Origin of the sequence: Aliiruegeria sabulilitoris (assembly GCF_001558155.1) — a bacterium.
Classification (GTDB): domain Bacteria; phylum Pseudomonadota; class Alphaproteobacteria; order Rhodobacterales; family Rhodobacteraceae; genus Tropicimonas; species Tropicimonas sabulilitoris.
The window spans coordinates 1-56505 of record NZ_LOAS01000021.1 but is presented as its reverse complement, the minus strand read 5'-3'; the positions used below and the strand labels follow the sequence as shown (position 1 = coordinate 56505).

The window sequence follows — 56505 nt, the reverse complement described above, 5'->3', positions numbered from 1 at the left end:
CCGTTTCCGGTGGTGATCAAGGGATCGAAGTACGGCATGAGGAAAGCGATCAGCAGGAGGTCGCAACACAAGGCGACGCGCTCGCGGAAACCGACATCTCGGTAGACAATGCTGTCGAGGGAGCCGTGACGATCACGGCAACGGACCATGTGAGTGGCGGCGGTGTAGGCATTTTAGCGCAGATTGCCGGCGGTTCCACAGATGTGGACATAACGGCATCCTCGGTCTCTGGCGGCAGTGTAGGTATCGAAGCTATGCATGGTGGTGAGGGTGATATCTCAATCGCGACCAGTGGTGCTATTGAAGGAGGTGCGGCCGGGATACTCGCTCTTGGCGGTCAATATACCGGCGATATGACAGTGACCACCGGCGATGTTACAGGGAGAGTATATGTCGGGATCCTGACATCGCATTCCGGCACCGGTGATCTGGCCGTTAGCGTGTCCGGGGCCGTCACCGGCGGAATCGCAGCAATCACCAACGGCTATGCCCAATATGATAACATTGGTTACAACGCCCAAGGCGGCAGCTTCACGGTCACCTCGACCGGCTCCCTGAACGGCCTCTACGCCTTTGTCGACCTCGCCGAGAACGAGCCGAATTCCGAGTTGAACGTTCTTGGCTCGGTTGACGGAAAGGTCGCGATGGGCTTCGGCTCCGATACATTGCGCATTACCGGCGACGGCGATGACGGCTCGACCGTCGCGGCGGGCACCGTTCTGGACGGGTACGGGCTGGAGAACTGGGAAGGTTTTTTACCCGAAGTGGTTGAAGGGGTTACCGAGGACGACAGCAGCCCCGAGATGGAGGAGACTACCGAGCCGACTTTTGACGAGAGCACGGCGTCGGATATGCTGGTTTTCGACGGCTGGACGGGGCAACTCGACGCCTCGATCCTGAATTTCGAGCAGATCAGCCTCGTCAATGGCACCAACATGGTCTTTGACCCGGCCACCTCCGACACGTTCACCACACCGGATGGCGTGGACGGGTTGCTTTTTGCCATCGAGACCGGCTCCACGGCGCAGTTCCTCGACAGCATGACCATCGAGGGAGATGTGCTCAACCAGGGCACGATCGACCTTTCGACGGCCAATGGCACGGTCGGTACGCGCCTCACCGTGAGCGGCGATTACGAGGCGGCTTCCGATCTGGTGATCGACGCCGATCTTTCCTCGGGCGGCGGCACCGATAACAGCCTTGAGGGCGACGCGGCCTATACCGACCAGATCGTGATTGCGGGCAACGCAAGTGGCACAACTGCGGTGACGGTCAACAATACCGGATCGGGCCTCGCATCCACGGATATCAACGCCAACGAGACGACCGAGAATAACGAGGGCCTGCTCTTTGCACAGGTGCAGGGTGGCACGGCGGCCAGCGACAGCTTCACTCTGGCGGGGGGGGCGGTCGTCGAGGGGCCGTTCCAGCTGGACGTGGTCGCCTTCGATCCGAGCAGTTCCTCGAGTGGCAATTGGGATTACGTGCTGGCCATCACCGGTTACAGCACCAGCGCGACCGCCTATGAATCCCTGCACGTCGCAGGTTTGACCCTTGCCGAACCGGGGACGCTCAGGGATCGCTATCACCGGCGTCAGTTCCTGCTTGGCGGAAATGATGTCCCGAGCCAGTCGACCAACCGTCCGTGGCAGTTCGGGGCCGATCCCGCCGACGGCAAGACTGGCGTCTGGATGCTGCTCGACGGAAGCTGGGAGGAGTTCCGCCCGGCCAACTCGTCGACCAACACGAAATACGATGTCGATAGCTGGAAGCTCCAGTTCGGTGTGGATACGCTCCTGGCCAGCCACGAGTCGGGCGACCTGTTTGGCGGCATCGCCCTGCACAAGGGTGGGGTCTCGCTGGACGCCAAGTCGGATGCGGGCTCGGCCTCGAACAACACGGATTCGTACGGGGTTTCGGTGATGCTGACATGGCTCGGCCTCAACGGGTTCTATGTCGATGGTCAAGCCATCCTGCACCGGTTCGAGAGCGACCTGTCGGCCGCGGGCTTCGGAACGGTTGCCTCGGGCGTGAAGGGCTCCGGCCACACCTTCTCCCTCGAATTCGGCAAGCGGTTCGAGGATGTGCGCGGCTGGGACCTGATCCCGCAGGTCCAGTTCTCGCATACCGATGTCGATTTCGAAAGCTTCGACGGACCATCCGGCGAGAAGGTGGATCCCGGGGACGCCAGCAGCTTCGCCACCCGCATCGGACTGGCGGCCGAGCGCGAATGGCAATTGTCGAATACGCGCGAGGCGTCCTTCTACGGACTGGCCAATGTCGTCCATGAATCCTTCACCGAGTCGGGCGTGGATGTCGACGGCTTCGACCTGCTGTCTGATGTGCCGGAATGGACGGGCGAGATCGGTCTTGGCGGTTCGCTGACCTGGGATGACGGCATGGGGACCGTCTTCGCCGAAGTCACGGCTACGGAAGCCTTGAGCGACGGGACCGCCTCCGGCCTCAGCGGCCAGGTCGGGTTCGCTTTCCGATTCTAGGCGCGAGAAGACTTGATCGCCGGGGCTGCTCTTCCAGGCAGCCCCTTGCCCCGTCTGTACCGAACGACTTTCCCGATGGCCGGGGTAGGCCAGCCATGGTGCGTACCGGAAAACAGAACACGGCCAATTCAAAGGCGCTTGTCAGACGAAGCGTTTTGGCCTGAGCAATGGCACTGCGCGCGCGCGGAGATCTCTTGGTGATTGTTGCGCAAAGTGAAAATGCCCGCCGGATCCGAAGGCAGTGAAAGCTCTCACGATTGTCGCTCTCAACGGTCGCAGGGTAATTCGGTGAGAAGGAGCGAGAGTAAAGCGAATGCCGTGAAGGTCCACAGTGCCGGCGTTCGAGGCGTTCGTGCCGGCCGCTGAGTTGGTCAATAAAGGCTCTTCGCAGCCGTTCGCCGCGGCTCCTTCGAGCGGCGGGATCGGAACTGTGGATTGCTCCCCCCTTCTACTCACTAAACAGCCCGCGCAGTCGCCGCTTCGCGCCTTGATGCACGGGCTGTTCGTTCGCCAGGGGACACCCTTGGACCCCGAGCGCCGCTTGCGCGCCGCGCGGGAGGCGTTCCATCCTCCCACACCCGCCAGGGGCCTTCAGCCGGACCAGAGAGCACGCCTCCCCTCTGGACTCCCCGGGCAAAGACCGCTCGCCGCCTGTCTCTGCACTCCTCGGGCCGCCTTCAGCGCGACCAGGGGGCAACTCTTCGCCAGGCTCGCCCCCTTGGAACCCCGTCCAGGCGTCTTCCGACGGACCCGGGAGCCGTTCTGCACATTCCCGGGACCCTTTGCGCCCGGAGACGGCGTTCCGCACCCTTCTCCGAGCCTCTTCCCGCTCGGCGAGCACCGGTAGCGCAGGGTTTCCTGAACCAACCAAGGCTTTCCCAGACCAAGAACGGATTTCCATGAACCCGAAAGGGAGCAGGCGGGAGGCCGACATCATCGTGCGCGCGCCTTGTGTCGCGCACGATGATGCGGTCCCCGCGGAGAGAGGCAGGGAGAGCCGGATCGGGAGGCGTGGCGATGTCTCAAGAGGAGCACACTATGCTCGATACAACTGCTTCACCCGAAACCGGAACGCTGAACTGGCAGGAACTGCTTGCTGTCGGTGATGTCGTTTCCTATCGCTTCCCGGTGTCCGAGGAAGACGGAACGGCAACGCCCAAGGTGCGCCCCTGCCTCGTCCTAGATGTCGAAACCATCGCCGGCACGACCTACGCGCTCCTGGCCTATGGCACGACATCGCCGACCCGCGCCAATGCCGGCTACGAGATCCGCGTCCGAGCGCCGAAAGCACTTCGGCCGGCGGGGCTGCACAGACCAACGCGGTTCGTCGGCGCACGCCGGCTGCTCGTCCCGTTGGATAGCGCGGGATTCGTTGCCGGCGGGCCGGCCGGGACACCCATGCTTGGTCACCTGGATGGAGCCGCGTTCGATCGGATGAACGAGGTCCGTGCGCGCATTCACGCCGAGCGCGACATGGCCGCCGATCGGCGCGCCTCTCGCAGAAACGGCCGGGGCCGTTCCCGTGCGCCGCGCCCCTTCGTCGTGGAACACCGGCACCCCCGCCGTATCACCCGCAACAAGGAGGCCTCGTGATGATGATGGATATGGAAAACAATCAACTCGTAGAGCGTGTTGAACACGCGCTTGCCTTGCGCCGCGCTGCCCGCAACATGCTGCCGGGGTCGACCCTGGTGCATCTCCAGCATTCTCAGCGGAGCATGGTGACCCACATCTGAAAGCGTCTCGGCTTCGGCCAGATTTTCGACGAGGACATGGTGCAGGAACTCGACACCCTAATCGCCTTACTGGAGCGCGAGGCCGAGAAAGGAACCGAACACGGCTGGCAACACGACGAGAATGACAACAACGGCGGCTACGAAACCGTCAGTCATGACGACCGTGCCAAGGTCTTGCTGAACAGCTCCGGCATTCTGCGGCAGTTGCACGACGCGATTGCGGTGGTGCTCGATGCCGTCGATGCAGTGCAGATCACGATGAACATGCTCGAAGACGCGTAGCGGTCTTGCGGCGGCGCCTTCGGGCGCCGTCTCCTTGAGGGGCAGAACGCCCCGCGTCGGGACTGGATCACCCGACGAAGGCGCGCCGGCGACCAAATCTCCGCGTTTGCTGCTCCGATGCCGGCGCGCCGCCATTCCTCAACTCCAGCTGTCGTCGAGATCAGGGGCAGACAGCAGCCCGTGCTCGAAAAAAACTTTGTGCAGCCCTGCAAGTCTATGAATTCAAACGAAACAAAATCTCACCGTTTCCAGAAGGTCGAACGCATCTCCTGACCTCCTGAAGAAGAGGTCCATGATGCCAGCCGCCCGCCCATCCCAAGCCGCCGTCTCGAATGTCCTGTCCGCCATGGCGGAACATGGCATCGTCGCGCAGTCGATCCAGATCGATGCCGATGGTGGATTCGTCGTTCAGATCTCCACGCCTGTGCTGACCGCGCCGGTGAGTGTCGCGGCCCAGACGGTCGTGGAAGAACAACCTCCCGCATACGAGTAATCCCATGGAACTGTCGAAGCCTTATCCCGGTCTGTGCAAGGAAGAAACGCCGACGGGTGCGACGCGATGGCGTGTGCGCGTGGAAGGCGAGAAGACCCGGCGGATCACGCTGGCCGTTACGCCGGACCATGCCGCGTTCGACGCCCATTACGATGCCGCCCGGGAAGGTCGGAAGCTGGAAGCCGCGCCCGAGAAGAGGGTCATCAAGGGGACCCTGGACGCGCTCCGCGACGATTACCTGGCCTGGATGGAGATCCAGGTGCAGGGCGGCAAGCTCTCGACCGGCACGCTCAGCAGCCGCAGGACGGGGCTGAACCAGGCTTGCGACTGCCTGACGCCGAAAGGCAAGCGCATGGGGTCCGTTACCGCGGACCTGCCCGAAGAAGCTTTCATCCGCATCGTCGACAGTTTCGAGACCCGCACCGCGGCGGCGCAGACCTGCCTGAAGGCCCTGCGCGCTGCCTACACATGGGGCGCCAAGCGCGGCTATCCGAAGAACAGCCCTGTCTTCGGGGTCTCTGCCAACCATGAAGAGGGCGGGGGAGCGGTTTCCTGGACACCGGCGGACATCGCGATGTTCCTGAAGCGGCATGGCCCCGGCACCATGGCGCGGCTCTGGTTCTGCCTCTCCCACGCCCTGGCCAACCGGATCGGCGACTCGCGTATCCTCGGGCCGGGCAACGAGCGGGTGATCAACGGCGTGCGGTTCCTGGAATGGCAGCCGCAGAAGAAGGGCTCGAAGTTCGTCTCAATCCCGATGCATGACATTCTGGCGAACGAACTCGCCTTTCACGAACCGGACGAAACCTACCTGCGGACAACGCATGGCGAACCCTTCGCTTCCACGGCTGCGCTCGGCAATCGGGTTCGCCAGTGGATCATCCAGGCCGGTCTCTGCATCGAGGCGGAGAACGCCGAGGGCGAGACCGTGAAGAAGGCGACCCGGTCGCAGCACGGCATCCGCAAGGGCGTCGCCGAGATGATGGCGGAAGCGGGTGCCTCGGTCTACGAAATTGGCGCGGTCCTGGCCCATGCCGAGACGAAAACCACTCAGCGCTACACGGAAAAAACCGACCGCCGTAAGCTCGCCGCCGAGGCCGCAAAGAAGCGCGCCAACACCGAAGGTGTCCCACGGGCCCAAAAGCGTGGGACACAATAGGGCGAAACCACCAATATTGTAAGGCTTTCAGGGAGAAAGTGGCAGTCCGTAGGGGAATCGAACCCCTCTTTCCAGGTTGAAAACCTGGCGTCCTAACCGATAGACGAACGGACCGTACCGGCGTGGCGGTCTTACTAGCCAAGGATTCGCGGCATTGCAACCCGGATTTGCACGTGATCGGCACAAGACAAGGCGAATGTTTTCAGAGGCCTTCCTCTGGCCCGGGCTGCCTTAGATTCCGGTGCGCTGCAGCCATGCTGTCAAGGCGGTTTCGGACCGCCTCGGCGGGCTCGCAGGCGCGGCGCGTCTGCAGGCTCACATGGATCAGCAATTGCTCGGCTGTGGCCATTTCTTCGCCGGCGGCGTTGAACATCCGGTGGAACAGGCGCAGCTTCTTGCCGGAGCCGTCGAGGATCTGGCTGCGGACGACGATACGCTCCCCGGCCTTTGCCTCATTGAGGAAACGAATGCGGATATCGACGGTGAAATAGCTCAACCCGGTGGCCACATAGGCGGCATCCGCCCCGATGGCCGTCATCATTGCATCGGCGGCATCCGAAAAGGCCTGTCCGAAGCGGCTCTCGTTCATGTGGCCATTATAGTCGGTCCAGTCGATAGGCACGATCCGGTCGACGGTGGTGAGCGGCCCGTCCGCCTGCGCGGGGGCGGGCAGGGTGGCCTCGTGCTCAGAGATCAGCGCGCCCGCTGCCGCGCCGCGGGCCTTGAGCGCGCGCATCATGGCGACCAGATTGTCGTCGCGCAGGCGTTCCAATTCGCGAATGGAGAGATGGCCGGATTGCGCGTCGGATTGCCCGGCGATCAGATCGACCAACTCGTCGGTGAATTCGGGCACATCCATGAGCTTGGTCCAGGGCCATTCCAGCGCCGGGCCGAACTGGGCCATGAAATGCTTCATCCCCGCCTCGCCGCCGGCAATGCGGTAGGTTTCGAACAGCCCCATCTGCGCCCAGCGGAGACCGAAGCCGTAGCGGATCGCGTTGTCGATCTCCTCGGTGGTGGCGATGCCGTCCTTGACCAGCCAGAGGCTCTCGCGCCAGACGGCTTCGAGCAGCCGGTCGGCGATATGGGCGTCGATCTCGGCGCGCACCGTCAGGGGATACATGCCGATGGCGCGCAGGATGTCGCTTGCCGCTTCCGGGGCGCCCACTAACTCGACCAGCGGCAGCAGGTAGACCGGGTTGAAGGGATGGGCGACGAAAATGCGCTCGGGATGCGCGCGGCCCTCTCGCAGCTCCGACGGCTTGAAGCCCGAGGTTGAAGACCCGATCAGCAGGTCCTCAGGCGCGGTGGCCTCGATCTCCTCCAGCACCATCTGCTTGAGAAAGAGCCGCTCCGGCACGCTCTCCTGCACCCAGTCGGCACCGTCGATGGCCTGGGTGATGGTGTCGACCTTCGTGAGTTGACCTTCGGGGGGCAGCGCGCGGTCATAGAGCATGGGCAGCGCGCGGCGGGCATTGGCCAGCACCGCGCCGATCTTGCGCTCCGATTGTGGGTCGGGATCGAAGAGCCTCACGTCCCAGCCGTTAAGCAGGAAACGTGCGGCCCAACCGCCGCCGATAACCCCGCCGCCAATGATCGCTGCCGTCTTTTTCATGGAAATCCTCAGTCGATACACATTTCGAATTCGCGGCCCTCATCATCGAGAAAGACGTGGCAGCCGAAGATCGGGCTGTGCGTGGAACATGTCCGCGAGTCGGCCATGCACATGCCGGTGCAATCCGTTTCCGCATTGCATACCTTGCCCGCGTCGGGGGTCGGCAGCGTGCAGATGGGGTTCGGATTGAACGCCCCTGCCACGCCCCAGTTGCCGCCTTGTGCGGCGCATTCCGCCGCCTCGGCATCGTCAATCTTCCGTTGTGCCTCGTCGCTCTGGCAGGAGGCGAGCGCGAAAAAGGCAAGGCCCACAAGGAAATAACGTGTCATGTCATGGCTCCCTTCGGGCGCGAGCCTAGGCGAGCGGGGCACGCTTTTCCAAGCCGAGCCGTTGCCGCACGGCCTCGGGGCCGACAACCTGTGCGCCCATCCCCTCGATGATCCCGCGGGCACGTTCCACGAGCTGGGCATTGGTCGCCAGAACACCCTTGCCAAGCCAGAGATTGTCCTCAAGCCCGACGCGAACGTTGCCGCCCGCCAGCACGGATGCGGCGACATACGGCATCTGGTGCCGGCCGAGCGAGAAGGCGGACCAGGTCCAGTCCTTTGGCACATTGTTGACCATGGCTAGGAAGGTGTTGAGGTCATCCGGTGCGCCCCAGGGCACGCCCATGCAGAGCTGCACGAGGGCAGGGGAGGCGAGCACGCCTTCCTGCACCAGCGCCTTGGCCAGCCACAGGTGACCGGTGTCGAACGCTTCGATCTCGGGCTTCACGCCCAGCTCGGTCATCATCGACCCCATCGCGCGCAGCATGCCGGGGGTGTTGGTCATCACGTAATCGGCTTCGGCGAAATTCATCGTGCCGCAATCGAGCGTGCAGATCTCGGGCCGGCATTCGGCGATATGTGCCACGCGTTCCTCCGCCGGGATCATGTCGGTGCCGGGCTGCAAGGGCAGGGGGGCGTCGGGACGGCCGAAGACGAGGTCGCCGCCCATGCCGGCGGTCAGGTTCAGAACCACGTCGACCTCCGAGTCACGAATCCGCTCCGTCACCTCGCGGTAGAACGCCTTGTCGCGTGCCGGGGCGCCGGTTTCGGGGTCGCGGACGTGGCAGTGGACAATCGCCGCGCCGGCCCTCGCGGCCGCGATGGCAGATTGGGCGATCTCTTCAGGCGAGCGCGGCACATGCGGGGAGCGATCCTGCGTTCCGCCCGATCCGGTCACGGCGCAGGTGATGAAAACCTCGCGGTTCATTTCGAGGGGCATGGGAGATCCTCCTGAGGGTTTCGGGAAAAGCTAGACGGATTGACCGGCGCGTTTGTGCCCGATTATCTGGAATCATGCCGGATTGGATCAAGCCCTCACAGAAAAGCTGGCAAGTCGGGGTGCTGCTCTTCGAGCGGTTCTCGATGCATTGCCTGTCCAACATGGTCGAACCGCTGCGCGCGGCCAACGAGCTTTTGGGGCGGCGGATTTATCGGTGGGACGTGCTGACGCTGGACGGGGCACCGGTCAGCTCCTCCTCGGGGTTCACCGTGACACCCGATTACGCGCTGTCGCGCGCGCCGGGCGGCGACATGTTGTTCCTGTTGCCGAGCTACGGCGCTCGGGCGCTGGCGACGCCCGCCTGCAACCGGGCGCTGCGCGGGGCGGCGCGACGGTTTTCTACTTTGGTCGGGCTGGACATGGGAAGCTGGCTTTTGGCGGAGGCGGGCCTGCTCGACGGCTACGAGGCGACGATCCATTTCGACGAGTTGGACGCCTTTTCCCGGCATTTCCCGGAGGTACACGCCCGCCGCCGCCGCTGGGTGAAAGATCGCAATCTCTGGTCGGCAGGGGGCGCGATGGCGGCTTACGAATTGATTGTGGATCATCTTGCCGAAACGCACGGGGCGGCGCTCTCGCTCGAACTTGCCTCGCTCTTCATGCATTCCGATGCCGAGGCGCCGCGTTTCGACATCCCCTCGCAGAGCGATCGTTATGTCGCCCGGGCGCTTGCGGAAATGGAGGCGCATATCGAGGAGCCCCTGCCGATCGCCGCGCTTGCCAGCGCGGCCGGTTGTCCGCAGCGGGAACTGGAGCAACGATTCTCGCGCCGGCTCGGGGCGACGCCGCGCAAGGTCTATGCCCGGTTGCGGCTGAACGTGGCGCGAAGGCTGCTGCAGGAGGGGCGCATGCGCACATCCGAAGTGGCGCTTCGGTGTGGATATACGGATTCCAGCGCCTTCTCACGCGCCTTCCGGCGGGAATTCAGGTGCTCCCCGAGGGACTTAAGGCCCTGACACGGTAAAGGGGCGTCAAAATGTACTGCCGGTTTCTTGGGCAGGGCGTTGACGGGCCATTGCATCCCAAGCGGTTTGGTAGTCAAATCCGCGCCACCTGCCTGCGATGCGGGCAATACCAACTTGGGAGAGTTTTCATGAACATTTCGCGGACCGTCACCGCGGCGCTTCTTGGCGCCACCGTGATCGCCGGCGCTGCCTCGGCAAAGACGCTCGTCTACTGCTCCGAGGGCTCGCCCGAAGGTTTTGATCCGGCGCTCTACACGTCCGGCACCACCTTCGATGCGTCTTCGCACCCGATCTACAACCGCCTCGTCGAGTTCGAAACCGGCACGACCAACGTGGTCCCGGGGCTGGCCGAGAGCTGGGAAGCCTCCGAGGATGGGCTGGAATACACCTTCAACCTGCGCAAGGGCGTGAAGTTCCACTCCAACGACGCCTTCACGCCGACGCGTGACTTCAACGCCGATGACGTGATCTTCTCGTTCGAGCGCCAGTGGAAAGCAGACAACCCCTACAATCAGGTCTCCGGCGGCACCTGGGAGTATTTCGGCGGCATGTCCATGCCCGATCTGCTCAAGGAGATCGTCAAGGTTGACGACTACACCGTGAAATTCGTTCTGAACCGTCCGGAAGCCCCGATGGTTGCGAACCTCGCGATGGATTTCGCCTCGATCCTGTCGGCCGAATATGGCGACGCGATGCTGGCGGCCGGCACCCCCGAGCAGCTCAACCAGGCGCCGATCGGCACCGGTCCGTTCACCTTCGTTGCCTACCAGAAGGATGCCGTGATCCGCTACGCGGCGAACGCGGACTACTGGAAAGAGGCCTCGCCGCTGGAAAACCTCGTCTTCGCCATCACGCCGGACGCCTCGGTGCGCTACCAGAAGATGAAGGCCGGTGAATGCCACGTGATGCCCTATCCGAACCCGGCCGACCTTGAGGCCATGGGCGCGGATGAAGACATCAACCTGCTCCAGCAGGAAGGCCTGAACGTGGGCTACCTCGCCTACAACGCGCAAGTGGCGCCCTTCGACAACCCGAAGGTCCGCAAGGCGCTGAACATGGCGATCGACAAGAACGCCATCATCGACGTGGTCTTCCAGGGCGCCGGTGTGGTCGCCAAGAACCCGATCCCGCCGACCATCTGGTCCTATAACGAGGCCATCGAAGACGATTCCTACGATCCGGAAGCTGCCAAGGCCGCTCTGGAAGCCGAAGGTGTAACCGATCTGTCGATGAAGATCTGGGCGATGCCGGTGCAACGTCCCTACAACCCGAACGCCCGCCGCATGGCCGAGCTGATGCAGGAGGATTTCTCCAAGATCGGCGTGGATGTCGAGGTGGTCTCCTACGAATGGGGCGAGTACCTGTCGCGTTCGAAGGAACTGGACCGCGATGGTGCCGTCCTGCTTGGCTGGACCGGCGACAATGGCGATCCGGACAACTTCCTGGCCGTTCTGCTTGGCTGTGACGGCGTCGGCAAATCGAACCGCGCCCAGTGGTGCAACGAAGAGTTCGACGCGCTGATCCAGAAGGCGAAGATCACTTCCGACATGGCTGAGCGTACCAAGCTCTACGAAGAAGCCCAGGTTGTGTTCAAGCGCGAAGCGCCGTGGGCCACCATTGCCCACTCGACCGTCTTCATGCCGGTGCGTCCGGAAGTCGAGGGTTACAAGGTGCACCCGCTGGGCGGGCACATCTTCTATGGCGTGGATCTCTCTGAGTAATCCACTCAACAGGACCGGGGCGGAAACGCCCCGGTTCTTTCTTTGCCCAACCGGGGCGACGGGATGGCCGATGTAGACGGGGGCGCCGCCCCTGGAGCTCTTCGAGCTCTTCCCCGGAGGCACGATGTTCTCCCGGAAGGTCTTTTTCGGCCCTCGGGAGCCGCAAATCGGACGCCTTTCCGCTTTTTGCTCACTATTCAACAAGGTTTGCCATAATGGACCGCTACTCCGCGCTTCGCCAAACGGCTCGGCAACTTGGTGTTGACGCCATCGCCCTGGTGCCAGGGCCGAATTTCGAACGGCTCTACAACAAGTCGTTTCACAGCCATGAACGGCCGCTGGTCATCGTCGTTCCCGTCGAGGGGGCGCCGGCCGCTGTCGTGCCCAATCTGGAACTGAAAAGCTTCGAGCCGCTCGGTTTTGAAGGCGTGGTCTTCGACTGGCGCGACCAGGTTGGCTATTCGGGGGCCTTCGAGGCGCTGGCCGGGCATTTGCCGCTGAGGCGGCTCGCCGTGGAAGGGCAGGTGATGCGCGTTTTCGTGCACCAGGCGCTGGCCTCTGCGAATCCGGGGCTTGAAATCGTCGATGCCGAACGCGAGATTTCCGGCTTGCGGCTGGTGAAGACGCCCGAGGAAATTTCGATCCTTGAAGAAGCAATCCGGATTTCCGAGACCGCGCTGTCCGAGACGGTGGCACAGGTCCGCGCCGGCCAGACCGAGCGCCAGGTTGAAAACCTGTTGACCATGGCGCTGTTTCGCAATGGCGCCGAGGAACATGCATTCGGCCCGATCGTGGCGGCGGGCGACAATTCGGCCAAGCCGCACGCCCATTCGCGCGCCGATTACGCCATCCAGCCCGGCGATGCGCTTCTGTTTGATTTTGGAGCGAAATTCGGCGGTTTGAACGCGGACATCACCCGCACTTTCTTTGTCGGACACGCGCCGGAAGAGGCGGCCGAGCTTTACCAGACGGTGCTGGCGGCCAATCTCAGAGGGCACGAGGTTACCCGCGCCGGCGTTACGGCCCATGAGGTGGATGACGCCTGCACCACGGTACTGGAAAACTCCAAATTCGCGGATCTGATCCGCCACAAGACCGGCCACGGACTCGGCCGTGCGGTGCATGAAGCGCCGCAAGTCATGCGTGGAAATCCCGAAAAACTCGACTCCGGTATGGTGTTTACCATCGAACCGGGGCTATACCGCGCCGGGTCTATCGGGGTGCGTATCGAGGACGACGTGCTTGTCACCGACACCGGGTGCCGCTCTCTCACCACCTATCCCAAGAACCTTACGGTAATAGGATAATGCTGAATTTCCTTCTGTCCCGCCTGTTGACGTTCATCCCGACTTTCATCGGCGTGACTCTCATCTCCTTCTCCTTCATCCGCGTGCTGCCGGGCGATCCGATCATCGTCATGGCCGGCGAGCGCGGCATGAGCGAGGAACGCTATGCCGAGTTGCGCGCGCAGTTCGGCTTCGACCAGCCGATCTTCTCGCAATACTGGGATTACATGACCGGCGTGCTGCAGGGCGATCTCGGCACCAGCTTCGTCACCAAGAAGCCCGTGTTCGACGAGTTCTTCGCCCTCTTCCCGGCAACGCTGGAGCTGTCGCTCTGCGCCATCACGCTGGCGATCCTGCTTGGTATCCCGGCGGGCATCATCGCGGCGATCAACCGGGGCAAGTTCTTTGACCGGGCGCTGATGTCCTCGGCTCTGGTTGGCTACTCGATGCCGATCTTCTGGTGGGCGCTGCTGATGATCATCGTCTTCTCAGGCTGGCTCGGCTGGACGCCGGTCTCGGGACGGATCTCGCTGATGTTCTTCTTTGACGACGTGACCGGTTTCATGCTGATCGACAGCTTGCTCTCGGGACAGGCCGGTGCTTTCAAATCCGCCGCCAGCCACCTGATCCTGCCGACGATCGTGTTGGCCACAATCCCGCTGGCCGTTATCGCGCGACAGACCCGCTCTGCCATGCTCGAGGTGTTGGGCGAGGATTACATCCGTACCGCCCGCGCCAAGGGCCTGCCGCCGTCGCGGATCACCTATGTCCACGCATTGCGCAACGCGCTGATCCCGGTCATCACCGTGATCGGCCTGTTGGTTGGCACGCTGCTGGCCGGCGCGATCCTGACCGAGACGATCTTCTCCTGGCCGGGCATCGGCAAGTGGATGGTCGATTCGATCTATCGCCGCGACTACCCCGTCGTACAGGGCGGCCTGATGCTCATCGCCGTCATGGTGATGGTCGTGAACCTTACCGTTGATGTGCTCTACGGCCTCATCAACCCGAAGATCCGGAAATCCTGACATGGTCGAGACAACCCAATCCATCGAACGTCCCGGCCGCCTTAAGGAATTCTGGTACTATTTCCGGGAAAACCGGGGGGCCGTCATCGGGCTCTACGTCTTCCTCGGCGTCTTCTTCGTCGCGGTCTTCGCGCCGTGGCTTGCGCCCTATGACCCCACCGAGCAATTCCGCGAGCATTTCCTTCAACCGCCGGCCTGGCAGGAAGGCGGCAGTTGGGATTTCGTGCTCGGAACCGACGCGCTCGGACGTGACCTCGCCTCGCGCCTGATCCACGGTGCGCGCTTCTCCTTCTTCGTGGGCGTTGTCGTCGTCGTCATCTCCACGACGGGCGGCATTTCCATTGGCCTTCTGGCCGGTTTCGCCCCGAAATGGCTCGACACGATCATCATGCGCCTCATGGACGTGATCTTGGCCTTCCCCTCGCTGCTGTTGGCCCTCGTGCTGGTTGCCGTGCTGGGCCCGTCGCTGATGAATGCCGTCATCGCCATCGCCATCGTGCTTCAGCCGCATTACGTGCGCCTGACGCGGGCCGCCGTGATCTCGGAACGCCACAAGGATTACGTGACCTCGGCCAAGGTGGCCGGTGCGGGCCGCTTCCGGATGATGTTCATCACCGTGCTGCCCAACTGCCTCGCGCCGATCATCGTGCAGGCGGCGTTGAGCTTCTCCAACGCCATTCTCGACGTGGCCGCCCTTGGCTTCCTCGGCATGGGTGCGCAGCCGCCCACACCGGAATGGGGCACCATGCTCGCCGAGGCGCGGGAGTTCATCCTGCGTGCCTGGTGGGTCGTTACCTTCCCCGGTCTTGCCATCCTGATCACGGTGCTCGCCATCAACTTGATGGGCGACGGTCTGCGCGATGCGCTCGATCCCAAGCTGAAGAGGAGCTGACGACATGTCCCTGCTTGAAGTCCGCAACCTCTCCGTCGAGTTTGAAACCACCTCGGGCCGCTTCCGCGCCGTGGATGGGTTCGACCTGACGCTCAACCCCGGCGACATCACCGCAATCGTGGGGGAATCCGGCTCCGGCAAGTCCGTGGCCTTCCTCGCCATGATGGGGCTGCTGCCCTGGACGGCGACCATCACATCGGACGTGATGAAATTCGACGGAAACGACCTGAACCAGATCACGCCGAAGCAGCGGCGCAAGATCGTCGGCAAGGACATGTCGATGATCTTCCAGGAGCCGATGACCTCGCTCAACCCGTGCTACACGGTTGGCTTCCAGATCAAGGAAGCGCTGCGCATCCATCTCGGCATGGACCGAAAGGCGCGCCATGCCCGCGCCATCGAGCTGTTTGAACAGGTCGGTATCCCGGCGCCGGAAACGCGTCTCGGCAGCTTCCCGCACCAGATGTCGGGCGGCATGAACCAGCGGGTGATGATCGCCATGGCGATTGCCTGCAAGCCCAAGATGCTGATCGCCGACGAGCCGACCACCGCGCTCGATGTGACCATCCAGGCGCAGATCCTCGAATTGCTGACGAGCCTGCAGGAAGAGACCGGCATGGCGCTCGTGCTCATCACCCATGACATGGGCGTGGTCGCCGAAACGGCGCAGCAGGTCTCGGTGCAATATGCCGGACAGAAATGCGAACAACAGGAGGTGACGGCGCTCTTTACACGCCCGCATCACCCCTACACTGCGGCGTTGCTGGCCGCGCTCCCCGAGCGCGCGACAACCAAGCACCTGCCGACCATTCCCGGCGTCGTACCGGGGCAGTTCGACCGGCCAAATGGCTGCATGTTCTCGCCCCGTTGCTCGATGGCGACGGATCTCTGCCACTCGACGCCGCCACCCGTTGGCGGGCCCGAGATCGGTTTTGCCCGCTGCCACACGCCCATCAATCTCAATGCGGAGGAAGAGGCATGAGCGAACCCGTCCTCGTCGCCGAGAACCTGACGCAGGAATACGTCCTCAAGGGCGGCATGTTCGGCAAGGACCGCATCGTGCGCGCCCTGACCGGCGCCTCCTTCAGCCTTGAACCGGGCAAGACACTGGCCGTGGTGGGGGAATCCGGCTGCGGCAAGTCCACGCTCGCACGCTGCATCACCATGATCGAGGAACCGGCTGCCGGTTCTTTCGTTCTTGATGGCAAAAAGGCGACCGCCGCGAACCATGACGAACTGCGCACAACCGTTCAGATCGTTTTCCAGGACCCCTATGGATCGCTCAACCCGCGCCAACGCTGTGGCCAGATCCTCGAAGAGCCGCTGATCATCAACCACCCCGAGATGCCGTCTGCCGAACGTACGCGCCGGGCGCGGGAGATGCTGGAACTGGTGGGTCTGCGCCCCGAGCATTACGACCGGTACCCGCACATGTTCTCCGGCGGCCAGCGCCAGCGTATCGCGGTCGGCCGCGCTTTGATGCTGGAACCCAAGGTGCTGGTGCTCGACGAGCCGGTCTCCGCGCTGGACCTCTCGATCCAGTCCCAGATCCTCAACCTGCTGGTGGACCTGCAGGAACGCCTTGGGCTGGCCTATCTCTTCATCAGCCACGACCTGTCTGTCGTGAAGCATATCGCCGACGACGTGATCGTGATGTATCTCGGCCGCCCGGTGGAAGTCGCCACCAAGGAGGCGCTCTTCGAACATCAGCGCCACCCCTATACCAAGGCGCTGCTCTCCGCGACGCCAATGGCCGACCCGACCCTACGCAAGCAACGGATCAAGCTTACGGGCGAGTTGCCCTCGCCGGTCAACATCCCCCCCGGCTGCCCCTTCAGCCCCCGCTGCTGGAAGGCAACGGACAAATGTCGCACGGAACGGCCCGAACTGGATCAGGGCCCCCATCGCGCCGCTTGCCATTTCCCGGAGTAGGCCGCGCCGTCGGTCTATTCCTTTTTCCGGGAATATCCCGGGGGCAGCGCTTGAAAAGTGCGCGGAGGGCAGAGTCCTCCGTTCGCCACTTCCAACGACATCTGCTCTCTTGTGACGGCCCCCGCAAAGGGCTCATCTGGTAGGCGCGGCCTTCCTGCGTGGCGAAATCCGCTCGGCATCGAGTGAAATGGTTGCTCGGGGGCGCGGGCCTGCCTAAAACTGGTTGGGTAGCGCAAACAGGGTCATACCGATCATTGCGGGAAATTTGGGGAGAACTCGGTGAATTCCAATCCACCGGGACAAATGCAACCTGAGCTTGCCGAGACGGCGGCCTTCTCCCAAGCCTTCGAAGCCTGGGAGGGTGCTGCTTGTGCCGCGGATTTCCCCTATGCGCCCGTGCTTGCGCTGTATCAAAGGCTCGGCAAGCATTTCGTGCCGGAGCCGGTGACCGACAGCCTGAATCGGGTACGCAAGGACCATGGGCCGGTTGCCCGCGCGCCGCGCCTGCGCGCTTTTCTCGACTGCGCATTGGACAAGCGTGATGGCCGCTACGACTACGCCAGCTATTGCGCGCTCGAACTTCTGGAGTTTCCCGGCCACCAGTCCGTCGCCCTGAGCCCGGACGAGGTCGCGCGGCAACGCGATTTGGCCCTGCTGGCCCTGCTGGGGGACCTTGTCGCGTTTGAATGGCACGCATTGCAAGGGCAGGAGACCCGGCTGCCGCAGATGCGACCCGATGCGGCGCTTGCCTGGAAGCGGGTTCAGCGCGTGCTGGCGGCGATGCGCCCCTCGCTCGTGCGCCTGCGCTGGCAGAACGACGCCTTGCCCGGCAAGATCGACCCTCAAGAGTATCTCGATTGGCGGCAGGCGATGTTGTCCGATGAGGACCGGACGAGAATGGCGCTGAGCATCCTGCCGGTTCACGTAGTTCATGACGAGTACATGTTCCTGCGCACCCTTCAGGCTTTCGAGGCGAATTTCGCCTGGATCGCGGTGCTTCTGCATGGTGCGATTCAGGCTCTGGATGCCGATGATGGAAGGGCGCTGCAAAAGCTGGAACAGGCCAACACCTACCTGCGTGAGACGGCGCGACTCTTTCCTCTGCTCGGTACGATGCAGGTGGCTGCATTCCACGATTTCCGCCGCTTCACCGAGGGCGCCAGCGCGATTCAGTCGGCGGGCTACAAGAAGGTCGAGGCGCTCTGCCGGCGGCCGGATGCAGAGCGGTTGAATTCGATTGCCTATGCCGCCGTGCCGGCGGTGCGTGCCTCCGTGCAGAACGGCCAGCATACGCTGGAAGATGCCTTTGCGCAGGCAAAGGAACGCTGCTGCCTTTCCGCTCCCATTCTGGATGGTATCGAAGCGGAAATGGGCCATTTCGCCGGTCAGTTGCTGCGCTGGCGGCAGGCACATCTGCAATTGGCGCGGCGGTTCCTCGGCGAAAAGGGCGGCACCGGGTATACCGAGGGCGTACCATATCTCGCTTCGGTAAAGGATATTCCGGTGTTTCAGACGGTCGTTGCCCGGTCCTGAACGGCAGGTTCCCGATCGCTAGATCACCTTGTCCACTTTTCCGACCGCCCCGGCGATGCGATGGGCATTTGCGAGGTCGTTCCCGCGCGCACGGGCTTCGGCCTCCTCCGGGGTGTGGTCATGATTGATCCAACGGCGCACGAGGCGCTCCAGCAGGATCGTCTCGGGTATGTCGAGATAGCAGGAAAGATCCCACAGCCCGGCGAGCCGATCCCATGGCGCTTCGGAGAAGCAGAGATAATTCCCCTCGACCACCGCGATGCGGTCCTGCGGGCCGATGGCGATGGCACCGGCAACCGAGAGGTCCCTGTCGCGATCGAAGGTCGGCAGGATGACCTCCTCTTCCGTCTTCAGGCGCTCCATTGCGTGGATGAAACCCAAGGCGTCGAATGTTTCCGGTGCGCCCTTGCGGGCAAGGAGCCCGCGCGTTTCAAGCAGGACATTGTCGAGATGGAACCCGTCCATGGGCACGATCACGGCGCCGGCACCGCGGCTGTTCAATTCATCGACAAGATCCCGGGCGAGGTGGGACTTGCCCGAAGCCGGCGCGCCGGCAATCGCGATCAGGCTCCGCCGTCCGGACGGCTGAACCCCGATAATCTGGTCGGCAAGCTCAAGCAGACGCTTTCGGTTCATGTCCTTCCTCTCCTTTGCAGACCGTAGCCGCGGCCGGGCGATAGCGGCAAGGGCCGGTCGCGATCCATCTGTCCATTCGGTGGGCGTTATGCATTTACCGGAGATCCCGCTGTGGGGACATGAGGCATGATGCGCGCCAGTGGCGTCTTGAATGGCCCGGCTCGCGGCCAGGGAAATTCATTCCATGTTGACAGCCTAGATGCGTCTTTTCATTGTTCCCTTCTGGATCAGGGGGTGCACCGTGACGACATGCGAAGGGGACAGCAGACCCAACAGGGAAGCCGCCGCTTCCGTGCGCGGGTCAAACCAGAGCGGTTTGCGTGCGCATAACGAGCGTCTCATCCTGGCGCTTCTACGGAACACGGGGCCGATGCCGAAGGCAGAGATCGCTCGGGTGACCGGGCTGTCCGCCCAGAGCGTTTCCGTCATCATGCGCGGGCTGGAGCAAGAGGGGCTGCTGGAACGGGGCGAGGCCATTCGTGGCAAGGTTGGCCAGCCGTCGGTGCCGATGCGCCTCGCGCCTGATGGTGCGTATTTCTTCGGGCTGAAGGTTGGTCGGCGCTCGGTCGACCTGTTGCTTGTCAATTTCGTTGGTGAGATTCTCGGGCGGACCCATATGGCCCACGCCTATCCGACTCCGGAGGAAGTGATAGGTTTCGCCCGGTCTTCCGTGGAGGAATTGCGAGGAAAACTGTCGCCCAAACAGGCTGCTCGCATTGCAGGACTTGGTGTCGCGATTCCGTTTCGCCTGTGGGACTGGGCGGCGTCCATCGGGGCTCCGGCCGAGGAAATCCGCGAGTGGCAGAATCGGGACATCCGGAAGGAGTTGTCCGAGATGTTCGATTTTCCCGTCTATCTTCAGAATGACGCAACCGCAGCTTGCGGTGCCGAACTGGTGTTTGGATCCGGGCCCAAGCCGCAGAGCTTCCTGCATTTCTTTTTCGGCTATTTCGTCGGAGGAGGCCTGGTGTTGAACGGGCAGCTTTTCGTCGGTCGCACCGGCAACGCCGCGGCCCTCGGTTCCCTGCCGATCCCCGCGCTTGGGGGCGCGCATCTGCAACTCGTCGACGTCGCCTCGCTCTCGGTTCTGGAGGGAATGCTGTCCGATCAGGGCGCGGCGAGCGCTGCGCTCTGGGGCAACCCGCGGGAATGGAACTTAAACAAGGAAGTGGTCGATCAATGGATTCGCGATGCCAGCGCCGGTCTGGCCTATGCGATCGCCGCCTCGGTCTGCGTGGTCGATTGCGACACGGTCTTGATCGATGGCTGGATCCCGGAGGATACACGCGCGCGTCTGGTTTCGCGGACCAATGCCGCGCTGCGCGATCTGGACTTCAACGGCATCGAGTTGCCGCAGGTCCGCCCGGGAACCGTTGGCCCGGATGGTCGCGCACTGGGCGCTGCCGGCCAGCCGCTTTCGGACCGCTATCTTGTCGATCTCAACGCGATGCTCAACACCGGGTAGCGTGGAGCGTTGATCCAGTGGCCCGGCGCCGGTAGGCAGGACGGAATCCGCCGCGAAACAGGATGCTGGAAATGGCCGACAAATCAGACTTTTCCTATGGAAGTCACCTGCAACTGGACAAGCTGCTGTCGGCACAGGCCCCGGTTTCGGACCGGCATGACGAATTGCTGTTCATCATCCAGCACCAGACGAGCGAATTGTGGTTCCGCCTCGTTCTGGCCGAAACCGATGCGGCCCGCAGCCGCCTGAAGGCAGGCAACCTGCGCGGCGCGCTCAAGTCGCTGAAACGGGTGGCGGTGGTTCTCGAGCACCTTGTTCAGAGCTGGGAGGTGCTGCGGCAGTTGGATCCGGTCGATTTCCTGTCCTTTCGCGGAGATCTGGGAGAGGCGTCCGGGTTCCAGTCGTGGCAGTACCGGCTGCTGGAATTCGCCCTTGGCAATCGGGACCGCGACATGCTCGGTGCCCATCGCGACTGGCCGGAAGCTGTTGCGCAACTGGAGGCAGAGCTTTCCCGCCCATCTCTCTACCAGGAGTGCCTGATCGTGCTGAATGCGCGGATCGGGACGGAAATCCCCCTCGAGGTGCTGATGCCGGGCGGCGCCCATCAGCGGCAACAGGCGGTGCTCGATGCATGGGCAGTGGTCTATCGCGACCGTGAGGGCCAGGCGGAGCTCTATGATCTCGCCGAGCAATTGATCGAAATCGAGGATCGTTTCCGTTGCTGGCGGTTCAACCATGTCACCACGGTCGAACGCGTGATCGGTGCCAAGGAGGGCACAGGGGGCACGAGCGGCGTGCACTATCTCAGACGCATGCTCGAGGTCGTGCTGTTCCCGGAGCTCTGGGAGGTCCGCACGGTGCTGTGAGCCCGCCCGAGCTTTACGCTTGCGCGCGGCAGTTGCACCTGCAAGGCATGGAAAAGGAAATTTTGGAGGGTGCTGAATATGAATCTGAAAGTGGGATTGATCGCCTGTTCGCTGCTGCTTGCTGCGGGATGTGATACATTTACCGGCAACACGAGCTTTGCCGAGCGCAGCGAGACCGTCAGCCTGACCGGGACGGTCGAGGCGATTTTCCCGGAAGATCGCCTGTTCAAGGTTCGCGATGGCGGCACCGCCGTGGTGTTCCGCGCAGGACCGCAGGTCAAGAATTTCGGTGAACTCGAAGTCGGTGACACGGTGACGATGGACTATTACGAGTCCGTTGCCGTGGGCATGGCTGACCCGGCCGATCCGGGCACCGCGATCGGTGAAGTCATGGTCGGAACGGCCGCGGAAGGTGACAAGCCGGGCGCTGCGATGATCGGCTCCGGATCGACCGTGGTCGAGTTCCTGTCCTATGACGAGCTGACTCAAAGCGCGGTGATCAAGCTGGCGGATGGAACGGTAGAGCGTGTCGGCGTTGCGCCGGAAATGCGCGCCTTTGCCGCCGCGAGAACCGCAGGCGACCGGATTGCCGTTGCCGTGGATCGGGCGCTTGCCGTGGCTGTCGTGCCGAGCGAGTGACGCTGGCTACCTTAACCGAAAACGGCCAGCCGTCAGGGCTGGCCGTTCTTGTTTGAGAGCCGTACGGCCCTTTATTTCTTGTCGTCTGTCTTGCTCTGGACGTATTTCTTGAGCAGGAACATCGGCAAAACCATGATGGCGATCATCGTGGCGACCCAGACGATCAGGGTGCCCAGCAGCCAGGTGCTCAGACCGGTGATCTGCATCCCCCCAACCAGAATCGTGGTGATCCACAATCCGACAAAGGTGGTGACGAGCGCGACGCCGCCCTTGAGCGCGGGCAGGCTCTTTTCGGACATGTTCTCGATGACCGGCCCGGCAATAGCGACGGCCACGGAGAGCAGCAACGTCGCGACGATGAATCCCTGCGCCGTAAAGCTGAACGACTCACCAAGCACCACGCTGGCGACGAAAAGCCCAATCGCGTTCGCCAGAACATGCGTGGCTATATTAATCAGCATCCGAACCATCTGGTCCTCCTGTTGGCCTTTTGTCGCCGATAGTAACCTCCAAATGCCTTAATCCAAGGAATAATTCGGTGGAATCGTTGTGTTGAAAAAGCCTTCGGCTTTATCGTTTCGTCAGGCGGCCGTCATATCCGCCCAAAAGCCTCTGTAGAGAGGCTCGCCATTCTGGCGGTACAACAGGAGAGAATAATGCCCATCCTTCATATTTTCTGGTCGATCTTTCTGATCTTCCTTCTTGTAGCCTGGTTCTGGACGCTGATTGCCGTGGTCAGCGATATATTCTCCAGCGACGACCTCGACGGTATGGGCAAAGGGCTCTGGATGCTCGGAGTGATCATCGTGCCCTGGCTCGGTGTGTTGCTTTACCTGATCATTCGCGGTGACGCGATGCAGGAGCGCTCCCGCGCGGCGGCGGAAAAGCTTCAGGAAGCCCAGAAAGCCTATATCCGCGATGCGGCCGGCGCGGTTTCGACAGCAGACGAGTTGGACAAACTGGCCAAGCTGAAGAACGACGGCGTGATTACCGAGGAGGAATTCGCCGCCCAGAAAGCCAAGCTTCTCGGCTGACGCTTCTTCTGCGGCCATTGCGCATCGCTGGCTGCAGTCTGTTCGCGAGATACCGGGGCGGCGGCGTGATTCGTTTTGCCGCCCCGTTACCACGGTTCTGGTCACGGACGGTTCTGTTCCGAACCGTGACAGGCGGTTGTGAAGGCGTGGGCGGGCACGCCGTTTCTATCCCTATCGGCGGGTTTTAACCGGCCTGAGCGGTCGCTTCGGACCGGTACGATATGCGATGCGTGAAGTTCCGAAGGGCATCGCCAAACCGCTGATCTGTAAGGAAATCGGTTTCGGAAATCCGTTGGTTTCCCCGTATTCTGCAGGTGCAAAATCATGATTTGAAACGAGAAAACGCCCCGCATCGGAAAATATCTTCCGCCCGATATAAGTTTTTTGTTGCCGAAACCGGTTTCGGAGCGTCTCGTAAAGGGCAGGGAGCGAGACATGATTGATTTGGCACAGCGCAGGGTGAAAGTTCCGGGACGACGTCAGCGCGTCACCATTACCGACCTCGCCGAGTCACTCGGCCTGGCCAAGGGGACCGTGTCGCGGGCGCTCAACGGGTATCCCGACATTTCCGAGAGCACCCGGCTTCGGGTGAAGCATGCGGCCGAGGCCATGGGCTACAGCCCGCTGAGCCATGCGCAGGCAATCCGGACCGGTGTCGTGCGCTCCGTGGGGCTTGTCCTGCAGACGACCGAGCACGATGGGCACCGGCCCTTCCTTGCGAGTTTCCTGGCCGGCATCAGCGAGGCGGCCTCCGAGGCGGATTGGTCGCTGACCCTGGCGACGGCGTCCTCCAACGAGGACACTGAACGGGTTCTGGGCCGGCTCGTCGGCGCGCACAAGGCCGATGGGTTCATCCTGCCACGCACCTACATGGACGACCCGCGTATCGATTTCCTGAAAAAGAACCACGTCCCCTTCGTCCTATTCGGCCGGACTCGGAATCCGGAGGGCTGCGCCTGGTACGATATCGAGAGCGAAGTGGCGATCGAGGAGGCCGTGTGCATCCTCTACGGTCTCGGGCACCGTCGGATCGGCTTCGTTCCGGGACGGGACGGCTACACGTTTTCCGAGTTGCGTCTGGGGGGGTATCGCTCCGGGCTCGCCATGTGCGGCTTGCCGGACGCGCCGGAACTGATCGGGCAGGGGGCGCTCAACCCGGAGGCCGGCGAGGCCGCCGCCAGGGAATTGCTGACACTGGAAAACCCGCCGACCGCACTTGTCTTTTCCGCCGACCGGGCCGCTTTCGGCGGTTACACCGCCGCCGAATCCCTCGGGCTCAAGGTTGGCAGCGACGTTTCGGTCGTTTCCTACGATGGCCTGCTCGAAGGTGGGATGTTGTCGCCAGCGCTCTCGACCTTTTCGGTCGATATGCGCCAGGCGGGGGTTCGGCTGACCGAACTGCTCATTCGCAGGATCCGGGGAGAGGCCCCGGAGGAACTGCGTGAACTGGCACAAGCCAGGTTTGTCGCCCGTGGCTCTCACGGGCAACCAAGCATGTCCCCGGCGGAACTCGCCCGCCGGGTGCGTAAAAATCTCAAATCCCAAGGGAGGAATTGATGTCGATAAATAGCAAACTGCTGACCGGAACGGCGCTTGCGCTGCTACTGTCCGGCCTCGCGGCCAACGCGGATACCATCCGCTTCTGGACCACCGAGGAGCAGCCCGAGCGCCTGGCCAAGCAGGAAGAGATGGCCGCGGCCTTTACCGCCGAATCCGGTACGGAGGTCGAGGTGATCCCGGTCACCGAGAAAGATCTGGCAACCCGCGCCACCGCCGCCTTCGCCGCCGGCGACCTGCCCGACGTGATCTACACGCCGCTGGTCAACGTGCTGCCCTGGGCCGAAGCCGGTATCCTCGACGGCGAGGCCGCCAATGAGGTCATGGAGGGGCTTGGCAACGACACCTTTGCCCCCGGCGGTCTGGAGATGGTCGCCTATGAGGGCGGTGTGGCCGCCGTTCCGGTCGATGGCTGGACGCAGATGATCGTCTACCGCAAGGACAAGTTCGAAGAGGCCGGGCTGGAGCCGCCCACCACCTACGCCGCCGTTGTCGCCGCGCTTGGCAAACTGCACAACCCGCCCGAGATGTATGGCTTCGTCGCCCCGACCAAGGTCGATGAGAGCTTCATGAGCCAGGTGCTCGAGCATGTCTTCCTCGCCAACGGTGTCTCGCCGGTGGGTGATGGCGGCTTTGCCGAGCTGGACGAGGCCAAGACCACCGAAGTGCTGGATTTCTACAAGGCGCTCGTGGAGGCGTCGCCCAAGGGTGAGCTGTTCTGGAAACAGTCCCGCGAGATGTATTTCGCCGGTCAGGCCGCGATGATCATCTGGTCGCCTTTCATCCTCGACGAGTTGGCCGGCCTGCGCGACAGCGCCCCGCCGACCATCAATGACGACCCGACCTCGCCGGAGCTGGCCTCGCTCACCGGTATCGTCACCACCTTTGCCGGTCCGTCCAACCCCGATGGCGCCGCCTGGGGCGACACCCGGTATTTCGGCATCACCAATGACGCCGATACCGAGGCTGCGATCGACTTCGTGAAGTACTCGATGGACCAAGGCTACACCCAAACGCTCTCCATCGCGCCGGAAGGGAAGTTCCCGATCCGCAAGGGCACGGCCGAAGATCCCGAGAAGTTCACCATGGCATGGTCGAAGCTGGACGTGGGTGTGGACCGTAAGGCGCCGCTTTCCGAGCTCTACGCGCCGGAAATGATCAGCGAGATCGTGGGCGGTCTGGACGTGGCCCAGCGTTGGGGCGTCAAGGAAGGGCAGCTGGCGCTGGCTTCCAAGATGATCAACTCCCAGGTCTTCAACCGGCTGGTGCGTGAATATGTCGATGGCGAGCGTGATGCCGCCGCGACAGTTGCAACGCTCAACGAAGAACTGGCCAAGATCCAGTAAGCGGAAAACGGCCCCGGGGATGCGCTCCGGGGCCACCCCCTCCATCACAGGTTCGCCCATTTCCCCGCCGGCGACCAGCGGAGACCCAAATGACAACCGCAGTACCTCCAAAAGGTACAGGCCCGCTCGCAAAGCGCGAGGCGCGTCTGGCCTGGGGACTCCTGTTCCCGACGATATTCAGCGTGGCGATGGTCATCATCCTGCCTTTGCTGTCGATTTTCTGGATTTCCTTCAAGCCGGTTCAGCTTGCCGACCTGCGTCCGCCTGTCCCGGTCGTGCGCGAATCCGTCAAGGGAAAACCTGCCGCCGCGGGCGATACCGCGACGATCGAATACCGCCTGTCCAACCGGAGCCAGGACGCGGTCATCGAAGGCGTCACGCTCAAGGATGAATGGCCCGTTGGTGTCACGATCACCGGTGAAATCCCAGAAGCCTGTGAGCAGACCGGAACGACCTTCTACTGTGACTTCGGTACCATCGACCCGAAATTTAACGAGCGTTTCCAGATCGATGTGGAAGTCGGGCAGGAGTATTTCGACTGGGGTGGCGATCCGAAGGACAGCGAACCGGTCGTGACCGGCAAGGCCGATTTCATACTGACCAATGCCCAGTTCACGCTCGACAACTTCAAGCGCGTCTTTGACGGCTCTGAGTTCTGGAGCGTCTTCGGGGTAACGCTGGCCTACACGGTTTTCGGCACGATTGGGGCCATCGTGGTCGGCCTGTTTGCGGCGCTTCTGCTGAACCACGAGTTCCGTGGTCAGGGCATTCTGCGCGGCCTCTACCTTTTTCCCTATGTCGCCCCTGTCATCGCCGTGGCCTTCACCTGGGTGACGCTGTTCGACCCGACCTCGGGCTCGGCCAACGAATTGCTGATCCGGATGGGCGTGACCGAGGAAGGCATCAACTTTTTCGGCCAGAAGCCGCTGGCGTTGATCATGGTGATCGTCTTCGAGATCTGGCGCTACTTCCCGCTCAGCTTCCTGTTCATCCTGGCGCGTCTGCAGGCCATCGACACCGACATGTACGAGGCCGCTGATATGGATGGCGCCTCGCCGTTCCAGAAATTCTGGTACCTGTCGATGCCCATGCTGCTCGGCATCCTCTCGGTCGTCTTCCTGTTGCGCTTCATCTGGACCTTCAACAAGTTCGACGACATCTTCCTGCTCACGGGCGGTAACGCGGGCACGCGGACGCTCACCGTGAATGTCTACGAACAGGCCTTCGCCGTCTCGAATATCGGGGCAGGGGCAGCGGTCGCGGTGATCGTGTTCGGCTGCCTGCTCGTGTTCTCGATCTTCTTCTTCAAGTTCATCAGCCGTGAGGAGGGTCTCTGAGATGAAAGCTCTTCGTCAAGGAAAGCTCGTGGGGCCGGTCATCGGTTTCCTCTGGCTCTTCGTCATCGTCACCACCGTCGCCGTCATGATGTCCTTCATCACCGGCGCCGCCTTCCGCCCCGGCCTGATCGGAACGCTGATCGTCGGCGTGGGGCTCGGCCTGGCCGCGTTCAGGGTGACCAACAAATGGGCATTGATCGGCGGTGGCGCGCTCGCCACCTTCGCGCTGATGCTGGTCGGTCTCGGCCCGGTGCTGACCGGCGAGGGTGTGACCTTCATTCACAAGGTTCTGACCGCACTCTTCGTCGGTTTCGGCGCCGGCTGGCCGCTCAGTGCCATGCTCGGCGGACATCCGATGGGGGAAATGAACCGGCACGAATTCGAGGGGGTCGTGATCTCCTTCCTCACCGGCTTCGGCTATGTCTTCTTCACCGCCATCGTCATCATCCCCTTCTACGTGATGGTGATGACCTCGTTCAAATCCCAGCAGGCGCTCCTGCAGAACCCGCTCGACTTCACGCTCGACCTCTCCAAGGGCTGGGGCCTGTTTCGATCCTACCAGGAGCTTTTCACCGATTTCGGCTTCGGCTCCTATCTGTGGACGTCCTTCTTCATCTCCGTGGTCACCGTCTTCGTGACGCTGCTCTTCTCGGTGCCGGGCGCCTACGCGGTGGCGCGGTTGCGCTTCAAGGGCGCGGCGGCCTTCTCCCGCTCCATCCTGCTGATCTACATGGTGCCGATGATCGTCGTCGCCCTGCCCATCTATATCGTCTTCTCGATGACGGGGCTGCGCAACTCGCTCTTCGGCCTTATCCTGATCTACCCGGTCACCACGATCCCGGTCTCGCTCTACATGTTGCAGGGCTATTTCCGAGGGTTGCCGGCCGAGGTGGAAGAAGCCGGCCTGATGGACGGTCTCTCCCGGCTCGCCGTGATCTGGAAGATCACACTGCCGCTTTCGCTGCCCGCGCTGGCCTCGGTCTCGCTCTATGTCTTCATGATCGCCTGGAACGAGTTCCTGCTGGCCTTCATGCTGCTGGACGACCCGTCCAAGTTCACGCTGACACGCGGGGTGGCCTCGCTCAACTCCTCCGAGGTGCCACGACAACACCTGATGGCCGGTGCGGTGATCGCCACCCTTCCCATCATGGTGCTCTTCCTCGGGCTCGAAAAATTCATGACCAAGGGCCTCACGGCCGGATCGGTCAAGGGATAACGGTAAATGACCTACGAACATCTAGACGAAGAGGCCCGGCAGATCCTGCGGGACAACGACCGTGGCAGCTATACCGTGCCCACCTCGGGCCTCTACCCCTACCAGTGGAACTGGGACAGCGCCTTCGCGGCCTGGGGGTTCTCTACCTTCGACAACAATCGGGCCTGGGTCGAGCTTGAAACGCTCTTTGCCTCGCAATGGGAGGATGGGATGGTGCCCCATATCATCTTCCACCGCCAGGTGCCGGAATACTTCCCCGGCCCGGATGTCTGGGGCGTCGAGCACACGCCGCCGACCTCCGGCATCTCCCAGCCGCCGATTGCCGCGACCATGGCGCGCGCCGTCTACGAGAGCGACAAGGCGGCGGGCCGCGCCCGGCTGGAAGGTCTCTACGAAGGGCTTCTGAACTGGCACCGCTGGTTCATGCGGGCACGGGTCACCGACGGTCTGTGCTGTGTCACCCACCCGTGGGAATCCGGGCGGGACAATGCGCCCGACTGGGACAGCTCCATGGCCAATGTCGATACGTCCATGGTCGGCGAATACACGCGGCGAGACACCAGCCATGTCAATAACGACATGCGGCCGACCAAGCAGCAATATGACCAGTATCTCGCGCTGCTCTATTTCTCGCGCGATTGTGGCTGGGACATTGACACGATCAACGAGAAATCCCCCCTTCGCGTGGCCGATCCCGGGATGCATTTCATGCTCCTGCGCGCGCACAGGGATCTTCTTTGGATCGCGCAAGAGTTCGGCAAGCCGGACGGCGCGGAGATTCAAGGCTGGATCGACTCGATGGTCGAAAGCGCCGAGAAGTTCTGGAACGCGGATGGGGGCTACTACGACAGCATCAACATGCGCGCGGGCGAATTCACCAACACGCTCTCCTGTGCCTCCTTCTATTGCTGGTATGCCGGCATGGACGACACGCGGATGATCCCGCATCTCGAACGGATACTGGCTGCGGTGAAATACCCGGTGCCCTCGATTGATCCCGAAGCGCCCGGTTTCGACCATATCCGTTATTGGCGCGGCCCCCTCTGGTGCATGGCCAACAGCCAGATTGGCGCCGGGCTGGCCGAGATGGGCCATACCGAGCTTGCCGAGAAGGTGCGCCTGGGAACCCGCGCCGTGATCGCCGATCACGGATTTGCAGAATATCACAGCCCCGTCGACGGCACCCCCGCCGGCGGCCAACATTTCACCTGGACCGCGGCCGTCTGGCTTACCTTTGCCAGCCCGCAAGCCAAGGGAGGTTTCTGACATGGGGTCGATCACGCTCAAGGCCGTCGAAAAGTGGTACGGCGAGGTTCAGGTCATCAAGGGTGTTGACCTGGAAATCCATGATGGCGAGTTCGTCATCTTCGTTGGCCCCTCGGGATGCGGAAAATCCACGCTGCTCAGGATGATCGGCGGGCTAGAAGAGATCTCGCGGGGCAGCCTCGAAATCGATGGCAAGGACGTCACCGATCATCCGCCCGCCAAGCGCGGCCTGTCCATGGTGTTCCAATCCTACGCGCTCTACCCGCATATGTCGGTGGCCGAGAACATGGGGTTCTCCCTCAAGACCGCTGGCGCGCCGAAATCCGAAGTCGACGCCAAGGTGGCCGAGGCCGCCCGCATCCTGAAGCTGGAGAGCTACCTTGAGCGCCGGCCCAAGGACCTCTCGGGCGGTCAACGCCAGCGGGTGGCCATCGGCCGCTCCATCGTGCGCGACCCGACGGCGTTCCTGTTCGACGAGCCGCTCTCCAATCTCGACGCGGCGTTGCGGGTCGAGATGCGCTACGAGATCGCCAAGCTGAGCCAGAACCTCAACACCACGATGATCTACGTCACCCATGACCAGATCGAGGCCATGACACTGGCCGACCGGATCGTGGTGCTGGAATTCGGCAAGATCGCTCAGATCGGCACGCCGAAAGAACTCTACGAGCACCCCGCGAACCTCTTCGTGGCGCAGTTCATCGGCTCGCCCAAGATGAACATCCTGCCCTGCACGACCAGCGATGGCCGGTTCCACCTTGAAGGCGGTCGTGGCGGCGCGTATGGCTTCGGCGGCAAAGCCGTGAGCGTCGGAGCACGGCCCGAACACATCACGCTCGGCGAACCAGGCGAGGGCGCCTGCGACGGTGTCGTCGACCTGGTCGAGTATCTCGGTGCGGATACCTATGTCATCATCGATGGCGGGCCGCTCGGGCAGATCACGGTTCGGGGGTCTTCCGAAGATCCGCACAAGCCGGGCGACAAGGTGGGCATCATCTTCGATGACAGATGGCAGCTCTTCTTCGATGCGGACGGATTTGCCGTAACGGCCTAAAAATCGAGAGACCAGCCCCATGCCAATACAGGACCCCGACAGCTTCCTCCGCCGCCTCTTCGATATTGCCGTCGAAGTGGCCGACCCCATGGCTGTCATCCCGCGCGTGCTTCCCGAAAAGCCCGACGGGCGGGTCGTGGTCATAGGCGCCGGCAAGGCGTCGGCGCGCATGGCAGAGGCCGTGGAAAGCGTCTGGGGACCTTGCGAGGGGCTGGTCATCACCCGCTACGGCTACGGACGCCCCTGCGAGGGGATCGAGATCGTCGAGGCGGCCCATCCCGTCCCCGACGAAGCCGGGCTGGTTGCGACCTCACGCATGCTGCATCGTCTGCAGGGGTTGGGCGAGGGCGATTTCGTGCTGTCGCTGATCTCCGGCGGTGCCTCGGCGCTTCTGGTGCAGCCAGCGGGCGATATCACGCTGGCGGAAAAGCAGGCAGTCAATGCCGCGCTGCTCGCCTCCGGCGCACCCATCGACAAGATGAACATTCTTCGCAAGCATCTCTCCCGCGTCAAGGGCGGGCAGCTCGCCGCGGCGGCCTATCCGGCCAAAATGCTCTCGCTGATGATCTCCGACGTGCCGGGCGATGACATGGCCTTTATCGGCTCCGGTCCCACGGTTGGCGACGCGACCACCGCGGCCGATGCACGTGGCATCATCGAGAAATGGAAGATCGAGATCCCGGCTTCGGTTGACGCCGTGCTTTCGGGGGAAACCGGCGTTGTGGCTCCGGGCGACGAAAGGCTGTCCAGGGCCGATAACCGGGTGATCGCCGCGCCGTCCCAATCGCTTGCGGCCGCGGTCAAGGAAGCGGTCGCAGCCGGCTGCCAGGTGCATCTGCTGGGGGACGACATCGAGGGCGAGGCACGCGACGTGGCGGCAGAGCACGCGAAGGCGGCGCTGTCGGCGCGCGGCGCCAAGCCGGTGCTGCTGCTCTCGGGCGGCGAGTTGACGGTGACGCGGCGTGGCGATGGCGTGGGCGGGCCGAACGCGGAATACGCGCTGGCGCTGGCCAAGGCTTTGGACGGTGCCGAGGGGATCTATGCGATTGCCTGCGATACCGATGGCGTTGATGGCGCGGCAGAGGTGGCTGGCGCCGTCGTCACGCCGCGAACTCTGGCGCGGGCATTGGAACTGGGGGGCGATCCGGCCGAAGCACTGGCCCGGAACGACGCCCATAGTTTCTTTGCGCGGCTGGAAGATCAAGTGGTGCCCGGTCCGACGCTTACAAATGTGAACGACTTTCGGGCGATACTGGTGCTTCCGTCCGCCTGAACGCCGTTGCCGCGCCGCGAGCAAGCGCAGGGGGCAAGCTGGCAACAGGGGGCAGGGATATCGCCTCACGCCTTGTTCCAGGCTGGTTCGCGCCCTACATGGGAGCGCATGAAGCGTTTCGTGCCCTTTCTCAAGAAGCCCCCGGTGGTCTCGGTCATTCGTCTCAATGGCATGATCGCTTCCGGCCCGCGTGGCCTGAACGATGCGGGGACCGCCGAGATGATCGAGCGAGCCTTTCGCAAGGGCAAACCCGTGGCTGTCGCGCTCGCGATCAATTCGCCCGGCGGCTCGCCCGCGCAATCTTCGCTGATCGCGGCGCGCATTCGCCGACTCGCGGAGGAAAAAAACCTTCCCGTTACGGCATTTGTCGAGGACGCGGCCGCATCTGGAGGCTATTGGCTGGCCTGCGCGGCCGATGACATCATTGTCGATGCCAATTCCATCGTCGGCTCCATCGGCGTGATTTCGGCGTCTTTCGGGTTGCACGAGGCGATTTCACGGATAGGCGTGGAGCGGCGCGTGTATACAGCTGGCCAGTCCAAGAGCTTCCTCGATCCGTTCCGCCCGGAAAAGGAAGAGGATGTGACACGCCTGCGCGTGTTGCAGGACGAGATCCACCGCAACTTCATTGCGCATGTCCAGGCCCGTCGCGGGGACCGGCTGACGAAGGAGTTGGACCTTTTCACCGGAGACGTGTGGATCGGGCAGCGTTCCGTCGAGATGGGGCTGTCCGATGGTGTCGGCCATCTTGCCGCCACGATGAAAGAGCGCTACGGTGATTTGGTAAAATTTGTAAACCACGGGCCGCGCCGCAGCTTGTTGCGGCGATTTGGGCTGTCGATGGCAAGCTCGGTTGCCGCCGAAGTGGAAGAACGCGCCCTTTGGGCGAGATATGGTCTCTGAGTGCTGGTCAAGATCGTCACATTTTTCCTGATTGGTATCGCGGTTCTCGCGATGTTCGGTCGACTTCGCTGGCCGGGTGGCGCGCGCCGCATCGACAAGAAAAGCCAAAAGAAGAGCGAAAACCCCGGCAAGCCGCGCCGCTGCAAGGCCTGTGGGAACTACATCATCGGCAAGGGGCCGTGCCCCTGCGGAAAGGGCTAGCTGAATGCTGACCGACATTGCGCTGCTGGTCCTTGGACTCAGCATCCTGCTTCTTGCGGGCGATGCCCTGGTCAAAGGTGCGGTGAACCTGGCGCTGCGGGCCGGGGTGCCCGCGCTGCTGGTCTCGCTGACGATCGTCGCCTTCGGGACCTCTGCGCCGGAACTGCTTGTGTCGGTCAAGGCGATCCTGAACGACGCGGCGGGTATTGCGCTGGGCAACGTGGTCGGATCGAACATCGCGAACGTCCTCTTGGTGCTGGGCATACCGGCGCTGTTGACGGGGCTGCATACTTCGGGCTGTGACACCCGAAAAACCTACCTGATGATGCTGTTTGCAACATTCGTCTTCATCGGGCTTGCCTATACCAATCTCTTTAACTGGATCGATGGCTCGGTCCTGCTCTTCGGACTGGCGCTCATGCTGGGCGACGCACTGCGCACCGCGCGCATTCACCGACGCGAGCGCAAGACAGCGTTCGCGGCAGCCGAAATGGCGGGGACCTGTTCGGCTATTGCGGGCGAGGAGGAGGAGATCGAAGGCGCGGATGACTCCGTTCCGACCTGGAAGATCTGGGTCTATCTCGGGCTGGGCCTGATAGGGTTGCCACTGGGCGCGGATCTGCTGGTCGATGCTGCGGTCAATATCGCCAATGATCTCGACGTGCCGGAGACGGTCATCGGCTTGACGCTGGTTGCGCTCGGAACCTCGCTTCCCGAGCTCGCCACGACGGTGATGGCGGCAATCCGCGGCCAGACCGAGGTCGCCATCGGCAACGTGATCGGCTCCAACCTGTTCAACATGCTCGCGATCATCGGTATCGCCAGCTTTGTCGGCGACATTCCGGTCGATCCGCAGACATTGCGGTTCGACATCTGGGTCATGTTCCTCTCCTCCGCGATCCTGATCCCGTTTGTCTTCTTCAAATGGGATATGAAGCGACCTGTCGGCTTTGTCTTGACCGCGGCTTACATAGCCTATGTTCTGCATGTGATTGCCTGAGCAGGAGGGTCCGTTCATGACCGAAAAACGTGCATTGGTAACGGGCGCGGCACGGCGCCTGGGGCGTTTCATGGCGCTCTACCTGGCCGAGCGCGGCCATGATGTGGCGATCCACTATCATGGATCTGCCGATGATGCCGAGGACCTTGTCGCCGAAATCGAGCGTATGGGGCGCAAGGCGGTGGCGCTTCGGGCCGACCTGACGCGCGAGGCGGAGATGCAGGCGCTTCTGCCCGCTGCCTCCGAGGCGCTCGGCGGGGCGTTCAACCTGCTGGTCAACAACGCCTCGATCTTCGAGGAGGATTCGCTGGAGACCGCCACGCGCGAGAGCTGGGACCGGCATATCGAGTCCAACTTGCGCGCACCGGTCGTTCTGACCCAGGCGTTTGCCGCCCAGGCGCCGCGCGCTTTCCGCGACCACCATCACGAAGCGCTCTCGCAGTCGCTTGTGGTCAATATCCTCGACCAGCGCGTTCGCAAGCTGACGCCGCTCTTCATGAGCTACACAATCGCCAAGATGGGCCTGTGGGCCTTCACTCAGACGGCCGCGCGCGATCTGGCGCCGCATATCCGGGTTAATGCCATCGGCCCTGGTCCGACCTTGCCGGCCGAACGGCAGAGTGAGGAGAACTTCCGAATGCAGCGGGCAAACTGCCTACTCGAACGTGGTTCCAACCCCGAAGATATCTGCGCCACGCTCGGATATTTCATCGATGCGCCCTCGGTCAGCGGTCAGTTGCTCTGCGTGGATGGTGGTCAGCATCTCGCGTGGAAGACGGCGGATGTTGTAATTCCAGAATAATTCTTGATCGCAGGTCACGTCACTTATGCACCTGCTGCAACGCCATCACAAAACTGTCAGAAATCTTTTAAGATTTTCAAGTATTTGCCAAGTGGTCGAAAAAATACCGTTCAATAACAAGGGTGTAATTTGCTGCACAAAATTTAGGCACGGTAACGATTTGCCTAGAAAAACAGGGGTATCGATACCTCGCGCAGGGGTTATCCAGAAGGTTATCCACAGAAATAGTGGACATGTTTGCTGTTGCCCCAGTCCCCGCTAAGTTGCAGCGATCCGGAGAATCGATGACGAGGTTTCATGGCAAAGGGTGACGCTCTCCAAGGCGGACAATCCGAGGCGGAGCAGGGCGACGGGCCGACCGGGCATGACTGCATTCAGGGCTACCTGAAAATGCTCGACGGCTCGCCCGGTGTCTACCGTATGCTCGATAGCCAGGCTCGGGTGCTCTATGTTGGCAAGGCGCGCAACCTCAAGGCGCGGGTGTCGAGCTATGGCCGGCCCACGGGCCACTCGGCGCGCATCGCCCGGATGATCCGCGAGACCGCCTCGATGATGTTCCTGACCACGCGGACCGAGGCCGAGGCGCTGCTGCTGGAGCAGAACCTGATCAAGCAGCTCAAGCCGCGCTACAACGTGCTGCTCAGGGACGACAAGAGCTTTCCGAATATCCTCGTCTCCAAGGCCCATGACTTCCCGCAGATCAAGAAGCACCGGGGCGCCAAGAAGGAGAAGGGCTCCTATTACGGCCCCTTTGCCAGCGCGGGTGCGGTGAACCGGACGCTGAACCAACTCCAGAAAGTCTTCCTGCTGCGCAACTGTTCGGATTCGACCTTCGAGAGCCGCAGTCGGCCCTGCCTGCTCTACCAGATCAAGCGCTGCAGCGCGCCTTGCGTGGGCTACATTTCCGAGGCGGACTATGGCGCGCTCGTGGGCGATGCCGAGCGCTTCCTGCAAGGCAAGTCGACCAATGTGCAGGAGGAGTTGGCTGCCGAGATGATGGTAGCCTCCGAGCAGCATGAGTTCGAGCGCGCCGCCGCGCTGCGCGACCGCATCCGCGCGTTGACGCAGGTGCAATCGGCGCAGGGCATCAACCCGCGCGGCGTGGCCGAGGCGGATATCGTCGGGCTGCATATGGAGGGTGGGCAGGCCTGCGTGCAGGTCTTCTTCATCCGGGCGAACCAGAACTGGGGCAATCACGACTACTACCCGCGTACGGGCGGCACAGAGTCGCCGGCCGAGATCCTGCGTTCCTTCCTTGCGCAGTTCTATGACGGCAAGCCGCCGCCGCGGCAGGTGATCCTGAGCCACGACATCGACGATCGCGAACTGATGCAGGAGATCCTCAGCCAGAAGCTGGAGCGCAAGGTGGAGATCCTGGTGCCGCAGCGCGGCGAGAAGGCCGAACTGGTGGCGGGTGCCGTGCGCAACGCCCGCGAAGCCTTGGCGCGCAAGATGTCCGAGAGCGCGACGCAGGCGCGGTTGCTCTCCGGGCTGGCCGAAGCCTTCGGCCTGCAAGCGCCGCCTGTGCGGATCGAGGTCTATGACAACTCGCACATCCAGGGCACCAATGCCGTTGGAGCGATGATCGTCGCTGGTGCGGAGGGCTTCCTCAAGAGCCAGTACCGCAAGTTCAACATCAAGGGCGAGGAGCTGACCCCCGGCGACGATTTCGGCATGATGAAGGAGGTGCTCACCCGCCGCTTCAAGCGCCTGCTGAAGGAAGACCCGGACCGCGAGAGCGAAGCCTGGCCGGACCTGCTGTTGATCGACGGCGGTGCGGGACAGGTGGGTGCGGTGGCCGAGATCATGGCGGAGCTTGGGGTCGAGGACGTCCCCTTCATTGGCGTGGCCAAGGGCGTGGACCGCGATGCGGGCAAGGAGGAATTCCACCGCCCCGGCGAGAACGCCTTCGCGCTGCGTCACAACGACCCTGTGCTCTATTTCGTCCAACGCCTGCGCGACGAGGCGCACCGTTTCGCCATCGGCGCCCATCGCCAGAAACGCGCCAAGGCCATCGGCGCCACGCCGCTCGACGACATCCCCGGTGTGGGTGCAACGCGCAAACGGGCGCTTTTGGCGCATTTCGGCTCTGCCAAGGCAGTGAGCCGAGCCAATCTCGCCGATCTGAAGGCGGTGGACGGCATCTCGGCCGGGCTGGCCGAGAAGATATATGATTTCTTCAACGAGCGCGGCTGACGCTTTCGCCCGCCGGAAATCCGCGATAGGTAGTGGCCATGCGCTGGACCGTTCCGAATATCCTGACGATCATCCGTCTTATTTCCGCTCCGGCGGTGCTTTTGGTCTTTCTCGTCCTTCCCCGTCCTTTCGCGGATTGGATCGCGCTTGTCCTGTTTGTCGGGGCCTCCGTGACCGATTGGTTCGACGGCTACTTGGCGCGCAAATGGGGACAGCAGACAAAGCTTGGCGCCATGCTGGATCCGATCGCGGACAAGGCCATGGTGATCATCGCGCTGGCTGCGCTCGTCGGTCTGATGGGATTGAATCCGTGGATCCTTTTACCGGCGGCAGTGATCCTGTTCCGGGAGACATTCGTTTCCGGTCTGCGGGAGTTTCTCGGCGATACGGCGGGCACACTCAAGGTCACGAAACTCGCCAAGTGGAAGACAATGGTGCAGATGGTGGCGATCTCCGTGCTCTTCATCAGCGGCATCTTCGAACATCACGCGGGCGCGCTGAGCTTCGGCATGGATGCCTCGACGTTTCAGGGCGTGATGGATGGCAGCCTGGCGGACGAGATCGGCTTGCGTGCCAGCATGTATGCGATGGACTTCACCGGGATGCTGGGCGTGCTGCTGCTCTGGGTGGCCGCGGCGCTGACCTTCGTTACCGGGCTCGACTACTTCAACAAGGCACGGCCCTATCTCAAGGACTGAGCGATGATCGAAATCCTCTATTTCGCATGGGTACGGGAGCGCATCGGACTCCCTCGGGAGAAGGTCGAAACCTCCGCCGGAACCGTTTCTGAACTTGTCGCGGAACTGTCGGCCCGCGAGGAGCGCTACGCGCTGGCCTTCTCCGATCTAACCGCCCTCCGCGTCGCGGTCGATCAGGAACTAACCGATTTTGATGCACCTCTGGAAGGCGTGCGCGAGATCGCTTTCTTCCCGCCAATGACAGGCGGTTGAATGGAGGTCCGGGTACAGGAAGCGCCCTTTGCGGCCGGTGCGGAGCTTGACCGGTTCACGGCGCGCGCCGAAGGCGCAGGGGCCGTGGTGAGTTTCTCCGGTATCGTGCGGGACGATAGCGGACAGTTGACCGAGATGCGTATCGAGCACTACCCGGGCATGACCGAGAAAGCGCTGGAGAGCATTGCCGGGCAGGCCGTGGAGCGTTGGGCGCTCGCGGATGCGTTGGTCATTCACCGCTTTGGAACGATGAAGCCGGGCGAGCAGATCATGATGGTCGCTACCGCGGCGCGCCACCGCAAACATGCCTTCGAGGCCGCCGAGTTTCTGATGGACTACCTCAAGTCGCGCGCACCCTTCTGGAAACAGGAACGCGGGCCGGACGGCACGGAATGGGTGGCGGCAAAGCAGGATGACGAGGACGCGCTCACCCGCTGGTGAAGCGTTGCCCTTGCCCGCCGCAAAGGGGCAGGGGCCTCAGGCTTCTGCCTGCGTCTTTTCGATATAGTTGCGCAGCTCTTCGGTCTCTTCGCGGGCATCGCGCAGACCGTCCATGGCGGCCTGCAACTCGGCCTCGGTCTGGGTGAGCTGGTTGGTCAGCTCCGCCTCGCGCTGCTGAAGATAAGTGATCGCCTGGTCGCGCGTCTCCTCGGCCTCGTGCAGCGACTGGGCCATCTTGTCCAGCTCGCCCATCTCGGACTGCGTAACCCGCGTCACACGATGGATGATCCAGGACGCGAACCATCCGAGCAGAAAGGCCACGAACAGGACCGCAGCGGTCGCGATGATGAATTCGGAACGGTTCACTGGTTGTCCTCCGTGCCGGTCTCGGCAGTCTCTGAATCGTTTTCAGGCGCATCGGCGGCGCCAGTGGTTGCGTCCAACGCCACGCCGTCTGAAGCGGCGCTGTCGGTGGTCTCTTCGGTGGTCGCCTCGTCCTCCGTGCCGTCAGTCGGCCCGGTCTCGGCCCCCGTGTCAGGCGCGTCGGTCTCTTCGGCGGCGTTCTCGTCCCCGGCTTCGTCCAGTCCCGCATCGCTCAGCAACAGGAACTCGATCCGGCGGTTGGCCTCGCGGCCGTCTTCGGTGTCGTTATCCGCAATCGGCAGGCTCTCGCCATAGCCCTTCGCCTCGATCCCCGAAGTGAGGACCCGGCGGGCGACCAGCGCATCGAGCACCGACTGCGCGCGCCCTTGCGACAATTCCAGGTTCATTTCCTCGCGCCCCTGGCTGTCGGTATGGCCGGCGATCTCGATCTCCATCTCCACATCGCGGCATTCCTTGAGGATGTCGGCGATGTCGTTGATCACGCCCACGGCGCTGCCCGAGATATCGGCCGATCCCGGCTCGAAGGTAATCTTGGTGTTCGCCAGCAGGTCGTTGACATTGGCAACGCATTCTTCTGGTGTCGGCATGGCCGCGATTGGGTCGAGCGCTTCCTCGTAGAGAACGTCGATCTTGTATCGCTGGTTGTTCCCCAGCTTCTCGCCGAGAATGCGGGCGATCTCGGAGCGCGCCGCCTTGTTCCCGGTCTTGCCGCGCAGGGAAATGACATCCTCCTGGATCAGCGCCGAGCCGCTGTCCAGCTCCGAAAGCGCCTGAAGTCCCGCCAAAACCCGTACCGGCCATTGGTCCGGCAACTCCTCGTCGATTCGGGCGGCGGTATAGACCTTGTTCACCCCGAACCGCGCCTTGGCAAAGCTCTCGACTGTGGTGCGGACCATGTCATTGTTAAGCCGGCCGCGCAGTTGGACATACCCTTCGGGGCTACGGGTGGCGACGAATTCGGGCGGGCCGGCTTCTTCCCCCGCGCCATCGACCTCGGCGGGTTCGGGCAGCACGGAGTGGAGCGAGAAGACGTCCGGCAGATTGGATTCGAGCTCGCCCACGACGCGGTCGAACTGGGGTTGGGGTGTGGTTTCCAGTGCCACCAGCGTCACGTCGGCATCAGCGAAGGTCACGGAACCGCCTTTGAGTTCGGCCACGGCCCGGATGCCCTGGATCACGGCGTCGGCCCAATCCGTGGACGGAACGCCCAGCCCGAGCGTGCAATCGGCCTCGCCTTCAACGCCGGCCTCGATGGCGGCGGCGAGGATCCGTTCGCGGGTATGGGTCGTATCGGCCGAGCAGGCATCGAAATGGGGGCCGTTCTCGTCGATCAGGAAACGCAGGGTGAAGGGCGTGATCACAGGGCGCGGCGCGGAAATCCGGTAGTCGACCTCCAGCCCGAGGTTGCTGCGCCGACGCAGCGCCTCGTCGATTGCTTCCTCCATTTCGAACTTCTGTTCTTCGGAATCGGCGATGGCCGTGATCTCGATACGTCCGGCCGAGATCGAGATCTTGGAGCGCGGCAGCCGGGCGAGCACGTTCAGCCCGTGATGGACGGCCGTTTCCCAGCCGGCGGGCGCGGGGTAATGCGCTTCCTGCAGCAGGTCGGTCACTTCCGCCCCCTGCGCCAGGGCCCTGATCTCGTTCTTCATGGCGACACGGTCCTGCGTGTCTGGGATCAGCCCGATGAGGGTCACGCCCTCGTCATTTCGCAGGATCTCCATGGAGTAGCGGGGCGGGGCCAGCGGCGCGGATGGCTGGACCGTCGTGCCGTCGACAATCCGGGTCGCGTCCACCATCGTGCCGGCCACGTGGAGCGCATTGAAACGCTTGGCCTCGCTCGGCGCGATACCGCCGATATGGACCTGCAATCCGTCCGTGTAGACATCCGCCCAGTCATGACCCTGTTCGATCAGGGCGATGGAGACCGCCTTTCCGGAGCGTTCCTGGATGATGTCGGCCGCCATGACGGCGGCCAGCCAGCAAAACAAGGCGGCAAGGATGACGGCTGCCGCGGAAATGATCTTTGGTCCTAGGCGCATCTGCGTATTCTTCTTGTTCCCGGTAGCGCTGTCTTAGAGGGGCAGGGCGGCGGGATCAATCTCCCGCCGACCGCAGGGCGAAACGGTTTCGCCTAGAGCACCAGCAAGGCGAGCACGAGACCGGCCACCAGGATCATGCCGGTTTGCGTTAGCGCCCGGAAGCTGGACAGGCAGGAGTGCGGGTCTTCCAGCTCGACCGTGGCGGCGAGCCAGGCCATGTGCAGCCCCATGCCCCATGCCCCGAACAGGCCGAAGGCGAGCGCCAGCGGGCTGCCGATCGGCCCGAGGGCGAGAATGACGCCGACGGTCATCATCAGCACGGTGACCATCACGAAGAGACGCAGCCAGGCCTGCGTCTGGTCGCCAAAGAGCCGCGCGGTCGATTTCACGCCGATCAGCGTGTCGTCCTCGATATCCTGGTGGGCATAGATCGTGTCGTAGAAGATCGTCCAGGCGATGCCACCGAAATAGAGAAAGATCGGCGCGAGCGAGAGATCGCCCGTATGCGCGGCCCAAGCCAGCAGCGCGCCCCAGTTGAGATTCAGCCCGAGGATGAATTGCGGCCACCAGGTGAAACGCTTGCCGAATGGGTAGAGCGCGACGAGGAAGATCGACAGCACGCCCAGAACAATGGCCGAGGAGTTGAAGGTCAGCAGGATCAGGAAGGCGAGCAGAACCTGCACCCCCATCCAGATCATGGCCTGTTTCGTCGTGACCTGCCCCGAGGGCAGCGGGCGCGACTTGGTCCGCTCCACAAGCGCGTCGATCTCGCGGTCGGTGATGTCGTTCCAGGTGCAGCCGGCACCGCGCATCAGGAAGGAGCCAAGGATCACGGCGATCATGATCCAGATGTCGAACGCGCGCCAGCCGGTCGCGGCGGCGGCGGCGAAAAGGCCCCAGAAGGAGGGGATGATCAATGTCCAGAATCCGACGGGACGGTCTGCCCGCGACAGGCGCAGATAGGGGCGCATCGCGGCGGGCGAGAAGCGGTCCACCCAGTTTCCATCCACGGCATCGGCCACGGCGCCGGGGACGGCAGCCCCGTATTTGGTTGCGTTGGTGTCTGGAGTCTGTAGGTCGTCGGTCATAAGGTCCGCCCGGAACGTGGGAATGAGGTCAATGGCAAAGGTCCGCCTGTATCTAGAACAAAGCCTCCATGAGGGGCAAAGCGTTTCGCTGACGCGGGAGCAGGCACATTACCTTTTCGGCGTAATGCGGCTCACCGCGGGCGAAGATATCCTTGTTTTCGACGGAAAAAACGGCGAATTCCGGGCCGAAATCGTGGAAACGGGCAAGCGGGGCGGGGTTCTGGCCTGCGTCGAGCAGACGCGGCCCCTGCAGATGCCGCCCGATCTGTGGCTGTTTTTCGCACCTATCAAGAAGGCGCGAACCGATTTCATCGTCGAAAAGGCGGCTGAAATGGGGGCTGCGCGAATCTGCCCGGTGCAGACAGAGTTCACCAATGCCGAGCGCATTCGGCGCGACAGGCTTCAGGCGCATGCGGTGGAGGCGGCCGAGCAATGCGGCGGCACCTTCGTGCCGGAAGTGGCCGAGCTGGCGCGGCTGGACCGGGTACTGGCCGACTGGCCGGCCGAGCGGCGGCTGATGTTCTGCGACGAGGCTCTGGTGGGCGCGCGCGAGGCGCTGGCCGGTCAGCCCGGCCCCTGGGCAATCCTGATCGGCCCCGAGGGGGGATTTTCCGATACCGAACGCCGCCGCTTGCATGATATGGAACAGGCGGTGGCCGTGAGCCTTGGCCCGCGCATCCTGCGGGCCGATACTGCGGCCGTTGCCGCTCTGACCCTCTGGCAGAGCAGTTTGGGGGATTGGTAATGGATTTCCGTGCGGCCCTGGCGGCCGATGCCGACGCGATCGAGGCGTTTCTTGTCGTGCATTCCGACACGTCGATGTTCCTGCGCGCCAACCTGGCCGCGCACGGGCCCTGCGGCGGCGAGGAGCGCAACGCCACGTCCATGTGGATCCGCGAGAAGGCAGGCGCGGTGACCGGCGTCTTCGGTATCACCACCGCCGGGTTCGTGCTGGTCCAGATCCCGGAGGACATGCCCGAGGCGCAGCTTTCGGAGACCCTCAAGCCGTATGAGATCAACGGCGTCTTCGGCGCCACCGATCAGGTGCGACAGGTGCAGGCCGCGCTCGGCCTGTCCGAGGCGAAGGCGCAGCTCGACGACGACGAACCGCTCTATTCGCTGGACCTGACCAGGCTGGTTCTGCCGCACACTCATGTCGCGCTGCGCGAGGCGACGGAGGCGGACAAGCCTCTTCTGGCCCATTGGCGCGCCTCCTATCTGGTCGAGATCTTCCATTTCAAGCCGGAAGAAGCGCAGGAAATGGCCGGCGACGACGTGGATGCGATGCTGTCGAAGCACTCGCTGATGCTGCTGGAATCGGAGGAGGGGCAGCCGCTGGCCATGACCTCCTTCAATGCGATCCTCCCCGACACCGTTCAGATCGGCAATGTCTACACGCCCGACGAGGTGCGCGGGCAGGGGCACGCGCGGCGCGCCGTCGCCCTGCATCTCGACCGCGCCCGGCGGGACGGGGTCAAGCGGGCGATCCTCTTTGCCTCCGGGCCGGCCGCCAGCCGCGCCTACGAGGCGATCGGCTTCGAGCAGATCGGGCATTTCACCCTGCTGTTCTTCGCCGACACGCAGGCCGTGAAGGCGGCCGCCTGAGACGGTTTGCCGGAAGATGAGTATCGTTCGCCCCGAAGTTGCCCGCCACCTGTCGCGTTGGAGCGAGGTTCTCGCCGCCTTTGCCGTGGCGCTGTTCGGCCTTTGGCTGGCGGGGCTGGGCGGGCTGGTGATGCTGACGCTCGGCGGCATCGTCATTGCCGTTTCGCTGCTGATGGCGGTTTTTGCCTGGCGCCGGATGCGGTTTCGCCTCGAAATCGAAGCGCCGGGCGTGGTGTCCATCGACGAGGGGCGCATCGCGTATCTCGGCCCGATCATGGGAGGGACGGTTGATCTGTCCGAACTGGTCGAGGTCGAGGTGATCGACGTGGCCGGCTCCCGCCGCTGCTGGCGCCTGCGGCAGGCGGATGGGCAGGCGCTGCTCGTGCCGCTGGCCTCGGCCGGTGCGGATGCGCTTTACGACCATCTCGCGGCGCTTCCGGGGATGGAAATGCGCAGCCTGATGTCGGCGCTCGAAGGAGAGGCCGTCACCGCCCGGCGGATCTGGCACCGCGACCTGCCGCCCGAAATCCTCCTCCCGCGATAGTGTCCAGCCTGTGCGCCTGCGCACGCGCGGCCCCCTTGACTTGTGCAACCGCACGGCGCACCTAACCCGGATCAAGCGGCCAACCCGGAGAGTCTTTACAATGTCCATTCCTCAGTCCGGCGGTGGGCCGATCGAGCGTTACGAACAACTGGTCGAGTACCTTGAAAGCGGCTGCAAGCCGAAGGAAGACTGGCGCATTGGCACCGAGCACGAGAAGTTCGGGTATTGCCGCGACACGCTGAAGCCGCTGCCCTATGACGGGCCGCGCTCGATCAAGGCGATGCTCGAAGGGCTGCGCGACCGCTACGGCTGGTCGCCGATCTATGAACAGGACAATATCATCGGGCTGGAGCTGAACGGCGCCAATATCAGCCTGGAGCCGGGCGGGCAGCTGGAGCTGTCCGGTGCGCCGCTGACCTGCATCCACCAGACCTGCGACGAGGTGAACGAACACCTGCGCGAGGTGAAGACCGTGGCCGACGAGATCGGTGCCGGTTTCATCGGGCTCGGCACGGCGCCGACATGGACCCATGAAGAGATGCCGCAGATGCCCAAGGGGCGCTATCGGCTGATGACCGACTACATGGACAGCGTCGGCGATCTGGGCAAGCAGATGATGTATCGCACCTGCACCGTGCAGGTGAACCTCGACTTCGCCGACGAGGCCGACATGACCAAGAAGTTGCGCGTGGGCCTGGCCCTGCAGCCGGTCGCCACGGCGCTGTTTGCCAATTCGCCCTTCCTCGAAGGCAAGACGAACGGCCACAAATCCTGGCGCTCGCGCATCTGGCGCAATCTCGACGACGCCCGCACCGGCATGCTGCCCTTCGTCTTCGAAGACGGTTTCGGATTTCAGGCCTGGGTGGATTACGCGCTCGATGTGCCAATGTATTTCGTCTATCGAGACGGTAAATACATAAATGCGCTCGGCCAGTCCTTCCGCGCTTTCCTAAAGGGCGAGTTGCCGGCACTGCCGGGCGAGACGCCGACGCTCAGCGACTGGGCGGACCACCTGACGACGGTCTTCCCCGAGGCGCGGATCAAGAAATACATGGAAATGCGCGGCGCCGATGGTGGCCCATGGCGCAGACTTTGCGCTCTGCCGGCCTTCTGGACCGGGCTGCTCTATGACGGAGCGGCGCTCGACGCGGCCTGGGACCTGGTCAAGGGTTTCGACGCGGAAACGCGGGAAGGGCTGCGGGTCGCGGCTTCGATCGATGGATTGCAAGGCGAGGCCGGCGGCGTTTCGTTGCGGGATCTGGCGCGTGACGCCGTTGAAATCGCGCAATCCGGCCTGAAAGCGCGGGCGGTGCCCGGCGCCGGCGGCATGATCCCGGATGAGACGCATTTCCTCAACGCGTTGCAGGAAAGCATCGACAGCGGCAAGGTGCCCGCAGACGAATTGCTGGAGCATTACCACGGAGATTGGAACGGAGACCTGTCGCGGGTCTTTGCCGAATACAGCTACTGACGCCCGTAGGGGCGGTTTGCGGCGTCAGTTCTGCTGACGCCGCCGGAGCACCCGCTGTTCGTAGAGGCTGTGAACCTCCTGCTTGCGGGCGGCAACTTCCGCGGCCGAGGGTTTTTGGTCCGTACGCGTGAGGATCGCGTAGGACGCAAACGCATTATGCTCTCCCTTTGCATTCGATTTCGGCCCATGGGTGAAGTTGGTCGGCAAGCCATAGGCATTCTCGTCATTATCCGAAGCGAAGGTCATGAAGAGGAGATAGATCAGCAGCGCGATGGGCGGATAGACGAACATCATCCCCATGACGAACAGTGCCGGCAGCAACATGGAGGCATCTGCTGTGGCGCTTCCGCCAATTGCCGAAGTCACCTCACCCGTGGGGGCGACGGCGCCCACAAAGTGAATGCTGTCGATGTTCTTGACGAATTCGAACACGGTCAGAACGAGCGCTTCGGTCGAGGTCGGGTTGACTAGCAGGGCCGCCGGAATCTCGAAATCGCTGAAATCCGTCTCGGGAACAAATGCGCCACTCGTGGCCAAGCCCAAAATGCCCATCAGCGCCAGGAAACCCGCTGAATAGGGCAGGCCGGCCCATTTGCCCTTGCGCCCGCTATCCTGCAAGCGGCGCATGGCAAGGGTGATCCGCGGGATCGCTGTCAGAAGGATGAACAGGACGGATCCGTAGGCGAGCGGGTTCACGCTGGGCATCTCGCCACCGTCGAGCGTGTTCCAGATACCGCGGAGATCCCACCAACTCAATCCGAGCATCACCGCCCAGAGCACCGGCATGACGCACCAGTATTCGGATCGCGATGAGCGGCCGAGAATGTCGAAGGATTTGAAGACGAAGCTGTCGAAAGCTGCGAAAAACCGGCGCAAGGCTGCCACTCCCTTGGTTAACCCAAGGGAAAACTGCCAGAGGTTTGCGGCAATTCTTGGCCGGTTGGGAGGAAATTCTGTCGCAAGGTCGATTGGCGTTCCCGGAACAAAAGGGAGCCGGATCAAAGGCCGCGCGGTTTCACCCTGGGCTCTGCGCCGAACTGGTTCTTGCCCTTGGTCCCGGGCTGCACGAACCACCAGATCAGAACCAGTGTTCCGATGATCGGGATGAGGCCCAGAAGCAGCCACCAGCCGGATTTGTCTAGGTCATGCAGGCGCCGCACGCCAACCGCGATTGCCGGCACCAGCAAGGCGAGGCCCCAGATTACGCCCAGAAGTCCATTCCCGGCGCCAAGCAGGAGTCGGTCCAGCAGTCCGAAAACGACGTTGCCGATCCAGATGAAGAGCACGAACCACCAATATTCCGGTCGCCGGGCGCGCCCCTTGAAATCGGCGTATTTGTTGAGGCAGGTCTTAACAGCTTCCTGAAAGGTCATTTGGAGATCTCCATAAAAAAGGAATCAACCAAAGGCTAGTCTCAGCACTTTTACTTGTCAGCACCTATGCGTGGCTCCTCGCCGCGCAGCAACCGCCCGATATTGGCGGAGTGGCGAATAAAGACGAGGGCCGACAACAGCAAGGCAAGCAGGACCATTTCCGGGCGCCCCAGCACGAGCATCCAGACGGTTGAAAGCCCGGCGGCGACGAGAGCCGCCAGGGAGGACAGCCTGAAAAGGAACGCGATCACCAGCCAGGTTGCACAGCAGGCAAGCCCGACCTGCCAGTCCAGCGCCAGCAGCACGCCCAAAAAGGTCGCAACGCCCTTGCCGCCTTTGAAATTCAGCCAGACCGGGTAGAGATGGCCGAGAAAAGCGGCAAAACCTGCGATCTGGGCCGCATCCTCGCCGACGACCGCACGGGCAATCAGAACGGCCACGCCGCCCTTGGCCGCGTCGAAAATCAGCGTAAGGAAGGCTGCCATCTTGTTGCCGGTGCGCAGCACGTTGGTCGCGCCGATATTGCCCGAACCGATCGCGCGCAGATCGCCCAGTCCGAATATCCGCGCCATGACAATACCAAACGGAATCGACCCCAGAAGGTAGGCCAGCAGAGCTGTCAGGATCAGAAGGGCTGGTGTGGTTTCGATCAGGGGCATGGAAATTCCTATTCGCGACTGGACGCGACTATTCCCTCAGGCGCGCGGAATGTCCACGCGGAAGCCGCAGGCCGGCGGGCGCCTGTTCTTGAGGACGCTGGAGGTGCAAAGCGCGAAAGGCACCCGCAGGATGCAAGTGCCTTCCAGCATGGAGCAGGGCTTGGCCGGTTCAGAGAGCGCCTGAGCTCAGCGTCTGCGCAATTTCGTAGATCGAGGGGCCGATCAGGATGATCAGCAGCGGGGGAACGGTGAACATCATCGTGCCGAGCGTGAGCTTGGTCGGCAGCACGTTCGCCTTTTCCTCGGCCCGCATGACGCGTTTGTCCCGCATTTCGGAGGCATAGACCCGCAGCGCTTCGGCGATGGAGGTACCAAAACTCGCGGACTGGACCAGAACCGTCACGAAAGAGGCAATGTCGGGAACACCGCAACGCTCCGCCATGTCTTTGAGAACCTGAACCTTTTCCTTGCCAGCCTTCATCTCGTGCGCGACGATTTCGAATTCGTCCGCCAGCGCCGGGAAGCCCGCGCGCAACTCCTTGCTGACCCGGATGATGGATTGTTCTAGCGACTGACCGGCCTCGACGCAGACCAGCATCATGTCGAGAGAATCCGGGAAACCGTTGGTGATCTCCTGCTGCCGGGTCTGAAGGCGCCGGTTCACCCAGTATTTGGGAATGTAGTATCCCACCGAGCCCGGAATAATGATCGACAGGATCAGTTGCTGGGTCGAGACCTCGCCCGTGGCCGACGTGACGATGGCATAGAGGATGCCGAGCACCAGGAAACCGAGGCCAAGGATGAACTGCGAGGCGTGATAGACGCGAACCGCTGATTTCGACCGATAGCCCGCCTGCAACATCTGCAACCGCGCGCTCGACATCTCTTCCGCGTCCTGCGGTTCGAGGAAGTCGGCGTATTTGTCGAGCTTGCCACTGCCGCCGCCGTGGCGCAGGGCCTTCTTCTCATTTTGGTTGCCGCCATGCAGGCCTCCGCCCCGATTGCTGGATTTCAGCTTGTCGAGCGGATCCTGCTTCTTGCTGAGAAAGATCGGGAGCGTAAGCGCAACCAGAACCACGCCGAGCGCGCCCACCGCGTAAAGCGGACCCAAATCACCAAAACGGGTGATCAGCCATTCATTTGCCTGAGCCAGAAATTCCATGGCAGCCTCACACCTTGATGTTAACCATGATCTTCATGAAGATCATGTTGACGAGCAGGAACGCACCTACGATCAGGCAAGCCGGGATAAAGGCCGGCGTTTCCATGACATCGTCATAGTAATGCGGGTCGGCGACATTGATGCCGACAAGCGCGAGTATCGGGAAAAAGGACAGGAACATCCCCGACCACTTGGCCTCGGCCGTGATCGCCTTGACCCTGCGAAACAGCTTGAAACGGGCACGGATGACCTTGGCCAGACCGTCGAGGATCTCGGCCAGGTTGCCGCCGGATTGCTGCTGGATCGTGACCGCAACGGCGAGGAAACGAAGGTCCTGCATGTCCATCCGTTCGGCGAGCGCTTTGAGGCTTTCGGAAACGTCCCGCCCATAGGCGCTCTCATCCGCGATCACGCCGAATTCGCTGCCAAGCGGGTCCGGCACCTCGCGGGCGACGATATTGACCGCCGAGGAGAAGGGGTGGCCGACGCGGAGCGAACGCACCATAAGTTCCACGGCATCGGGCAGTTGTTCCTCGATCAGCGCCAGGCGTTTCTTGGCCTTGTTGTTGACCCACATGTAGACGCCACCAACGCCCATGACGATCGCCACGACGATCCGCACCGGCAAGCTGGCATCGGTTCCGAGCGTCAGGCCGACAAAGGCAACACCGGCAAGCACCGCCATCACCATGACCAACTGGCGCGGTGTGAAGGCGATATTCGCTTTCTGCGCCTTGTCCGCCAGGATCGAGTAGAGCGGGATGCCCTTGGCATTCATGTGCTGGGTCATCTCCTTGCGGAGCTGTTCCAGCACTTCTTCCCGCGCGCCGCCTTTCTCGAGCAGCTCGAGCCGGCGGTTGACCTTGGAGTTGAGGCTGATCGACTTGCCGAAGGCGGTCAGGTAGATCCCTTCGACCAGCACCAGGACGGCGACGAAAATGAGGCCGTAAATGATCGGTTCGGCTGAAATGGTCATTTGGCGTTACTCCGTCACGATGGGTTCGTAAATCGCGGCCGGCAGGTCGTAACCCCACTGCTTGAACCGGTCGGAATAATAGGACCGCACGCCGGTAGCGTTGAAACGGCCGATGATCTTGCCATCAGGCTCGACGCCGAGCCGTTCGTAGCGGAACACTTCCTGCATCGAGATCACTTCCCCCTCCATGCCGGTGATCTCGGTGATCGAGACCATGCGGCGCGAGCCGTCCTGCAGGCGGGAGGCCTGCACGATGAGGTTCACAGCCGAGGCAATCTGCGAGCGCACCGCCTTGAGCGGCATCTCGATCCCGGCCATGGCGATCATGTTTTCAAGCCGGCTCACCGCGTCGCGGGCGGAGTTGGCGTGGATCGTGGTCATCGAGCCGTCATGGCCAGTATTCATGGCCTGCAGCATATCGATGACTTCCTCGCCGCGTGTCTCGCCCACGATGATCCGGTCTGGACGCATCCGCAGAGCGTTCTTCAGGCAATCTCGCTGCGAAACGCGGCCCTTGCCTTCGACGTTGGCGGGGCGACTTTCCATTCGGCCCACATGGGACTGCTGAAGCTGGAGTTCCGCCGTGTCCTCGATGGTGAGGATGCGTTCCGCGTTGTCGATGAAGCTCGACAGAGCGTTGAGCGTCGTCGTCTTGCCGGAGCCGGTACCGCCCGACACGATCACGTTCAGCCGGCAGGCAACGGCCGCCTGAAGGTAGGCTGCCATCTCTTCGGTGAAGGCACCGAATTTGACCAGGTCGTCAACGCCGAGCTTGTCCTTCTTGAACTTCCGAATCGAGACCAGCGAGCCATCCACCGCGATCGGCGGCACCATTGCGTTGAAACGCGAACCATCGGCAAGACGGGCGTCCACATAGGGGTTGGATTCATCGACGCGGCGGCCCACGGCGGAGACGATCTTGTCGATGATCCGCAGCAGGTGCTTTTCGTCCTTGAAGGTAATGTCGCTGACTTCCAGCTTGCCGGAGCGCTCAATGAAAATCTGCTGCGGTCCGTTGACCAGAATATCGTTGACGGTGTCGTCTTTCAGCAGCGGCTCCAGCGGACCGAGTCCGGTCACCTCGTCATAGAGATCCTGTTGAAGCGTCTGTCGTTCGTCCTTGTTGAGGACGACCGACATTTCTTCAAGGCTCTCTGCGGTGATGGCCGCGATTTCCGCCCTGAGATCGGATTCGGATGCCGTGTCGAGCGCCGATAGGTTCAGGTTGTCCAGCAAGACCTTGTGCATCTCGACCTTGATCTCGGCCAGCCGTTCCTTGCGCTTCTTCTCCTTGTCGACAGGTGCGGCGCGGGCCGGCGTGACGGCCTGTTTGACAGGCGTGTTCGTCTTGCGGGTCACACGCTCCGCGGCAGGAGCAGGCGCGGAGCGCTCCGCGCGCGGCGCGGATTGCGGCTGGGCCTGGTTGCCGGCTTGTTTCTTGTAGCGTGAGAACATGGTCCTGGATTTCCTGGTTTGAAATATGCGTGGTTCAGCCAGTCGTGGCTTCGGCTGTAATCATCTCGTGCAGTGACGCCGCCAGCTTGGCGATCTCCTTGCGCAACGGGTTCTTGGGGGCACTCTGCGCCAGGGGCAGGCCGTGGTCGCAGGCTTGCGTCACCTGCCGCTGTCCATCCGGAAGCAGCAGTTCGATATCGATGTCGAGGCTCTCGGCCATGCGTTTCACGCGGGCCTTTCCCTGCAGGTCCGTAAAGCGCGGTGAGCGGTTCAGCGCGAAACGCAGCCGCTCATAGGGCAGGTCTTCGCTCTTGAGCAGGCGCACGAAGCGCAGCGCATTCTGGGCCGAGCGCATGTCGAGTTCCATCAGGGCGAAATAGACATGTGCGGCGTTCAGGACCGTCTCGCTCCAGGCAACAAGCGTCTTGGGCATGTCGATCACGACAACATCGAAATTGTGGCGGGCGTTTTCGATCAGCGTCGTGATGTCTTCCGGCCCGACGAGATCGAGCGGCAGCATGTCGGCCGGTGCGGTCAGAACGTGAACCTTGTCACCGTAAAGCTGCAACGCCGTCTGGAAACTGTCGTTGTCCATGGAGCTGGTGTCGGACAGCAGCTCGTAGACGATATCCTTGCGCGGAAGGTCGAGATAGGTCGAGGTCGACCCCATCTGGAAGTCGAGATCCAGCAGGCAAACCCGGGGGCTCGCCTTCTTGTTCTTCGTCGCGATTTCCCAGGCAAGGTTCACGGCAAAAGTTGTGGCACCAACGCCACCAGCCAGCCCGTGCACGGCGAGAATCGTCCCGTCATGGTTGCCGGAGGCGGTCTTCGTGGAAATGTCGCCCGCCGCAATGGACACAGGCGGCAGCGGTTCGGGCGCGCGCAAACGTTCGACGGCCTCGTGCAGAGCGCCCTCCGGGAGCGGATAGGGCAGGAAACCGTCTGCGCCGAGATTGAGCAATTGGTGCAGGACAACCGGGCCGACATCCTGCGCGATCAGCAGGACCTTGACCTTCCTGACTCGGGCAAGATTGATCAGGTCCGCGATCAGGGAAATGTCGCTCTCGTCCTTCTCATCCATCGCAATTGCAATGAATTCCAAGGCGTTGGCATCTGGTTGGTCAAGAAAGGCAACGGCGTCGGAGAAACCAAGATCGCCCCAGCTCTCGCCGAGTTCCGCTTCCATATCCTCGATCAGAAGATCGAAATTCTGAACATCGCGGCTTACGGTGCATGCAGCGACCGGAGCCGGTTCTGGTTGCAAAGCAGCGTTGCTTTTCATTTGCCTGTCGTCCTTCTTAGATCGCAAGGTCGGTTTTCGGTGTTCGTTCCCGGGAATTCCCCGACAACCGGATCACTTGCCGCTCGTGCGCACATTTTGCCCGCACTGCTCCTTCGTTCTGTTTGACGCTCAATCCGGGCGAAATTGGGGCTAAAATCGCGAACTCATGCGGTTTTTGTTGCCGGTCTTGCCACAGAGCGATTTCTGTTTCCGAGACAGGAATAGTCGAACTGCCCTCCCAAATGATGAACGGCGCTCCCGTTTCCGGAAGCGCCGCTCTGGCAGATCTCGCGAAAGGGCTTTCGATGGCCCTATTGTTGATCGCTGTAATCCGTCCCCGAAATATGCTCGGGGGAGAGCTCGGTCGCGCTCGCGATTGTCTCCGAATAGGCAAACAAGGCGTATTTCCCATCCTGAAGCCGGCCCGGGCAGCCAGAAGAAATCGGGTTGCCGTATTTGGTGATGTTCGCCGGCGTTAGCTTGCGGCAGGTATGTGCAAGCTGATTGTTCAGCGTTGCGTTGCCGAAATCTCCCTGGTCGAGAAAGGCGCCGGCTTCCTCGTTCCAGTAGGCGCAGCCGCCCAGCAAGAGGCTTCCGACAAGCGCGGCGATCGTAAGCATGGTGGTTTTCATCTGCTTCACTCCATCACGTAGCCGTAGGAACCGGTGAAATCCTGTCGGGCCACTTCGCCGGCGCCACCGCTGACCGGACGGTTGGTGACGGCGGTGATGCCGCGCATGAAGAGCTGGTTCTCAGTCGGTGGGCGGACACGGTCGGTCGGCAATGCGAGTGCATCTCCGCGGGTGGGCGTGACCAGATGGGCAGAGACGATGATCACAAGCTCGGACTGGCCGCGCTCGTAATCGGCGGACCGGAACAGGGCGCCCAGAACCGGGATATCCCCGAGCCAGGGCACCTGGGTGCTCAGATCCTGGAAGTCGTCTTGCAGCAGGCCGGCAATGGCGAAGCTCTCGCCGTCGCGCAACTCCACCGTGCTTTCCGTCTTGCGGGTCGAGAAGCCCGCAACCGTCAGACCCGAATCCGTATAGCTGACCGATTCGTCGATCGCGCTGACCTCGGCGGCAAGGTTGAGGTTGATATTGTCGCCGATGACCCGCGGAGTCATGTTCAGCACGATACCGAAGGGTTTGTATTCGATCGAGATGTTGCCGTCGCCATCGCTGATCGGAACCGGGTACTCGCCGCCCGCCAGGAAGCTCGCGGCCTGTCCCGAGAGCGACGTCAGGTTCGGTTCGGCCAGCGTCCGCACAAAGCCCTTGGATTCGAGCGCTTCGATGAGAACGGCGAATTCGACGTCGCCAGCGCCGAAACCGATCTGGAAGGCACCCTCGGTGCCGTCGCCGAGGGAGATCCCGGTGTCGCTGTCGCCGTCAAACAGGTTCGACAGGTTGTTATTGCTCAGGTAGGTCCCGTTGCCGCCAAGGAAGCCAATGTCGCCTCCCCCGGCAATGCCGTTGACCGCGGCGGAAAATCCGAGCGATTTGCTGACCGTGCGGCTCATTTCCGCGAAGCGCACTTTCATCATGACCTGCTGCGTGCCGCCGACCATCATCAGGTTGGAAACGCGTTCCGGGGCGTAGCGGTTGGCCAGGTCGATGGCGCGGTCGAGGGCGGCGGCGCTGCTGACCGTCCCGGAAAGGACGATGCCGTCATTGGCGGGGCGCACCTCAATGGCCTCGCCCGGCAAAACCTCGCGCAGGCGTTCCTTGAGCTCGCCCACATCGGCGGTCACCTGAACCTCGACATTGGTGATCAATGTCCCGTCGGGCGCGAGCAACGTCAGCGTCGTGCGACCGGGGGCCTTCCCGAGCACGTAGATCGATCGCTCGGAGAGGGTGGATATGTCGGCGATTCCGGGATTCGCGATTGAAAGCTCTGCGAAGGGGGCGTCGCTTTCGACGACGACCGCCCGGTTCATGGGGACTTTCAAGGCGCGCTGGATAGTTCCGCCGGTAACGCGCAGCGTTTCTGCCGCCGCGTAGGGAATCGTGGATGTGCCTGCAATCGCGAAACCGAGAAGACCGGCCCGCACAAGCGTCTTGACTGTCATGGTGATCCTGCCTCTCGATCACGAATGTTCGACGGGTCTTCTCGCCCGCATCTTTCCACAGACTGCCCGTGATTGCGATTTTTTGCAAGAATCAAGACGTTGGCTCCCGGACTTTATGTAGTGAACCCGCAACAGTGTATTCCTGTTGCGGGTTCGATTTGTCATAGGGTCTTGAATTCTAACGGCTTCGCGGCCGTGCGATCAGTTGGTGCAGGGGATCTCCTGGACGATCACTTCGGAGCCGCGGCGGATCTTGGTGGTGCAAACGCGTTCTTGCTCGACCACGACCGGAGCCTTTTCGATGATCCCAAGCAAGGTGCGTTGGTCGACCTGGCTCACCTCGGCAATGGTGTCGTCCTCGGCACCCACAAGCGACAGGGACAGTTTGCCGGTCGATTGGGCCTGAGTGAGTTGGGCGACCTCTTGCGGCGAGGCTTCCACGGTAACCGTGCGGGCGATGACCGGAGTGGTGCGTGCGGTGTCGGCGATCTGGTCGACGGCGATCAGCTTGACGCTCGACTCGATCAGCTTGGTCACCTCTCCGGTGCCTTCAAGCTCGGCGGCGGAGCCGGTCCAGTAGACATCGACCCGGTCGCCGGGACGCAGGAAGCCCGAAACGCCGGAGGAAACATCGACACGAATTGCGAAGGCACGCATGCCCTTCCCAAGGCGCGAGGTCAGTCCGGCGTCTTCGCCCGGATTGGTCACTTTATGGGCCAGCAAGGGTTCGAATTTCTGCATGGAGGTGATCACGAAGCGCTCGCGTTTGCCTTCCGGAAACAACGTAGTGCTATCCAGCGCAAAGTCGGGAAGCCCGTCGGTTTCGCGCACGAAAACACCCTTGGGCAGGCTGTCTTTTTGCCAACGCATCCACTTGACGTCTTCTTTCTTCAGAACCTGTCCGTATTCCTTGTCCGTCTTGACCACCACGACATCGACCATGGGCGGCGACGCGGCTTGGGCGGCAAGCAGCTTGTCGCGCTCGGCGCTCATATCAGACATGTAGTTCTGGGCCATGTAGACGGCAAACCCGGCCAGGCCGATACCCGCCATCAGGACCAGGGCAAATACCAATCGCATGACTCTTCCTTTCATTCATTATTTCGCGCCTCTGCACAAAGCGCGCAATGTCAGCTTCTGTTTCGATACTGAAAGGAGAATTGGGCATAAGCATGACGCCGGAATGTTGGCGCGATGGCACTTAGTGGCGAATTCATCGCTCCGGGGCGGCCAGGCCGGCCGCGCGGTATCAATCCCCGACAGGACGTTCGGCGATGGTGGTCGCAAGGTGCTCCGAAGAGGCGCTCGTGCCCGCCACGACCAGAGACGTTGCGCCCAGGGCAAAGGTGACCATGCCAGCTGCGAGAACGATCCAATCTACGGAGATGGCGCCACGTTCATTGGCAAGAAAGGCTCTGAGAAAACGCAACATATCTATACTCCTGTCCCATGCCCTATGTCGGGGCAAATCGCGGGGCATTACTACTTTTTGAACCGACTATGGCTCCAAGGTCTTAGTAAACGGTTGTTGTCGCCGCTTGCCACAACAAGCTCGGAAACGGACTATTTCCAAGACGGGAAACACAACGAGAAAAGCCGCGCCAGAAGCCGGCGCGGCTCTTTGTTCGAATATTCGCAAATCTGCAGATCAGAAGGTGGTCTTGATCTGGTCAGTCTTGAGCTGGTCGGAAATATCGCCGGACAGATCTTCGACGCCCGAGGAAACGGCGGCGAGCGTGGCGATC

General features: G+C 62.5%; 56 protein-coding genes and 1 tRNA gene (1 of these 57 only partly in view). 37 read left to right on the top strand and 20 right to left on the bottom strand.

Translation table 11 applies throughout. The features are described from left to right. The 6 genes from AX756_RS16770 to AX756_RS16750 all read left to right on the top strand — a co-directional run. Nucleotides 1–2498, top strand: the 3' portion of a protein-coding gene (locus AX756_RS16770) for an autotransporter outer membrane beta-barrel domain-containing protein (RefSeq protein WP_197431088.1). The gene continues 2281 nt to the left of window position 1, outside the view; 2498 of the gene's 4779 nt are visible here — the last part of the coding sequence; its start codon lies off the left edge, out of view; the stop codon is at nt 2496–2498. A 1038-nt stretch (nt 2499–3536) separates the two neighbouring features. Then, a complete protein-coding gene (locus AX756_RS16765; RefSeq protein ID WP_082739157.1) occupies nt 3537–4091 on the top strand; it encodes a hypothetical protein in 555 nt (184 codons plus the stop codon). Further along, nucleotides 4091–4234: a hypothetical protein gene (locus tag AX756_RS25695; protein ID WP_156461536.1), complete on the top strand. Its 144-nt coding sequence runs from the start codon at nt 4091–4093 to the stop codon at nt 4232–4234. Before AX756_RS16765 ends, AX756_RS25695 begins: the two co-directional genes overlap by 1 nt. Nucleotides 4235–4270: 36 nt before the next feature. Further along, nucleotides 4271–4516 carry a hypothetical protein gene (locus AX756_RS16760; RefSeq protein WP_068314157.1) on the top strand — a complete coding sequence of 82 codons (246 nt, stop codon included), beginning with the start codon at nt 4271–4273 and terminating at the stop codon, nt 4514–4516. A gap of 292 nt (nt 4517–4808) precedes the next feature. Further along, nucleotides 4809–5009 (top strand): hypothetical protein, encoded by a 201-nt coding sequence (locus AX756_RS16755; RefSeq protein ID WP_068314154.1) that lies wholly within the window; start codon nt 4809–4811, stop codon nt 5007–5009. 4 nt (nt 5010–5013) lie between these two features. After that, nucleotides 5014–6168, top strand: coding sequence for a tyrosine-type recombinase/integrase (locus tag AX756_RS16750; protein ID WP_068314151.1), 1155 nt, complete (start codon nt 5014–5016; stop codon nt 6166–6168). A gap of 39 nt (nt 6169–6207) precedes the next feature. On the opposite strand, the gene AX756_RS16745 is transcribed toward AX756_RS16750, so the two are convergent. The 4 genes from AX756_RS16745 to bcoG all read right to left on the bottom strand — a co-directional run bounded on the left by AX756_RS16745 (nt 6208) and on the right by bcoG (nt 9049). Continuing rightward, nucleotides 6208–6282: transfer RNA gene (locus AX756_RS16745), tRNA-Glu, on the bottom strand. Between the two features lie 88 nt (nt 6283–6370). Further along, a complete protein-coding gene (locus AX756_RS16740) occupies nt 6371–7783 on the bottom strand; it encodes a carnitine 3-dehydrogenase (protein ID WP_068314148.1) in 1413 nt (470 codons plus the stop codon). An 8-nt stretch (nt 7784–7791) separates the two neighbouring features. Continuing rightward, the gene (locus AX756_RS16735; RefSeq protein WP_068314145.1) at nt 7792–8112 is read right to left on the bottom strand and encodes a hypothetical protein; all 321 of its coding nucleotides are present in this window, start codon (nt 8110–8112) and stop codon (nt 7792–7794) included. A 25-nt stretch (nt 8113–8137) separates the two neighbouring features. Then, on the bottom strand, nt 8138–9049 hold the full coding sequence (gene bcoG, locus AX756_RS16730; protein WP_068314142.1) for a 3-dehydrocarnitine:acetyl-CoA trimethylamine transferase BcoG: 912 nt from the start codon (nt 9047–9049) through the stop codon (nt 8138–8140). A 74-nt stretch (nt 9050–9123) separates the two neighbouring features. On the opposite strand from bcoG, the gene AX756_RS16725 reads away from it, so the two are divergent. From AX756_RS16725 to AX756_RS16690, 8 genes are all read left to right on the top strand, one after another. Continuing rightward, nucleotides 9124–10065, top strand: a complete 942-nt coding sequence (locus AX756_RS16725) for a GlxA family transcriptional regulator (RefSeq protein WP_068314139.1) — start codon at nt 9124–9126, stop codon at nt 10063–10065. A gap of 137 nt (nt 10066–10202) precedes the next feature. Next, complete coding sequence (locus AX756_RS16720; protein ID WP_068314136.1) at nt 10203–11795, top strand: ABC transporter substrate-binding protein; 1593 nt, start codon at nt 10203–10205, stop codon at nt 11793–11795. Nucleotides 11796–12010: 215 nt separating this feature from the next. Further along, nucleotides 12011–13102, top strand: coding sequence for a M24 family metallopeptidase (locus tag AX756_RS16715; protein ID WP_068314134.1), 1092 nt, complete (start codon nt 12011–12013; stop codon nt 13100–13102). Continuing rightward, nucleotides 13102–14109 (top strand): ABC transporter permease subunit, encoded by a 1008-nt coding sequence (locus AX756_RS16710; RefSeq protein ID WP_068314131.1) that lies wholly within the window; start codon nt 13102–13104, stop codon nt 14107–14109. The genes AX756_RS16715 and AX756_RS16710 overlap by 1 nt, the downstream gene beginning before the upstream one ends. 1 nt (nt 14110) lies before the next feature. After that, nucleotides 14111–15001, top strand: a complete 891-nt coding sequence (locus tag AX756_RS16705; RefSeq protein WP_068314128.1) for an ABC transporter permease subunit — start codon at nt 14111–14113, stop codon at nt 14999–15001. Between the two features lie 4 nt (nt 15002–15005). After that, entirely contained in the window at nt 15006–15983 is a 978-nt protein-coding gene (locus AX756_RS16700; RefSeq protein ID WP_068314125.1) for an ABC transporter ATP-binding protein, read from the top strand. Further along, the gene (locus tag AX756_RS16695) at nt 15980–16933 is read left to right on the top strand and encodes an ABC transporter ATP-binding protein (RefSeq protein ID WP_068314122.1); all 954 of its coding nucleotides are present in this window, start codon (nt 15980–15982) and stop codon (nt 16931–16933) included. The genes AX756_RS16700 and AX756_RS16695 overlap by 4 nt, the downstream gene beginning before the upstream one ends. Before the next feature lie 279 nt (nt 16934–17212). After that, on the top strand, nt 17213–18466 hold the full coding sequence (locus tag AX756_RS16690; protein ID WP_156461535.1) for a tryptophan 2,3-dioxygenase: 1254 nt from the start codon (nt 17213–17215) through the stop codon (nt 18464–18466). An 18-nt stretch (nt 18467–18484) separates the two neighbouring features. Here AX756_RS16690 and AX756_RS16685 read toward each other — a convergent pair whose 3' ends face one another. Next, nucleotides 18485–19102, bottom strand: a complete 618-nt coding sequence (locus AX756_RS16685; protein ID WP_068314116.1) for a nucleoside/nucleotide kinase family protein — start codon at nt 19100–19102, stop codon at nt 18485–18487. 370 nt (nt 19103–19472) lie between these two features. Between AX756_RS16685 and AX756_RS16680 the strand changes: the two genes are divergently transcribed. The 3 genes from AX756_RS16680 to AX756_RS16670 all read left to right on the top strand — a co-directional run bounded on the left by AX756_RS16680 (nt 19473) and on the right by AX756_RS16670 (nt 22072). Continuing rightward, nucleotides 19473–20567 (top strand): ROK family transcriptional regulator, encoded by a 1095-nt coding sequence (locus AX756_RS16680; protein WP_231701086.1) that lies wholly within the window; start codon nt 19473–19475, stop codon nt 20565–20567. A 71-nt stretch (nt 20568–20638) separates the two neighbouring features. Continuing rightward, a complete protein-coding gene (locus tag AX756_RS16675) occupies nt 20639–21433 on the top strand; it encodes a tryptophan 2,3-dioxygenase (protein WP_231701085.1) in 795 nt (264 codons plus the stop codon). 78 nt (nt 21434–21511) lie between these two features. After that, on the top strand, nt 21512–22072 hold the full coding sequence (locus tag AX756_RS16670; protein ID WP_068314110.1) for a hypothetical protein: 561 nt from the start codon (nt 21512–21514) through the stop codon (nt 22070–22072). 71 nt (nt 22073–22143) lie between these two features. On the opposite strand, the gene AX756_RS16665 is transcribed toward AX756_RS16670, so the two are convergent. Beyond that, nucleotides 22144–22542 (bottom strand): phage holin family protein, encoded by a 399-nt coding sequence (locus AX756_RS16665; RefSeq protein WP_068314107.1) that lies wholly within the window; start codon nt 22540–22542, stop codon nt 22144–22146. 186 nt (nt 22543–22728) lie between these two features. Here AX756_RS16665 and AX756_RS16660 point away from each other — a divergent pair, with 186 nt between their 5' ends. The 16 genes from AX756_RS16660 to AX756_RS16585 all read left to right on the top strand — a co-directional run bounded on the left by AX756_RS16660 (nt 22729) and on the right by AX756_RS16585 (nt 38648). Next, the gene (locus tag AX756_RS16660) at nt 22729–23106 is read left to right on the top strand and encodes an SHOCT domain-containing protein (RefSeq protein WP_068314103.1); all 378 of its coding nucleotides are present in this window, start codon (nt 22729–22731) and stop codon (nt 23104–23106) included. A gap of 435 nt (nt 23107–23541) precedes the next feature. Then, complete coding sequence (locus AX756_RS16655; protein ID WP_068314100.1) at nt 23542–24663, top strand: LacI family DNA-binding transcriptional regulator; 1122 nt, start codon at nt 23542–23544, stop codon at nt 24661–24663. Further along, nucleotides 24663–26009, top strand: coding sequence for an ABC transporter substrate-binding protein (locus AX756_RS16650; RefSeq protein ID WP_068314097.1), 1347 nt, complete (start codon nt 24663–24665; stop codon nt 26007–26009). Before AX756_RS16655 ends, AX756_RS16650 begins: the two co-directional genes overlap by 1 nt. An 89-nt stretch (nt 26010–26098) precedes the next feature. After that, nucleotides 26099–27346: a carbohydrate ABC transporter permease gene (locus AX756_RS16645; protein ID WP_068314094.1), complete on the top strand. Its 1248-nt coding sequence runs from the start codon at nt 26099–26101 to the stop codon at nt 27344–27346. Nucleotide 27347: 1 nt separating this feature from the next. Continuing rightward, nucleotides 27348–28562 carry a carbohydrate ABC transporter permease gene (locus AX756_RS16640; RefSeq protein WP_068314091.1) on the top strand — a complete coding sequence of 405 codons (1215 nt, stop codon included), beginning with the start codon at nt 27348–27350 and terminating at the stop codon, nt 28560–28562. Nucleotides 28563–28568: 6 nt separating this feature from the next. Further along, entirely contained in the window at nt 28569–29828 is a 1260-nt protein-coding gene (locus AX756_RS16635; RefSeq protein WP_068314088.1) for an MGH1-like glycoside hydrolase domain-containing protein, read from the top strand. 1 nt (nt 29829) lies between these two features. After that, on the top strand, nt 29830–30882 hold the full coding sequence (locus AX756_RS16630) for an ABC transporter ATP-binding protein (protein WP_068314085.1): 1053 nt from the start codon (nt 29830–29832) through the stop codon (nt 30880–30882). A 19-nt stretch (nt 30883–30901) separates the two neighbouring features. After that, a complete protein-coding gene (locus AX756_RS16625) occupies nt 30902–32155 on the top strand; it encodes a glycerate kinase type-2 family protein (RefSeq protein ID WP_068314082.1) in 1254 nt (417 codons plus the stop codon). Between the two features lie 108 nt (nt 32156–32263). After that, the gene (locus AX756_RS16620) at nt 32264–33058 is read left to right on the top strand and encodes a S49 family peptidase (protein WP_068314079.1); all 795 of its coding nucleotides are present in this window, start codon (nt 32264–32266) and stop codon (nt 33056–33058) included. Beyond that, nucleotides 33059–33259 (top strand): hypothetical protein, encoded by a 201-nt coding sequence (locus tag AX756_RS16615; protein WP_068314076.1) that lies wholly within the window; start codon nt 33059–33061, stop codon nt 33257–33259. It begins immediately after the preceding gene. 4 nt (nt 33260–33263) lie between these two features. Next, a complete protein-coding gene (locus AX756_RS16610; RefSeq protein WP_068314073.1) occupies nt 33264–34259 on the top strand; it encodes a calcium/sodium antiporter in 996 nt (331 codons plus the stop codon). A gap of 16 nt (nt 34260–34275) precedes the next feature. Beyond that, entirely contained in the window at nt 34276–35061 is a 786-nt protein-coding gene (locus AX756_RS16605; protein WP_068314070.1) for an SDR family oxidoreductase, read from the top strand. Nucleotides 35062–35358: 297 nt separating this feature from the next. Then, complete coding sequence (uvrC, locus tag AX756_RS16600) at nt 35359–37257, top strand: excinuclease ABC subunit UvrC (protein WP_068314067.1); 1899 nt, start codon at nt 35359–35361, stop codon at nt 37255–37257. 38 nt (nt 37258–37295) lie between these two features. Further along, on the top strand, nt 37296–37955 hold the full coding sequence (gene pgsA, locus AX756_RS16595) for a CDP-diacylglycerol--glycerol-3-phosphate 3-phosphatidyltransferase (protein WP_068314064.1): 660 nt from the start codon (nt 37296–37298) through the stop codon (nt 37953–37955). A gap of 3 nt (nt 37956–37958) precedes the next feature. Next, entirely contained in the window at nt 37959–38207 is a 249-nt protein-coding gene (moaD, locus tag AX756_RS16590) for a molybdopterin converting factor subunit 1 (protein ID WP_068314061.1), read from the top strand. Then, nucleotides 38208–38648 (top strand): molybdenum cofactor biosynthesis protein MoaE, encoded by a 441-nt coding sequence (locus AX756_RS16585; RefSeq protein WP_068314058.1) that lies wholly within the window; start codon nt 38208–38210, stop codon nt 38646–38648. Between the two features lie 36 nt (nt 38649–38684). Here the strand turns inward: AX756_RS16585 and AX756_RS16580 are convergent, their stop codons facing one another. The 3 genes from AX756_RS16580 to ubiA all read right to left on the bottom strand — a co-directional run bounded on the left by AX756_RS16580 (nt 38685) and on the right by ubiA (nt 42162). Beyond that, nucleotides 38685–39014 carry a hypothetical protein gene (locus AX756_RS16580; protein ID WP_068314055.1) on the bottom strand — a complete coding sequence of 110 codons (330 nt, stop codon included), beginning with the start codon at nt 39012–39014 and terminating at the stop codon, nt 38685–38687. Beyond that, entirely contained in the window at nt 39011–41074 is a 2064-nt protein-coding gene (locus tag AX756_RS16575) for an OmpA family protein (protein WP_082739155.1), read from the bottom strand. The genes AX756_RS16580 and AX756_RS16575 overlap by 4 nt, the downstream gene beginning before the upstream one ends. A 92-nt stretch (nt 41075–41166) precedes the next feature. Beyond that, nucleotides 41167–42162: a 4-hydroxybenzoate octaprenyltransferase gene (gene ubiA / locus AX756_RS16570; RefSeq protein WP_068314051.1), complete on the bottom strand. Its 996-nt coding sequence runs from the start codon at nt 42160–42162 to the stop codon at nt 41167–41169. Between the two features lie 31 nt (nt 42163–42193). Between ubiA and AX756_RS16565 the strand changes: the two genes are divergently transcribed. From AX756_RS16565 to AX756_RS16550, 4 genes are all read left to right on the top strand, one after another. After that, nucleotides 42194–42907: a 16S rRNA (uracil(1498)-N(3))-methyltransferase gene (locus tag AX756_RS16565; RefSeq protein ID WP_082739154.1), complete on the top strand. Its 714-nt coding sequence runs from the start codon at nt 42194–42196 to the stop codon at nt 42905–42907. After that, nucleotides 42907–43767, top strand: a complete 861-nt coding sequence (locus AX756_RS16560) for a GNAT family N-acetyltransferase (RefSeq protein WP_068314045.1) — start codon at nt 42907–42909, stop codon at nt 43765–43767. Before AX756_RS16565 ends, AX756_RS16560 begins: the two co-directional genes overlap by 1 nt. A gap of 16 nt (nt 43768–43783) precedes the next feature. Beyond that, complete coding sequence (locus AX756_RS16555; protein ID WP_068314041.1) at nt 43784–44311, top strand: hypothetical protein; 528 nt, start codon at nt 43784–43786, stop codon at nt 44309–44311. A 100-nt stretch (nt 44312–44411) separates the two neighbouring features. Then, the gene (locus AX756_RS16550; protein ID WP_068314038.1) at nt 44412–45782 is read left to right on the top strand and encodes a glutamate--cysteine ligase; all 1371 of its coding nucleotides are present in this window, start codon (nt 44412–44414) and stop codon (nt 45780–45782) included. 24 nt (nt 45783–45806) lie between these two features. Here AX756_RS16550 and AX756_RS16545 read toward each other — a convergent pair whose 3' ends face one another. The 11 genes from AX756_RS16545 to AX756_RS16490 form a co-directional block, all read right to left on the bottom strand. Beyond that, nucleotides 45807–46658 carry a DUF805 domain-containing protein gene (locus AX756_RS16545; protein ID WP_156461534.1) on the bottom strand — a complete coding sequence of 284 codons (852 nt, stop codon included), beginning with the start codon at nt 46656–46658 and terminating at the stop codon, nt 45807–45809. Nucleotides 46659–46780: 122 nt separating this feature from the next. Next, nucleotides 46781–47155, bottom strand: coding sequence for a DUF805 domain-containing protein (locus AX756_RS16540; protein WP_068314032.1), 375 nt, complete (start codon nt 47153–47155; stop codon nt 46781–46783). 50 nt (nt 47156–47205) lie between these two features. Beyond that, nucleotides 47206–47814, bottom strand: a complete 609-nt coding sequence (gene plsY / locus AX756_RS16535) for a glycerol-3-phosphate 1-O-acyltransferase PlsY (RefSeq protein WP_068314029.1) — start codon at nt 47812–47814, stop codon at nt 47206–47208. A 169-nt stretch (nt 47815–47983) separates the two neighbouring features. After that, a complete protein-coding gene (locus tag AX756_RS16525; protein WP_068314021.1) occupies nt 47984–48976 on the bottom strand; it encodes a type II secretion system F family protein in 993 nt (330 codons plus the stop codon). A gap of 7 nt (nt 48977–48983) precedes the next feature. Continuing rightward, nucleotides 48984–49952: a type II secretion system F family protein gene (locus AX756_RS16520; protein ID WP_068314018.1), complete on the bottom strand. Its 969-nt coding sequence runs from the start codon at nt 49950–49952 to the stop codon at nt 48984–48986. Between the two features lie 6 nt (nt 49953–49958). Next, the gene (locus AX756_RS16515; RefSeq protein WP_068314015.1) at nt 49959–51407 is read right to left on the bottom strand and encodes an ATPase, T2SS/T4P/T4SS family; all 1449 of its coding nucleotides are present in this window, start codon (nt 51405–51407) and stop codon (nt 49959–49961) included. Nucleotides 51408–51441: 34 nt separating this feature from the next. Continuing rightward, on the bottom strand, nt 51442–52689 hold the full coding sequence (locus tag AX756_RS16510; RefSeq protein ID WP_068314012.1) for a CpaE/TadZ family protein: 1248 nt from the start codon (nt 52687–52689) through the stop codon (nt 51442–51444). A gap of 311 nt (nt 52690–53000) precedes the next feature. Continuing rightward, complete coding sequence (locus AX756_RS16505) at nt 53001–53321, bottom strand: hypothetical protein (protein ID WP_156461533.1); 321 nt, start codon at nt 53319–53321, stop codon at nt 53001–53003. A gap of 5 nt (nt 53322–53326) precedes the next feature. Next, nucleotides 53327–54760 (bottom strand): type II and III secretion system protein family protein, encoded by a 1434-nt coding sequence (locus tag AX756_RS16500; protein ID WP_068314006.1) that lies wholly within the window; start codon nt 54758–54760, stop codon nt 53327–53329. Nucleotides 54761–54961: 201 nt separating this feature from the next. Next, nucleotides 54962–55840, bottom strand: coding sequence for a Flp pilus assembly protein CpaB (gene cpaB, locus AX756_RS16495; RefSeq protein ID WP_068314003.1), 879 nt, complete (start codon nt 55838–55840; stop codon nt 54962–54964). 169 nt (nt 55841–56009) lie between these two features. Then, complete coding sequence (locus AX756_RS16490; RefSeq protein ID WP_068314000.1) at nt 56010–56192, bottom strand: hypothetical protein; 183 nt, start codon at nt 56190–56192, stop codon at nt 56010–56012. Nucleotides 56193–56505: the final 313 nt, after the last annotated feature.

What these genes read in the sequence shown, in the direction of transcription:
- AX756_RS16610 (WP_068314073.1), top strand. Translation starts at nt 33,264, where the DNA reads ATGCTGACCGACATTGCGCTGCTGGTCCTTGGACTCAGCATCCTGCTT.
- AX756_RS16525 (WP_068314021.1), bottom strand. Translation starts at nt 48,976, where the DNA reads ATGGAATTTCTGGCTCAGGCAAATGAATGGCTGATCACCCGTTTTGGT.
- AX756_RS16765 (WP_082739157.1), top strand. Translation starts at nt 3,537, where the DNA reads ATGCTCGATACAACTGCTTCACCCGAAACCGGAACGCTGAACTGGCAG.
- bcoG (WP_068314142.1), bottom strand. Translation starts at nt 9,049, where the DNA reads ATGCCCCTCGAAATGAACCGCGAGGTTTTCATCACCTGCGCCGTGACC.
- AX756_RS16670 (WP_068314110.1), top strand. Translation starts at nt 21,512, where the DNA reads ATGAATCTGAAAGTGGGATTGATCGCCTGTTCGCTGCTGCTTGCTGCG.
- AX756_RS16635 (WP_068314088.1), top strand. Translation starts at nt 28,569, where the DNA reads ATGACCTACGAACATCTAGACGAAGAGGCCCGGCAGATCCTGCGGGAC.
- pgsA (WP_068314064.1), top strand. Translation starts at nt 37,296, where the DNA reads ATGCGCTGGACCGTTCCGAATATCCTGACGATCATCCGTCTTATTTCC.
- AX756_RS16490 (WP_068314000.1), bottom strand. Translation starts at nt 56,192, where the DNA reads ATGTTGCGTTTTCTCAGAGCCTTTCTTGCCAATGAACGTGGCGCCATC.
- AX756_RS16500 (WP_068314006.1), bottom strand. Translation starts at nt 54,760, where the DNA reads ATGACAGTCAAGACGCTTGTGCGGGCCGGTCTTCTCGGTTTCGCGATT.
- AX756_RS16750 (WP_068314151.1), top strand. Translation starts at nt 5,014, where the DNA reads ATGGAACTGTCGAAGCCTTATCCCGGTCTGTGCAAGGAAGAAACGCCG.
- AX756_RS16645 (WP_068314094.1), top strand. Translation starts at nt 26,099, where the DNA reads ATGACAACCGCAGTACCTCCAAAAGGTACAGGCCCGCTCGCAAAGCGC.
- AX756_RS16620 (WP_068314079.1), top strand. Translation starts at nt 32,264, where the DNA reads ATGAAGCGTTTCGTGCCCTTTCTCAAGAAGCCCCCGGTGGTCTCGGTC.
- AX756_RS16700 (WP_068314125.1), top strand. Translation starts at nt 15,006, where the DNA reads ATGTCCCTGCTTGAAGTCCGCAACCTCTCCGTCGAGTTTGAAACCACC.
- AX756_RS25695 (WP_156461536.1), top strand. Translation starts at nt 4,091, where the DNA reads ATGATGATGGATATGGAAAACAATCAACTCGTAGAGCGTGTTGAACAC.
- AX756_RS16585 (WP_068314058.1), top strand. Translation starts at nt 38,208, where the DNA reads ATGGAGGTCCGGGTACAGGAAGCGCCCTTTGCGGCCGGTGCGGAGCTT.
- AX756_RS16760 (WP_068314157.1), top strand. Translation starts at nt 4,271, where the DNA reads ATGGTGCAGGAACTCGACACCCTAATCGCCTTACTGGAGCGCGAGGCC.
- AX756_RS16725 (WP_068314139.1), top strand. Translation starts at nt 9,124, where the DNA reads ATGCCGGATTGGATCAAGCCCTCACAGAAAAGCTGGCAAGTCGGGGTG.
- plsY (WP_068314029.1), bottom strand. Translation starts at nt 47,814, where the DNA reads ATGCCCCTGATCGAAACCACACCAGCCCTTCTGATCCTGACAGCTCTG.
- uvrC (WP_068314067.1), top strand. Translation starts at nt 35,359, where the DNA reads ATGGCAAAGGGTGACGCTCTCCAAGGCGGACAATCCGAGGCGGAGCAG.
- AX756_RS16675 (WP_231701085.1), top strand. Translation starts at nt 20,639, where the DNA reads ATGGCCGACAAATCAGACTTTTCCTATGGAAGTCACCTGCAACTGGAC.
- AX756_RS16740 (WP_068314148.1), bottom strand. Translation starts at nt 7,783, where the DNA reads ATGAAAAAGACGGCAGCGATCATTGGCGGCGGGGTTATCGGCGGCGGT.
- AX756_RS16695 (WP_068314122.1), top strand. Translation starts at nt 15,980, where the DNA reads ATGAGCGAACCCGTCCTCGTCGCCGAGAACCTGACGCAGGAATACGTC.
- AX756_RS16630 (WP_068314085.1), top strand. Translation starts at nt 29,830, where the DNA reads ATGGGGTCGATCACGCTCAAGGCCGTCGAAAAGTGGTACGGCGAGGTT.
- AX756_RS16655 (WP_068314100.1), top strand. Translation starts at nt 23,542, where the DNA reads ATGATTGATTTGGCACAGCGCAGGGTGAAAGTTCCGGGACGACGTCAG.
- AX756_RS16735 (WP_068314145.1), bottom strand. Translation starts at nt 8,112, where the DNA reads ATGACACGTTATTTCCTTGTGGGCCTTGCCTTTTTCGCGCTCGCCTCC.
- AX756_RS16665 (WP_068314107.1), bottom strand. Translation starts at nt 22,542, where the DNA reads ATGGTTCGGATGCTGATTAATATAGCCACGCATGTTCTGGCGAACGCG.
- AX756_RS16685 (WP_068314116.1), bottom strand. Translation starts at nt 19,102, where the DNA reads ATGAACCGAAAGCGTCTGCTTGAGCTTGCCGACCAGATTATCGGGGTT.
- AX756_RS16660 (WP_068314103.1), top strand. Translation starts at nt 22,729, where the DNA reads ATGCCCATCCTTCATATTTTCTGGTCGATCTTTCTGATCTTCCTTCTT.
- AX756_RS16540 (WP_068314032.1), bottom strand. Translation starts at nt 47,155, where the DNA reads ATGACCTTTCAGGAAGCTGTTAAGACCTGCCTCAACAAATACGCCGAT.
- cpaB (WP_068314003.1), bottom strand. Translation starts at nt 55,840, where the DNA reads ATGCGATTGGTATTTGCCCTGGTCCTGATGGCGGGTATCGGCCTGGCC.
- AX756_RS16755 (WP_068314154.1), top strand. Translation starts at nt 4,809, where the DNA reads ATGATGCCAGCCGCCCGCCCATCCCAAGCCGCCGTCTCGAATGTCCTG.
- AX756_RS16575 (WP_082739155.1), bottom strand. Translation starts at nt 41,074, where the DNA reads ATGCGCCTAGGACCAAAGATCATTTCCGCGGCAGCCGTCATCCTTGCC.
- AX756_RS16625 (WP_068314082.1), top strand. Translation starts at nt 30,902, where the DNA reads ATGCCAATACAGGACCCCGACAGCTTCCTCCGCCGCCTCTTCGATATT.
- moaD (WP_068314061.1), top strand. Translation starts at nt 37,959, where the DNA reads ATGATCGAAATCCTCTATTTCGCATGGGTACGGGAGCGCATCGGACTC.
- AX756_RS16550 (WP_068314038.1), top strand. Translation starts at nt 44,412, where the DNA reads ATGTCCATTCCTCAGTCCGGCGGTGGGCCGATCGAGCGTTACGAACAA.
- AX756_RS16705 (WP_068314128.1), top strand. Translation starts at nt 14,111, where the DNA reads ATGGTCGAGACAACCCAATCCATCGAACGTCCCGGCCGCCTTAAGGAA.
- AX756_RS16680 (WP_231701086.1), top strand. Translation starts at nt 19,473, where the DNA reads ATGCCGAAGGCAGAGATCGCTCGGGTGACCGGGCTGTCCGCCCAGAGC.
- AX756_RS16505 (WP_156461533.1), bottom strand. Translation starts at nt 53,321, where the DNA reads ATGAAAACCACCATGCTTACGATCGCCGCGCTTGTCGGAAGCCTCTTG.
- AX756_RS16510 (WP_068314012.1), bottom strand. Translation starts at nt 52,689, where the DNA reads ATGAAAAGCAACGCTGCTTTGCAACCAGAACCGGCTCCGGTCGCTGCA.
- ubiA (WP_068314051.1), bottom strand. Translation starts at nt 42,162, where the DNA reads ATGACCGACGACCTACAGACTCCAGACACCAACGCAACCAAATACGGG.
- AX756_RS16520 (WP_068314018.1), bottom strand. Translation starts at nt 49,952, where the DNA reads ATGACCATTTCAGCCGAACCGATCATTTACGGCCTCATTTTCGTCGCC.
- AX756_RS16715 (WP_068314134.1), top strand. Translation starts at nt 12,011, where the DNA reads ATGGACCGCTACTCCGCGCTTCGCCAAACGGCTCGGCAACTTGGTGTT.
- AX756_RS16720 (WP_068314136.1), top strand. Translation starts at nt 10,203, where the DNA reads ATGAACATTTCGCGGACCGTCACCGCGGCGCTTCTTGGCGCCACCGTG.
- AX756_RS16555 (WP_068314041.1), top strand. Translation starts at nt 43,784, where the DNA reads ATGAGTATCGTTCGCCCCGAAGTTGCCCGCCACCTGTCGCGTTGGAGC.
- AX756_RS16515 (WP_068314015.1), bottom strand. Translation starts at nt 51,407, where the DNA reads ATGTTCTCACGCTACAAGAAACAAGCCGGCAACCAGGCCCAGCCGCAA.
- AX756_RS16605 (WP_068314070.1), top strand. Translation starts at nt 34,276, where the DNA reads ATGACCGAAAAACGTGCATTGGTAACGGGCGCGGCACGGCGCCTGGGG.
- AX756_RS16650 (WP_068314097.1), top strand. Translation starts at nt 24,663, where the DNA reads ATGTCGATAAATAGCAAACTGCTGACCGGAACGGCGCTTGCGCTGCTA.
- AX756_RS16560 (WP_068314045.1), top strand. Translation starts at nt 42,907, where the DNA reads ATGGATTTCCGTGCGGCCCTGGCGGCCGATGCCGACGCGATCGAGGCG.
- AX756_RS16640 (WP_068314091.1), top strand. Translation starts at nt 27,348, where the DNA reads ATGAAAGCTCTTCGTCAAGGAAAGCTCGTGGGGCCGGTCATCGGTTTC.
- AX756_RS16565 (WP_082739154.1), top strand. Translation starts at nt 42,194, where the DNA reads ATGGCAAAGGTCCGCCTGTATCTAGAACAAAGCCTCCATGAGGGGCAA.
- AX756_RS16710 (WP_068314131.1), top strand. Translation starts at nt 13,102, where the DNA reads ATGCTGAATTTCCTTCTGTCCCGCCTGTTGACGTTCATCCCGACTTTC.